Consider the following 46,765-nt stretch of genomic DNA (forward strand, 5'->3'; position numbering starts at 1 on the left):
AAATGAAATGGCTCCTGCAGAATACAGAAGACATTTCATGAGATCTGCTTAGGTATTTTTCTTTTCATGCTTTTTGGGGTTCAGTTCATTTTCCCCGGGCGCAATGCACGACTGGTTTTCACCAGATCGGTGCATTACTGGAAATGGTGTGGGTCGACATCACATAGGTGGACAGATGGGATTTCACCTCTTCCCAACAACCTTAGTGGAGCCCTTGCATTTTTAGAATATAAAAGGATTGAAAAAGAATTAGTGATAAATTACACAAAATAAGTGACAATATTATGACAGCATCATAGTTATGCAACAGTAATGTTGACGTAACCGTATCCGCCCAAAAGCGAAATGAATAGCCCAAAAAGGATTATCATGCTATAATCCTGCTTGTTAGTACGCACAGCGACGGGAAGAAGGCGTTTCCATCTCTCCCCTTTCGAACCTCGTCGTTGTTGTCGGAACCCGTCGTTTGTGCGCATTGTCGTAAAAGAAAACCCGCGGCGTCAATCACTGAGGGTTTTTCTTGTTTAGCAAAAGTCCCGTATGAAATCCGACGGTGTATAGACGGCTATGTATTCCCTGATTTCGTCAGAGTGAAAGTCCTTGTCTCCGGTTATGATGATATCCGCTTTTCCTTTGATCGCTGATGCCAAAATGGGTTTATCGCCTTCGTCTCGGATCGGTGGTATGTAAAAGTCGATTTCACATGGATTGGGTGTATGGATGAGTTCAAAGTGGAGTCGGGACAACAGACCGTCCCACTCCGTCAGCGCTTCCGGTCGTTTCCGCTGTAGCACGCGGGATATCTCATTGATGCTGTATGTGCAGATTAATAATTGATGATCCGCCTGGATCGCGTCCAGCATCACCCGAAACGGGAGCGCGCCCCGGGAAATGACAGCGGAAAACAACACGTTTGTGTCCACGAGTACACGCATTTTATTTGTCTTTCCACTCATCATACATTTCCCTTCTTACTCGTTTCAGCTCCTCGAACATTTCCTCCTCCGTGACGCCCGCCTCCGCCAGCTTGCGCGCTATCTCATTCGCGTAGTCCTTCCAATTCGCTTTGCGCAGGACCAGTTTTCCTTTCTCCTCCTCCCATACAACACTGTCCCCTTCCTTCAAACCGTACTTTTCCCTTAGCCCCTTCGGGATCACAACCTGTCCACGGGAGGAAATACGGGACGTGCGGTCGTCGCTCAGTTTGACCGACATAATCTTACCTCCTTACTATCTTACTGTCTTATCATCTTATCCGTATTATACCCGATTTAGTCGGAAAATATCCATGCCAGGCATTAGTCTGCATTATGTTTATCTTTACAGAAGATGAATTCTGTCAACATTATTTCTTCTAAAGCATTGAGAATACTTTACAGAATACGTTATAATGGATAGGAAAAATACTTTACAGAATACGATTCGATTGAGGTGACCAGAATGAATTACCTCGATAGGTTTGAAAGCTGGCTTAAGGAGGAAGGGAAAAGGACTCTTACTATTGATGAATACCTTCGATCCGTCCGCTTCTTTGAGAAATGGTATACCGAGAGCGTAAGCAATGATTTTGAACCCGCTCAGATCACCGCCCTCGACATTCAAGACTGGAGGCAACACATGCAGATCCATGATAAACTGCAGCCGGCCACCATAAACAAGCGGATCTCTGCACTGAAAGTGTATTGGTCGTTTCTCGTCGATCAGGGCCTTGCCAAAGTAGATGTCGCCCGGAAAGTCAAAGTTAAGCGGGTTTCCAAATTAAACGAGGCTCCCCGTTGGCTGGACCGGAAAGAAGTTGCCAAGGTTCAACATGCCATTGAATCCGAGAACAACGAATGGAAAAGAGCAAGAAATCTCGCCATCTTTATGTTCATGCTGAAGGCTGGTCTCCGAATCAGCGAGGTGCGGGATCTCGATGTGGCTGCTGTAGATGAACGTTACTGGCGAGTTACTATCACCGCCGGAAAGGGCGGTAAGTGGCGTATGGTTCCAATGAACCACGATCTCATCAAATCCTATCAGGAATGGAAGGAGCATCGTGGAGATCTGGAAACAGACCGCTTGTTTGTAAACCGTCACGGTAAGCCTATGAGCCGTCAGGCTATCCATCAGCAGCTTGAAAGATACTTCAAAGTTCTTGACGATAAAGAAGTGTCTGCCCACTGCCTCCGCCATACCTTCTGTAAGAGTCTTATCGACCAGGGAGTAGACATCCAAAATGTTGCCGCGTTGGCTGGTCATGAGTCCATAGAAACCACCCGAAGATACACGACACCATCAGAAAAAGAGCTTCGGAAAGCCGTTGAGCTCATAAGCGAAGAAAGGTGATTTATAGTCAGGTTAAAAGGGGGTATATCATCTGTGGTGTTCGTATCCCCGTAAGTTACAATAGAAAATGATTGGACACCACATTGTGGATTTTGATTGCCCAGCTTTATGCTGGGTTGTTTTCTGTCCACCTGCCGAGATTGCTATATTGCAGTAAGCGATGGATCACTGACACCACTCCGAATACTTGAGGTCGCAATGACAGATCCACACACAAAAAAGGCAACACCCGTAAATCAGTATATTCTAGGAGCCGCCTCCTATTTTCTAAGTCGGATAAATGGCACCGGTATGGAGGCGAATACTATAAGGCAAGCACTCCGACCGGTGCCAATACGTTTAAACGTTTAAAAGAAGTTCCGTTCCATACGCAACCGATACAGTACCTCAGAAGAAAGAATCGGAAATGCCTCCTTGCAGCTTTTCTTCTTAACTTTAATTCGGAGCAAGCAGTCTTTGCCCCTCCCCTTTTTAGGGGAGGGGAGCAATGCTTTATTTCGAACAGATGCACAAGTAACGGTTTACGGAATAAAAAAATTCACCTCTTCTGGATTGTTCCTCGAGATCATCAATCCAATCATTCCATTCGTCTTCCGTGATCAGACTCTTTTGTTTCAACCAATCGCCCATCATTTCGGCAATCTTCTTGGCGTAATGATCCTCCTTGAAAAATTGGTTGGTCAACGTGTATACATCAGTGACCACATCAGAAAATCCCGAACGATGACAAAGCCCTTTCAGATCACGTCCGATCGTTCCATAGGCTCCCGAATCAGAAAATGCGTGAACGATTTTTCGAGTGAGTTGAATCATCTTTCCTGAAAAGATCTGGCTATCGAAGTCGGTATGGATGATTAATGCAATGCCACCCGGTTTCAGAACTCTGAAAATCTCCCGTAGACCTGCCTCCGGAGGCTTGACCCATTCGAGTGTATCTACACATAATACCTTATCAAATGTGTGATCGGAAAAAGGTAGTTGAGTGGCATCCCCTTCAACGAATTGAATTTTCGAGTTCTCGCCCCAACGCTTATTTGCCCGTTCCAAGCGTACAGGTGAATGATCCAATCCGATGATTTGGCGGATTTCAGGGTGAAGAGACGTGATGAACTGATCGGCATCCCCACAATTGCATCCCACATCCAATACTAGATCGTCGGGTTGAAGATGCAAGTGATCGATGTAGTAACGCCATTGTTCTAACACATCGGGCATCACGGGACGTAAAAATGATTCTTGGGCCATCTTGTCACCACCGTGGAAATAATAATATAGTTAAAATATTGTTTTTAGGATACATATTCGAAATTATTTTATCAAGGAAGGAATCTTTGTTTCACCCACTCCCATTTTAGTGTCGCAGGATTACTTTGACGCCACCATTGACTTTTCGTTCATCGCGTAAAAGACCAGGCCATAATTATAGAAACATGAATAGAGGTGATTAAATGAAGCTATTCTACTTCACTGCAAGTAGCAAGGATGCTCAGAAACACCTCCAGGATACAATCCAAAATAAGTTTCGTATCGGTCAGTATCGTTTTTTACTTCCAGAAGATGTGTTTCGTCAATTACAAATAGTTAATGCTCACGAAGAAGTAAACATGTGGGGAGCTCTTCCTGGGCCAGCAAATATAAGGAACTGGAATAAGATTGAAAAAGGGGATAGAGTACTCATCTATAGTCAAGGGAAGTTTGTTTATTACGGGATGGTACTTGCAAAGGTACATAGCCCAGAAATTGCTGAAATTGCTTGGGGAAAAGACATTAAGGGGGAGACTTGGGAATACATATACTTTTTGTACAACCTACAGGAAATTGATATTGATGTTGTTGAGTTTGCACGTTTTTTTGGTTATAGGACCAATTTTATTCCTCAAGGGTTTAGCTTCATAAGAGAAGAAATTGTAACTAAATGTATGAATGAGTTCGGAGGAATCGATCAGGCGATATCATTTTTAACTAACAGCACTCTCAAAGCCACAATGGGCACATTTAATAACATAGTAGAACAACATGGGGAACGAGAATTAGAAAGTAGTATTATGGAAATGGATGATGATCAGTTTGTAAATTATATTAATAGCTTAGACTCTAACGCATCAATTGAGGTCAAAGAAGGTCTTCGAAAGATAAGGAAATATAACAAAAAAATTATTGATGAATTGAAGGAAAGGTATAACCATCGTTGCCAAATATGTGGTAGATCTAGCTTAAATGAATACGGTGTCTCAGTAGTAGAAGGTCACCACATTGAGCCTTTTTCATTAACTCAAAATAATTCTCCAGATAATATAATGATCCTCTGCCCAACACATCATCGATTAATTCATAAAGCAAAAGGAGAATTTGATCGAAAGAAAAAGGAGATACATTATGCAAATGGTTATTCGGAAAAGCTTTTATTAAATGAGCATTTATAATGGATATCCTAATTATCTGATCGTAAATAAGTTAGAGCTCTTGATAGGTTGGAACGATGTTCCTTGCCATAGCTTACTTAATGAGAAATTGGCCCAGCATTTGCTGGGCCTTTTGTGGGACTATATCACACGAGCCATCGCCTCTTAGATATCAAAGTTTTTATATACTCTACGGTAATGACTCGCATGCAATTCCGTCATGATCCCGATCTAATCCATCTACATTGTTTGAAGGGCTTCCTCCATGAGATTCAAAGTAAGATTGTGCTTCAGACTGGATGCTAAAATCACTGCAGTTCTTATCTCCGGTATTCAAAGAGCTAGAATGATGTGAACTTGATCTCTTAGAACTAGATGATCTATTAGATGCGCTTGAAGATTGAGAACTATCTCCTTCTAAACTAGAAGATGTTTTAGGTGCTGGTTTTGAAGCTACTTTAGGCTGGGGTGGATGAAAACCATCGTCATGCACGTAATTCTCAATCGACCAAATCCCCACTTTTCGTTGTTTTGCTTGGTCTTGGATAGCGCGGTATTCATCCAAGTGTTTAACATTGGGAGGAAATACAGCAACTCGTGCCAATCCCCTCATCAGTAGTTGCTCTTGTACGGATTGTCCATTTAGGTAAACATAAGCCAATAGACGACCATATTGGTCACGTTCCTGGACATCCATCTCTAACTCAACGGTTTTATTTAGCAACAATTTCTTGGTGAAATCGCTTGCTTCTTTTCCAAATGGTTGTTTAGGCTTATTCGGGTAAACAGTTTCTGGTGTATCTATTAGAATCATTCGTAGCTTTTCGTTTTTTCCATTTAAGTTAACCACAATTGTATCTCCATCAATAACATCAACTACCTTTACCGAGACACGATTCGTTTTTGACGGTTTTGAAGATGAGGGTTGTTTGACTACCTGTGTTGGCTCTTTGTTTGGCTGCACAGCTTGTTGAACGGGTTTAGTTTTTTGCTTTGATCCTTCATCACTAATTGCTGCATAAAGAGCTTTCCCCGAAGCAAAGGAAATAAGCCCAATAATGAGTAGAACCAAACCTGTTAATCTAATATGAATTGGGAGAGCTGGTTTTTTGGAAGTATGTTCTGCATTATTAGGTCGCTCATCCTTTTCTTGTATTTTTAGTTTCCAGTACACAGCGGGGAACAAAAAGAAAATCAGCCCACCAATGGCAACAATCGCCCCTCCGATCATTAGCAACCAGGAAATGATAAACAAAGCGATCCCGATTAAGACAATTACAACAACAAGCCCTATAAGGGCCTTCAGAAAGTTTTTCATAATTTCCCTCCCTGGTTTTTTCCTCACATTTATCTATTCGTAGGATATATACTTTTTATGTACTAGACATTATGTATGATAGGAAAATAAGTAATTGTAGTAGTATTTTCTTTAGTCGATAATAGCACTTAGCATAAATAAGTAGGAGCTATTCTCAGGAGTTTCTTTAGAGAAAAAAGTCCTTCACGATATTTCGAGAGTTTCGTTATTCACGATTCATTTTGTTTGAATAAAGCGACAAAAAAAATGACAGACTTTCGAATCAATAATATGGAGGGGGATGATTCACCCCTAACGGGGGAGGGATAATACAAAAGGAGGTACATTATGCGTACTACAGCAGTAATAATGACTGTATTTCTGTTCGCGTTAATGGTAGCTCCTGTGGCTTTTGCAGCAGACAAAGATTGTAAGGACTTCAAAACCCAAGAAGAAGCTCAGCAGTACTTCGAGTCACATGGAGGGTCAAAGACAAAAAACGTTGACGGGCTGGATCGGGATCACGACGGTATCGCGTGCGAAAACTTGCCGAAAGGTTCCTCGGGTGTCGGCGATGGTAGCGGTTCCGTCGATAAAAGCCACGGAGATAACAGCACCGACAAACCCGGCAATACCAGCTCTCAAACGCAACAAGGTGGCAAACTCCCGAAAACTGCGTCCCCATTCGCGAACATGATTATCTTCGGGCTTGCGGCAGTCTTCGCGGGAGTCGGACTGTTGTTCTTTAGGAAATTGAGAATGAACTAACGAGATAATCCACCTCCTTCCCGTTGGGGACCATTCTCCTCTCCTCATAAAGACCGGGCAGGAATTATTTCTGTCCGGTTCTCGTACTTAAAGGCTAATCTTGGCTAAGTAGGACATTAAAGAATAAAGCCCTCAAACAGTGAGGACTTCATCCGCGACTTCCTTCGGGACGATGACCAGGGGAACTCACCGGAGCCGATGTTGATCCCAATGAACTGCGTAAGTCTGCGGATTTTATCCGTTCCAACCCCCAAGTGGGCAAAAACATCCTGGAAGGTATTGCCGAAATAAACTAAGGGATTTGCAGCAACCTTCATTTCCTTGACAGCCCGTACACTTCGTCGGCTGTTTCCTGTGTTTATTTCCAATGAAATGGCCGTTTTTGATACAGGACCGATCGATAATCGAGATGCTCCCCGTTCATTAGTTTCCCGATTATCTCCGTCTATCTTTCTGCACATTCTCCCAATCTATGTACAAACCCAGCGGTTTCCGCTGGGTTGTAAGAAAGGGTTAGGTTCGACTTCGGCTGGCTTCGGCTTCTGCTGATCTTCCTGCTGGCCGCCACCTAATGTATAGTATGTAAATGTTTGAAACGGTGATAGGGTTTAGCCTGTTTTCTCCGTGATCTCGCTATCTTTCTCCACTTTCTCCCAAACTATATACAAACCCAGGGCTTTTTCCCCTGGGTTTGTCTCACCCAACATAAGTTGGGCTCATTGTGTGTGAATGCTGTTAAAAGCCACCGCCACCAAATCCAACGCCAGCAAAAACAAAAATTGTTGCAATTACCAACAGGAAAATTAACAAACGATGCAATCCGAAACTAAATCCACCAAATCCACCAAATCCGCTCATAATAAACCTCCCTTTCTATATAGCCAACACCTGTAGACTATTCATTGATCCGTACTGTAGAGACGGCACATGCATAGTTAGTCAAAATTAAACGAACGCCCGCCTTTAGGAAAAATCGTGAACGCAAATTGTTGAGGTAGCTAAAAATATGTTCACTAAATGAGATTAGTGGACATATCCTACCCAAACACTTCGGGATTTCGGATTAACGTTTCTCCGTCCGGTCCGATTCCTACTTTTTAGCCATCGAGCATATACAAGTCGCGCCCAATGATGAACAGCAAAGTGGTAACCTTTCCTTACGTGTAAAATCTACCGTTTCAGATGGGATAAAAAGTAAAACCCTTTTGTATCAAGGGTTTTCAGAACACCTTATATTGGCACTTTCCTCCTCATAAAACAAAGAATATAAACGCGATCACCAGCAGAAACACCAAAATCAACCCGAAACCGATTAATAGGATAAACATCACGAGCCTCCTTTCACCTTGTGATATCCTATGAACCGGAAGGCATATTGAAAGGGATACCTGCCGGGTACTGGGACCAAAGTATCAGCCGTCAGAGTTGGATGATGGAGTACATAATGCAGAGAGCGCTGCATGAGGATATGGCAGTGGTTGCGACATATGCTACTACTGCTGGTCCAAAGGAATTTTGCGGTTTCATCACCAAGGTCAATTCATTTGAAAAATGGTTGGAGATTGTTGACGGGGATGACCGAAAAATTATTCGCTTTAAGGATTTGCTGAGGCTGGAAGAGGCACAGGGCATTAAATGTCCGCTAATATACATTAGCGGACATTACCTACCCGAAAGGGAATCTTGCACTTCAACCCCGAACGGAAGGCTGTTCTCCTTTACTCTCCAGCCACCACGGTCAACATAGAAGACCTTGTCCCTCGAGCGTATTGTTCAGTATGCCCGGGATGCCGCGGGCGGCCGTCTCGGCTGGGTAATTGGGGCCAAATACGATACCAAAAAGCTGTTGACCTTCTTTGTCAACAGCCTCACTGGCCCCATGAGGACGTTTTTTATTTATTCGAGGGAGCCGGGATGAATTTACGAATCGGTTTGATTCTCAATAGCAGCTTCAGGATGAGGAATCCGGCCAGTCCGCCCGCTACAGCCTGACCCTGAAGCCAACCTGCGTTCTGAATCAAAGTGTTCCAAGCTTTCGCCCAGTCTTTCTTAAGATCAAACATTGAAACAACCCATTCCTGGCTCAGATATTCCCCCGTTAGGATCACGAAACTGATTCCAACGGAAAGCGCTAGGATTCGGATCCAGGAATGAGTCTGTTTCCACGCGATCGGCATAACCAATCCGATCATCACGAACATGACAAAGTATTGGTGAGGGATATACATGAAAACTGTGTACGGAAAAAAGATGAAAATTAGAATTTCGATGAGCGGTATCTCACCGATCCGTATCATCCCGTACAACGGAGTATTGAACAGAAAATATTCTAACACAAAAAAATTTGTAATAAAAATAATGTGGTAAATTATAAAAATTCTAGCTGCAAGAACAATTTTCCGATATGGATTTAGGAGGCGACCGATCTTTCGTGAATCGCCAAATTCCTGCATCGCCAGCTGGTTCGCCTCCGCTTCGGACATGCCTTTCTCAACATATTCATTCCGTATACAGAGCAGGTGATCATACAACTCGTCAGCCAGGTCGACTCGTTCCTTTCCTTCCGCATCCGATTCCCTTAGGATTTCCTCTACGTACCATTTGAGCGTGTCGCTCATGTCCACTCCACCTTTCGCACGGACTGGATCAAGGAGCTCAGCCGGTCCCAATCGCTCAGCTTTTCCTTCAGCTTTTCCCGGCCGAGATCCGTAATGGCATAAAACTTTCTTCTTCCCTCTGCCTCCGATTCACCCCAGTATGAACGGATCCACCCCTTGCTCTCCAGCCGCCGGAGCGCCGGATATAGGGTTCCCTGGCTGATCTGGTAGGTATCTTGGCTCCGCTCCTGAAGTTCCTTGGCGATTTCGTATCCGTACGTGTCCCGTCTGGCGATGATCGACAAGAGCAGCAGATCTAGGCTTCCTTTGAGTAGCTCCTTGTCCACTGGGAACACCTCCCTTAATGATATTGTATAACGACATATGTCGTTATGCAAGATTATAACTCAAGGCCCAAAAAAGGGCGAAGTCTCAGAAAAGGGTTGCAGAGTCGTTGGTAATGAAAACAAGCCGGGGAAAAATCCCGGCTTAGTTTGGTTTCACCCCACAAAAAACCGCCAGCTCTATCGTCATCTGTGATTTGAATCTTCGTCTTCGACACTTCCCGGACGGTGGCTTCACACTATTGGATGTCCTGGTGAGTCGATTTTGATGATGATGAATACATTGCTGAGCCGAAGATGGAAGGTTTTCGGCTGATCCTTTCGGCCGTGGACGGCATACGGGCGTACACACGGCATGGAAACGACGTGACGGATCCGTTTCCCCTCACCGATTCATCAGACACGACCTCAAACTTTGTCAGCATTCTCATGTCCGCTAATTATCATTAGCGGACATATACTACCCGAAAAACAGGGGTCTGATGTCCACTAAGGTTTCGGATATCCTTGAAATATCATGTCCGCTAAAGTAACAGGAAAATGAACGGGGGGATTTCGGTGCCTAGGGCAACGGTGGAGATCTTTTTGCCTCCTTTTTATCGGAAGCTTGTCTTTTTGGGGATGGATCGCCAAACGCCCGTAGTTTCAAGCGGCCTTGAGCGGGATCAATGCTGCAGTAGTGGGGATTTTGCTCGCCGCTTTGTATGATCCTGTCTGGACTAAGGCGATTCAGAGCCCGGAGAACTTCAGTTTGACTTTGCTTGCTTCGGTTTGTTGATGATCTGGAAAGTGTTTCCCTGGATGGTCATTCCCCTTTTCCGCAACAGGGGGTGCGGTCCTTTCCATCTTCAAATAAATCTCGGCTGCAACGGATCTCCGTTGCAGCCTTTTTACATATCGAATCATCACAGAGGGAAACTATTCCTTGTAGTCGGGCACCAGAGAGGACGTGAGGGTTTGTGGCAGAGGACTGGCAAGCATTACTTTTCGGAGGAAAAAACCTGCCGTTGTGGGGGTTCGCCGTTCGAGCCACGCTCTTGTATTGGATGATGATCGCCATGATCCGTTGGATGGGGAAACGGCAAATCGGAATCTTAACGGGGCACAATTATCTGGTCGCAGCAGGGATCGTAGCCATTTCCGCATCCCGGATGTCCAACCCCGAACACGGTTTGCTGGAGGCACTCGTGATCCTCTTCATTTATTCGGGACTCAACGTGCTGCAGTCCTATCTTGATTTGAAATGGCCCAATTTGATCGGTCGTAAACCGATTGTCCTTATTGAAAATGGACAAATTCAAAAGAAAAACCTGTTTCGTGGACTGATCACTATCGATGAATTGTTAGGCCAAATGCGACTGCTGGGAGCGTACAAGCTGTCTCAAGTGGCTTATGCGACACTAGAGCCCCACGGTAAAATAAGCGTCACCAAAAAATTTGAGCATCAACCGATTCAGCGAAAGACCTTGAAACTGCCGGATAAAGATAAAAAGGTCTTTCTCCCCTCATTTTCTTATTTATGACGGCGACATTCACCACGAAAATTTGAAAAATCTTGGATTGGATATCCAGTGGTTAAAAAAAGCTTCTCGAGAAAAAGGATTTCCGATCCAAGACGTGTCTTTGTCGCCATGCTGGAAGATGACGGGACCTTATACGTCAGTGAGGGGTAAGTAACATGGAATCGATTTTTGGCTCCGTCGAGAAATTAAGTATAGGAGGGTATGCGGTTCGCACCCTCGTAATCGGGATGGTTGTCTATTTGGCAACGAAATTGTTGCCCCGAAGATCCGGCGGACAGTTTGCCGCCTTTGACTTTACATTCTTCTGGTTGATGGGCGGTTTGATCGTCTCCCCGTTGGCGAGTTCCAAAGTGCGCATTCCCCACATGTTGACGGCGGCCGGAACCGTCTATCTGTGGCATTACATCCACTCTTTCCTCGTGGTCAGTAGCCACCGGATCGCACGGATCCTAGTAGGCCGTCCTGCAATCTTGGTGGAGAACGGGCGCATCCTTCGGGATCAGATGCGTAAGAATTTGTTTAACCTTGAGCTACTGTTGTCCCAACTTCGGTACATGCGTGCGGCCAATCCGAACCAGGTGGCGTATGCCACGTTGGAGACTAATGGACAGTTGAGTGTTCTAAAGAAAAGTTCCGTACAGCCAGTGACTCCCAGCGACCTTCAAATCCCTGTCACCAAAACGTTGATGCCTGTGGTTCTCATCTTGGATGGCAAGGTGATTCACGAAAACCTCCGTGGGATCGGTTGGGATCGTAATAAACTGTGTGAGGAGTTGGGCAAAAAAGGCGTACACCGATTGGAAGACGTCTATTTGGCCCCTCGATGCAGTGGGAAATTTGTATTACTCCATAAAATGACCCCTGAAAGGAATGAGAAATATCATGATGATGAATCCCGTCCTACAACAGGAGATAATCAGCTTGGCATTGAAAACAGCATTGCATAAAGAGAATGCTATTGCTTCGAAATATGCGGAGATTGCGAAATTCACCACCGATCCACCCTTGCAAAAGCAGCTTCAGTCGTTAGAACAAACTGCACGGAACCATCTTCAGCTCCTCAACCAACAGATGAAACAGCAGAACATCACATAATGAAAGGAGAAAAGAGTTTGATGAATCCGCTTCAAAAAATACAAGACGTCTTGAAAGATGAGATTCAAGATCAATGCTTTTATAACGAACAAGCGGTTCACATCATCGATCCTGCTCTCCGACAATTTTTCTTACAAATGCGGGATGACAAGATGAAAAACATCACTTTGCTGCAGTCTGAGATGCAAAAGCTAATGCAACAGACAAAGGGTAGACAAAATATAACCGACGCTATATTTAATTGGCGTCGGTTGTATTTTTATACAGGTAACCTCACGAGACTTGTGTCATCTTGTGGTTCGTCGCAGAATTGCTGGCTCTACCTTTAGATCAGGTATTATTCTTTTGCCACATTTCTCCCTGCATTGCAGGGGTTTGCCGGTTCGGGTATAATTAATAAATTGCAAAGGTATGTCATTTCCACCTGTAGAAAGGTGTTGAATAGAGTATGACCCAAAAAGTGAAGGATTGGGAGCGTTACTTCGTCCCGCCGGATCTGAAGGCGGCGAAGAAACGCGGCAAGCAGGACGTGGAAGTACTTCAGTTTGGTGAGATACCGGAAGATATGCGCCGTATCGGCGAAGGGAAATATTATTTGATCCGCACTTACGGCTGTCAAATGAACGTGCATGACAGCGAAACGATTGCGGGTATCCTGGAAATGATGGGATACCGACCCACGGACTCGGAAGAACAGGCTTCCGTCATTTTGCTCAATACCTGTGCCATCCGTGAAAATGCGGAAGATAAGGTCTTCGGCGAGATCGGCCGGCTGAAACCGCTGAAGATGGAAAATCCCGACCTGGTATTGGGCATGTGTGGATGCATGTCTCAGGAAGAAGGCGTCGTCAACCGCATTTTGCGCCAGCATCCCTATGTGGACCTGATCTTCGGGACACACAATATTCACCGCCTGCCCTTTTTGTTGAAGGAAGCGCTCTTTAGCAAGGAGATGGTGGTGGAAGTTTGGTCCAAAGAAGGGGACATCGTCGAAAACCTGCCCAAGGTGCGCGAAGACGGTCTCAAGGCTTGGGTCAATATCATGTACGGTTGCGACAAGTTCTGTACGTACTGTATCGTACCCTACACGCGCGGAAAGGAACGCAGCCGTCGACCGGAGGACGTATTGGCTGAAATTCGGGAACTGGCTCGGAAAGGGTATCAGGAAGTCACCCTGCTGGGCCAAAATGTCAACGCGTACGGGAAGGATTTCAAAGATCGTCATTACACATTCGCCCACCTGATGGACGACGTGCGCAAGATCGGCATTCCACGCGTTCGTTTCACGACCAGCCATCCGCGTGATTTCGATGATCACTTGATTGAGGTGCTGGCCAAAGGCGGCAACCTGGTGGAGCATATCCATCTGCCGGTGCAGTCGGGAAGCAGTGAGATCCTCAAGATGATGGCACGGAAATACACCCGGGAACAATATTTGGAGTTGGTTCGCAAAATCAAGGCGGCCATTCCGAATGTGTCCTTGACGACCGACATTATCGTCGGTTTCCCTGGTGAGACGGACGAACAGTTTGAAGAAACGCTGTCGCTGGTGCGCGAAGTGGAATTCGATTCGGCGTTTACCTTTATCTACTCTCCCCGGGAAGGAACCCCGGCGGCCAAGATGAAAGACGATGTTCCGATGGAAGTGAAGAGAGAGCGCCTGATGCGGCTCAACCAGTTGCAGGACGAGATCAGCCGCAGGAAAAACGAAGCGCTCCGCGGCCAAGTGGTGGAGGTACTTGTCGAAGGGGAAAGCAAAAAAGATCCCAATGTGCTGTCAGGACGGACACGGTCCAACAAGTTGGTCAACTTCACCGGTCCGAAACACCTGATCGGTCGCTTTACCCATGTTCGGATCGATGAGCCGAAAACGCACACGCTGAAAGGAGTATGGGTGGAAGAAGCCTATTCTCAGGTGGGGATGTGACATGGACCGCATCTTAAACAACGTCCATCCCATTTTGCAAACGGCGGCCGAGCTGGGTCGCCGCTTGCAGCAGACGGAAGAAATCAGCCGGTTTCGACAAGCGGAGAAACAAATCCAGAACAGTGCCCGTGTCAATGGATTAATTGCGGAGATCAAAAGAAAACAAAAAGAGTTGGTCCATGCCAAGCATTATCAAAAAACAGAATATGTCCGCCGTCTTGAGCAAGAACTGAAAGCCTTGCAGGAAGAAATGGAAAACTTACCGATTGTCCGGGAATATCAGCAGAGCCAGGTGGAAGTGAATGACCTCCTGCAAACGATTCAGCAAGTGTTGGCCGATGCGGTCTCCCGCAAAATCGACGTGGAAGTGGGCGGAGATGTTTCACGGAGTGGTTGTGGTAGCGGAGGCCCATGCGGATGCAAAGGCAATTGAATGGCAATTTCCCACGGATTTTTCCGTGGGCTTTTTTTTGCACCCTAGACTTCTGCCCTGCATACACATGGTACTGAACGATTGTTTGGAGGAGGGAGCAACATGGCAAAAACAGATAGAGACGTGCAATATCGCCAAATCATCACCAAAGCGATCTGCGGCAGGGGTCGTAAGTTCTCCCAGGCAACGCACACCATCCACCCGCCGGACAATATCTCCAACATTTTGGGTGCTTGGATTATCAATCATTCATATGAAGCGCACCGTGTGGGTGAGGTTGTCGAGGTCATGGGAAATTACGACATCAACATCTGGTATGCCACCAAAGGCAATACCAAAACGGATGTGGCCAAGGAGACGGTACGGTATGTCGATCAGGTGCCGCTTAGCTTCTACGACCGTAATCTGCGGGAAGATACTATCAGCGTGAACGCGGTTTCCACGCAATCTCCCAACTGCATCGAGGCAACAATCTCTTCCAGCGGCGATTCCGTCTTGGTACGTGTGGAGCGGGAATTTCTCGTAGAAGTGACGGGGGAGACCAAAATTTGCGTCGCCTGCTATCCCCACGATTATGAGGACCTGGACGACAAAGAGTACGATCCATCCTCGCTGGAAGCGGATGTGCAGGACTTTGAAGATTTGGATCCCGATTTGGTGATCGACGATCTCGATTGAACCGATCCGGAGGGGGAAGTCCCCCTCTTAGTTGTTGAGGGGGCATATGCCCCTTTTTTGTTTTTTTTTCACTGACCTGTCACCCAGGTGCTTCATACCATATCAGTGTATGCGAAGTTGGAAAAAGCGAAAGGGGAAAGGCGATGAGTTCCCTCACTCTTCCATGTAAACTATGGGATGATAAACAATGGATTCGGAGTGAAGCGATTTCCGCAGAACGGGTTCTTTCCCCGTCGATTCGATTGGAACATTCGAATGAACTGATTGGGTTTTCCGAATCGATGTTGATACTGAACGACGAGGCCGTAGTGGAACGCATCCGCAAAAGGGAAATCAAAGCAGGGGTTTTGAAGTTGCACGGTATCTCCTTCGCCACTGCCCATATGAGGCTACTCAGGAAATACATTGTGGTTGTCTTCCAAACGGAAACACCGTTGATGTATCGATCCAAAGGCAGCTCGGTTTGGTTGGCGCAGGATAATAAGCCCCAACGTGTGGCATACGAACGCGTGCCCCTGGGAGAAAAAAATCGGGAAGTCAATCGAGTTCAGAAACTGGCCGTGCGTTCGTTGTATGCGCTGGGATTGGATTACGGTATCGTCAAAGTGGGGACACTGCCAGGGAGAAAATTCGTTGTGGTGGACGTGATCCCCAATCCGAGATTAAATACCGAAATGGAGAATGTGTTGATTCACGCGATTTACCAATACACCCAACAATTAGGAGAAACCGCGGTCAAGCCCGAATCCATCACGTTGGGGGCAGACCCCGAGTTTATCATGCAACATGCCAATGGGCAACTGGCGTTGGCGTCTCAATATTTCCCCCGTTTTGGCAGGGTGGGATGCGATGAGATCTGGCACGGGCAGAATCGCGCCAACAAACCGTTGGTGGAGATTCGTCCGCAACCCACACCCGAGCCGCGCAAACTGGTGGTGCGGATTTACCAGGGGTTGATTACAGCCGCCAAAAAAGTGAAAACGGCCAATGTCGTCTGGTTGGCCGGTGGATTGCCGCGTGCCGGTTATCCGTTGGGTGGTCATATCCATTTCAGCGGCATTTTGCTCAATTTCAAATTGCTCAGAGCATTGGACAACTACTTGGCATTGCCGTTGGTGTTGGCGGAGGACCCCAATGGTGCCAAACGACGGCCGAAATATGGTTATCTGGGGGATTTCCGTCATCAGTTCCACGGTGGTTTTGAATACCGGACTTTGCCCAGCTGGCTGATTTCTCCCACCGTGACCAAAGGAGTGATTGCGGCCGCGCAACTGATTGCTTCCCGCTATCCCTATCTGCAGTTGGAACCGCTCAAAAGATTGTCCGTGCAACGTGCGTATTATTACGGTAACAAAACCGACATCCAACCGCTGGTGGAAACATTATGGGAGGATTTACGCGGATTAAGTGAATACGCTGGTTATGCGGAGTTTCTGGATCCATTTTACAAATATCTGTTGTCCGGCAAAACCTGGGATGAACAAAGAGACATTCGCCAGGTGTGGAAAGTCCCTCCCTACCAGCACACCCCGAAGACCTCCAGGTGACGAGGGTGTTTCGGTTATTCGATTGGGTTAATCAACAAACTTTGTTTTCATCAGGTCGTAACAGGCGCGGTTGTTCGGTCCGTTGGTGGAGTGTTACAATAGACCGTACGAAAAATGACTCTTACGGTTCGGAGGGTGTCCTGTTTTGGCCAAATATACGCCGATGATGGAACAGTACTTATCGATTAAGGCAGAGTATCCGGATGCCTTTTTATTTTTCCGTTTGGGCGATTTTTACGAGATGTTTTTTGAGGATGCGAAAAAAGCAGCCGAAGAGCTGGAAATTACGTTGACCTCACGCGACGGCGGGAAAGAACGGGTGCCGATGTGCGGTGTGCCGTATCATTCCGCTGATGCGTATATCGAGCGGTTGATCGAAAAAGGATACAAAGTCGCGATCTGTGAGCAGGTAGAGGACCCAAAATCGGCCAAAGGCGTGGTCAAGCGCGAAGTGGTTCGCGTGATCACGCCGGGCACGGTCATTGAGGAAAAAATGCTGGCAGACAAAGAAAACAACTTTTTGGTGGCGCTCGCTACCGACGGCCGTGCTCATGCGTTGGCGGCCGGGGATCTTTCTACCGGCGAATGGTATGTGACCCAGCTGGAAGGGGAATTGGATCGGCTGATGGACGAAACCAGCGCGTACCGCCCCCGGGAAGTGCTACTCGACTCCGTATTGGCGGGGGACCGTCATTTTCAAAAGCGGCTTAGCATGCGGCTGGGATGTCTGTTCACCCCGATGACCGAGGAGAAACTGGGGACCACTGGTGAACTGGAGGCGGCATTGGCCCAACAGTTTCCTTCGGCAAAAGAGGTGTTCACGACAGCGCTCCTGGTCCGGGCGGGCGGCATGTTGCTTCGCTATCTGCAGGATACGCAGAAACGATCCCTGCGGCATCTCAATCGGGTTCGACGGTATGATGCCCGTCAGTTTATGATTCTGGACGAAGCGGCCCGGCGCAATCTGGAACTAACGGCCACGTTGAAAGATGGTCGGCGTCAAGGATCGTTGCTCTGGTTGTTGGACCAGACGGCTACCGCGATGGGGAGCCGAATGTTGCGCCAATGGCTGGACAAGCCACTGGTGAATAAAGAGGCGATCGAAGAACGGCAGGATGCGGTACAAGCGTTTCTGGACGATCTGCTGTTGTTGGAGGAGGTGAGGGAACGGTTAAAGGAAGTGTATGATCTGGAGCGATTGGCCGCTCGGATCGCGTACGGTTCTGCCAATGCCCGGGATTTACAAGCACTTCGCCGTTCGCTGGAGGCGCTTCCCGCATTGCAGCAAGTGTTGGCAGGGATGGATTGCCCGCCACTTCGGATGATGGGCGAACACATGGATGTGTGCGCCGACGTGGCGGAGCTGATCGCCAAGGCGATTGAGGATGATCCACCAGTTTCGGTCAAAGAGGGTGGTTTGATCCGGGAAGGTTACCATCCCTATTTGGATCGGCTGCGCAGGGCGCAACGGGAAGGGAAAAACTGGATCACTCAGTTGGAGCGTCGCGAGCGGGAAGCGACAGGCATCAAGTCGCTAAAAGTGGGTTACAACAAGGTCTTCGGTTACTATATCGAGGTGACCAAGGCCAATCTCCGCCATTTACCGGAAGGGCGATATGAACGGAAGCAAACTTTGGCCAATGCGGAGCGGTTTATCACGCCGGAGCTGAAGGAAAAGGAACAGTTAATCCTGGAAGCGGAAGAAAAATCGGTCGAACTGGAGTATCAGTTGTTTACCGAGGTCCGCGAACAGGTGGCCCGGCAGATTCCGCGGCTGCAAACGCTCGCTGAACAAGTGGCGCGGTTGGATGCGTTGCAGTCACTTGCCGCCGTGGCTGACCGCTATCGGTATGTCCGTCCGGTCATCCGCACGGACGGCCGCTTGCGGATCGAAGCGGGGCGGCACCCGGTGGTGGAGGCGGCCAACCGGGAGGAGCCGTTCGTGGCTAACGATACGGAGATGGACCCGGAAGACCGGCAGATCTTGCTGATCACCGGTCCCAACATGGCCGGAAAAAGCACTTATATGCGCCAGGTGGCCTTGATCACGGTGATGGCGCAAATCGGCAGCTTCGTTCCCGCGAAGCGGGCGGAAATCCCCATCGTGGACCGGATCTTCACACGCATTGGTGCGGCGGACGATTTGGTCGGGGGCCGAAGCACGTTTATGGTGGAGATGGCGGAGACGTGTCAGGCGCTGACCCAAGCGACGAAACAAAGTTTGATCCTGCTGGATGAAGTGGGGCGCGGTACCTCTACATACGACGGCATGTCCCTCGCACATGCGATCGTGGAATATATTCACGATCATGTGGAGGCAAAAACCCTGTTCTCCACGCACTATCATGAGCTAACCCGGTTGGAGGAAACGCTTCCCCGAGTGGTGAATGTGCACGCCCGATGTGTGGAAAAGGATGGAAAAGTGGTCTTTCTCCACCGGATCGAACCGGGGCGTGCTGACCGCAGTTACGGAATTCAGGTGGCTGAGCTGGCCGGATTGCCGCAGGAAGTGATCCAACGGGCCAAAGTGATCTTGAACGAGCTGGAGGGGCAGGCGGAAACGGCCGCCGCGGTTCAGCAGTTGGAGTTGTTCCCTGCGGTTCCCGAACCGGAGGCGCGAACGGAAACGAACTCCGAACGGGATTTGGGTGAAACGGAGCGGGAAGTGCTGAAGGAGCTTGCTGAGTGGGATCTTATGGGCTCCACTCCCTTGGATGCGATGCAGTTGATTCACCGTCTGCAACAACGGCTGAAATCCAGTCGGGTATAGGGAGGGCCGAAGATGGGGAAGATCCGTATTTTGGACGATCATTTGGCCAACCAGATCGCAGCGGGAGAAGTGGTGGAGCGACCGGCATCCGTGGTGAAAGAGCTAGTGGAAAACGCCATCGATGCGGATGCGGACCGGATTGCGGTTCAGTTGGAGGAAGGCGGAATTCGCTCGATCCGCGTTTCTGACAACGGTTGTGGAATGGACCGGGAGGATGCGCAACTGGCTTTCGCCCGGCATGCCACCAGCAAAATTCGCCGAGAGCGGGATCTGTTCGCCATTCGCACGTTGGGTTTTCGCGGAGAGGCATTGCCCAGTATTGCTTCCGTATCCCGTCTGACACTAACCACCCAGGACGGATCGGACCAACCCGCCATCCGGCTCAAGCTGGAAGGGGGCGAAACGGTATCGATCGAGGAAACGTCCCGTTCCCGGGGAACAGATGTGTGGGTGGAAGACCTGTTTTACAATACCCCTGCTCGTTTGAAATACTTAAAAACCGTCAACACTGAGGTTAGTCACGTGGCTGATGTGATCGGCCGGTTGGCGTTGGCTCACCCCAATCGCGCGTTTTCGCTTCGCCACAACCGACGTGAGTTGTTTCGGACACCAGGGGACGGGAAATTGATTCACGTCATCCATGCCTTGTATGGCAAGCAAGTGGCGTCCCATATGATGCCGGTCGAAGCAGAAGATCCGGATTTCCGCTTGACGGGCTTGGTGGCTCGTCCTGAGGTGACCCGGTCCAACCGCTCGTATTTGTCCATCATTCTTAACGGACGCTATATCCGTAGTGTTCCTTTGGTACAGGCGGTATTGCAGGCGTATGACACTTTGTTGCCGGTGGGGCGTTATCCGATCGGTGTATTGTGTGTCGAGACGGATCCCAAACTGGTGGATGTCAATGTACACCCTGCCAAGCTGGAGGTGCGCATCAGCAAGGAAAAAACGCTGTACGACCTGATCGTGCAGTCCATTCACCAGGCGTTGCACCGTCAAGTACTTGTCCCCAAAGTGGAGAAGAAACCGAATGGGCCGATGGTGAAAAAAACACAAGTAGTACAGGAACGGTTGTCCTTCGACCGGCCAGCAAGACGGCCGGAATCGGATGGGTATCCGTCTTTGGTGCGTCCAGCGAGGGAAGACCGGGTATATGAACCGTCTTCCGGCCGGCAGGAAATGACGGAACCCGTTTTCCGCGCTGATTTGCTCAAGCCAGCGAACGCTCCGGAACAGATGCCGATCCCATCACTGGAAAAACCAGAGGAGTCGTCAACGGTCTCTGTGCAGGAGACGGAGGCGAAATCCCGTTTTCCGATGATGGAACCATTGACGCAAGTGCACGGCACCTACATCGTGGCACAGGCGGAAGACGGTTTCTATCTAATCGATCAACATGCGGCGCATGAACGGATTTACTACGAGCGATTTCTCCGCCGCATAAAAGAGACCGATCCCGAACAACAGCCGCTGTTGGTGCCGATGACGGTGGAATGTTCGCTGTCTGAGGCGGAAACGATCCGAAGCAAGCTGGATGATTTACGCTCGATCGGATTGGAAGTGGAACCCTTTGGGGGAACCACGTTTCTCGTGCGCTCCCATCCACGTTGGTTTCCTGACGGACAGGAGGAGGCGATCATCCGCGAGATCTTGGATTGGATCAAGGAGCACGGTCGGGTGGATACGGTTCGCCTCCGGGACGCCAGTGCCAAGCTGATGGCGTGTAAAGCGGCGATCAAGGCCAACCGATACTTGCGGCGGGAAGAGATGGAACGCTTGCTTGAGGAATTGGGAGCATGTGACAATCCGTTCACCTGTCCGCATGGCCGACCGATTCTCGTGCATTTTTCCACCTATGAAATCGAAAAGATGTTTAAGCGGGTGATGTGAGATGCTGGTGACCACGTCTTTTCATCCGCATGCCGGACAAAGGGAGGAGGCGCGTCACCTGGCCCGTCGGCTGGGTGTGCCCTATGTCGAACGAGAGCGGTTTTCTCTGGAGGAGTTGCTGGAGCGAAATGGCGCTGACTCGGCAGTGGTGGTGACGCGGGAGGGATGGCACTGGGAAGATCGAGAAGGGCGACAGTTCTTTTTTCACCCCAACATGTCTGTCCCGCGGATCAAGCAACTGCGACAGGGAAACCCCGACCCGTTGGTGACTGTCAGTGGGATGCAACCTGGAGACACGGTCTTGGATTGCACCTTGGGGATGGGGGCGGACGCCGTCGTCTCCGCCTTTGTTACCGGGCAAACCGTGACTGGCTTGGAAAGCCAGCCGGTCATTGCCGAACTGGTGGCCCACGGGCTGAAGACATATCCGGCGAAAAACGAGGTATTGAAAAAGGCGATGCGTTCCATTGAAGTGGTTTGTACCGATTATCGGGAGTTTTTGCCGCAATGTGAGGATCGCTCCTACGATATCATTCTGTTTGATCCGATGTTTCGTGAAACGGTACGCGCATCCAGCGGGGTTCAGCCGCTTCGTCTGTTGGCCAATATGGACCCGCTGGACCCGGAGACGGTTCGTCATGCGGTTCGGGTAGCCCGCAAGAGGGTCGTGCTGAAAGAGCGGCCGCAAAGCGGCGAGTTTGAACGATTGGGCTTTGAAATCGTGAAACAATCCGCCCGATTCGCACTGGGCGTGATCCGGGTCGAAGGAGGGAGGGAATGAAAGAGAAAGAGGATCTGCTCGTCATTGTGGGGCCGACGGCGGTGGGCAAAACAGCGCTCAGCCTGCAGCTAGCCGAATCGTTTCGCGGCGAGATTATCTCCGGCGATTCGATGCAGGTGTACCGGTACATGGACATCGGTACCGCCAAGGCGACGCCGGCTGAACGGGCGCGTGTTCCTCATCACATGATCGACATCGTTGATCCGGACTACCCGTTTTCCGTGGATGAATTTCAGCGGATGGTGAAAGAGAAGATCCGTGAGATCCAGTCCCGCGGAAACCTGCCGATGTTGGTCGGGGGGACGGGATTGTATGTACAATCCGTCACCCACGGGTATCAGCTGCCTGGCGTAAAGGAAGACCCGGCCTTTCGGGAGGAGATGCATCGATTGGCGGACGAACAGGGCAACGAAGCCCTGCACCGGCGATTGGCGAAGGTGGATCCGGAAACAGCGAGCCGCCTGCATCCTAATGACAGACGCCGCATCATTCGTGCGTTGGAGGTATTTCATGCCAAAGGGGTTCCTTTTTCCCATTTGCAAAAGCAGGAAGGTTCCCTGTACAATACATTGTGGATTGGCCTGACGATGCCGCGGGAGCAGTTGTATGAGCGCATCAACCGGCGCGTGGATCAGATGATGGCCGACGGATTGGTGGAAGAGGTGAAACGGTTGCGGGCGCTCGGTTACCGGGGCGACCTGACCTCCATGCAAGCGTTGGGATACAAGGAGATTCAGCAGTATCTCGACGGGCGATGGACACTGGAGGAGGCGGTTGAGGCAATTAAGCGAGGGACGCGTAAGTTTGCCAAACGGCAACTCTCCTGGTTCCGGCGTTTGAAGGAAATTCGTTGGTTCGACGTGACCCGCCCGGGTTTCACGGAAGAAATTCATCAGGTTGTAGCAGGAAAGTTCCCTGGTTACAGCGAATAGAGTAAACTAATGCCAAAACGTACATAGGAGGTACGGACTTTGAAACAATCCATCAACATTCAAGATACGTTTCTCAACCAAATCCGCAAAGAAGCGGTCCCTGTTACCATCTATCTCATAAACGGTTTTCAACTTCGCGGAGTCGTACGGGGCTTCGATAATTTCACCATCGTGATTGACAGCGATGGAAAACAACAAATGGTGTATAAACACGCGATTTCCACCTTTACGCCGGCACGTCCGGTCTCCTTGCAACAACAGCAAGCCGAAGAGGCCGGTAAAGAAGCATAATTCCGCCTCCGACCGAAACAACCGAGCGGACATTCCGCTTGGTTGTTTCTTTTTTGTCCTTCACCAAATACTGGGCTCCTGCGTATATATATGGAGCCGAATCGACCATAAGAGGTGACAAACATGAGCAGGAGGGTCATCACAAGAGAAACCAACCGGATTCAGGTGGTACTGGACTATGACTCGGAGCGGAAAGGGTCGTCAGCGGCAACCGTTACCGATGTGATTGCGGATGCGGTCGATCAACCGGAACATCTTCCCCTGCGTCGGTGCCTCGATGATTTGGATCGACTGGTAGGGCTCAAGCGGGTCAAAGCATTCATCCATGAGATCTACGCTTGGCTGGAAGTGGGACGCCGGCGGATGGCGGCGGGATTGTCGGCGGAACAGCAAGTGTTACACATGATCTTCACCGGCAATCCGGGAACCGGAAAGACCACCGTAGCCCGCATCATGAGTCAACTGTTCAAAGAAATGGGTGTATTGTCTAAAGGGCATTTGATTGAAGTGGAACGGGCGGATTTGGTGGGGGAGTATATCGGTCACACGGCACAAAAAACGCGGGAGCACGTCAAACAGGCGCTAGGAGGGATTTTGTTCATCGACGAGGCATATTCCCTGGCGCGCGGCGGGGAAAAAGATTTCGGCAAAGAGGCGATCGATACGTTGGTGAAAGCGATGGAGGATTACAAAAACGAATTTGTTCTCATATTAGCCGGTTATTCGATGGAGATGGACCAATTCCTTCATTCCAATCCCGGATTGCCATCCCGTTTCCCGATTCATCTGGATTTCCCCGATTTCACCATCGATGAGCTGATCGACATCGCGGAACGAATGGTTCAACAGCGACAATACCGGATGTCCAATTCTGCCAAAGAAAAGTTGCGCCGCCATTTGCTTAAGGAGATCAACCGTTCGGCGCACCCGTTCGGTAATGCCCGCTACGTTCGCAATCTGGTGGAACAAGCGGTCCGATTGCAGGCGGTTCGCCTGTTGAACACACGTTATCCCACCCGGGATGATCTGATGTCCATCCGTGCGGAGGATCTCCAGTTTGAGCAAACGTCTTCCCCCGCTATTTCGTGGTATACTTAACATGGTTGCCAAATTGCTGCAAGTTGGAGAGAGGGGATGAACGACGATCGGAACGGTCGTATCCAGGGAAAAAGCTATATTGGTCGGTTGCGGATCCAAACGGGACGAATGGGAGATGCGCTCCTCTCTGGAGGAGTTGTCCCTTTTGGCCGATACGGCCCGTGCCGAGGTAGTGGCCACTTTTGTCCAATTTCGGGACAAGATTGATCCGGCCTGGTTCATCGGACGCGGAAAAGCGGAAGAGATTGCGCGGGAAGCGGACGAGCAAGCGATTGATCTGGTCGTATTTGACCGAGAGTTGACACCGGCACAATTGCACAATCTGGAGCGATTAATCCCCTGCAAGGTGATTGACCGCACCCAGTTGATTCTCGATATATTCGCGATGCGGGCTCAGACGAAAGAAGGGCGTCTGCAGGTGGAACTGGCACAACTGCAATACTTGTTGCCGCGCCTTTCAGGGCGTGGTAAGGAGCTGTCCCGTTTGGGAGGCGGGATCGGCACGCGGGGCCCGGGGGAGACCCAACTGGAAACAGACCGGCGTCACATCCGGCGACGCATCCGGGACATCCGGCGAGAATTGGAACAGGTGAAAAAACACCGGGCGCTGCACCAGACCCGACGCCGAAAAAACGAAATTCTGCAGGTGGCGATTGTCGGGTATACCAATGCAGGAAAATCCACGTTGCTCAACCGACTGACGGATTCAGACGTGTTGGCCGAAGACCGTCTGTTTGCCACGTTGGACCCGACTTCCCGGGTGTTGCCCTTGCCTTCAGGGGAGATGGTGCTGCTGACGGACACAGTCGGTTTTATCCGGCACCTGCCGCACCAATTGGTCGCGGCTTTTCGTTCCACATTGAAGCAGGTGAAGGAGGCAGATTTGCTGTTGCATGTAGTAGATATGAGTCACCCGGAAGCACAGGAACAAATCGGGGTGGTTGAAGCGGTTTTGGAGGAGTTGGGAGCGTCCCACTTACCGGTGTTGCTGGTGTTCAACAAAGCCGACCAGGTGACACAAGTGCCATTGTTGGCACCCGGTCGGGATGCGATCACCATCAGCGCATTTTCCGACAAGGACTTGGAACGCTTGGTGCACGCCATCGATGCAAGGCTGCATGATGCGGCCGTCATCGGGCGGGCGGAAATCCCTGCAGAGAAAGGCGATTGGCTGGCTTTGCTCCACAGACGGGCGCAGGTACAGGAAACGGAAATGGACGGTTCGTGCCTCAAAATTACCTTTCGCATGCCCAAGCGGCGCTTTGATCGTCTTCCCTCTGATTTACGGTCACACATTCAAATTCTGTCAATGTAGAAGTGGTGTGGTAGAGTGGTCAAGTATTTGAAGCATGCAGAGATCATTCAAAACTGGGCGCGTCGCGCAGAGGAGAAAATTGCGCGGCGTCTCTCGGAAATCGATCGCATGGTGGAAGAAAACCAATGGCGCGTATTGAACGCTTTCCGTGAGGAAGGCATCGCCGAACATCATTTGCACGATTCCACCGGATACGGTTACGATGATTTGGGACGTAACGCACTGGAATCGATATTTGCCAACGTGTTTGGGGCGGAGGCGGCACTCGTCCGCCCGCATATCGTTTCGGGCACGCATGCGATTGCCGCATGCTTATTTGGTGTGCTCCGGCCGGGTGACGAATTGTTGTACATCACTGGCGAACCGTACGATACACTGCATCAGGTGATCGGCAAAGAACGGGACGGTTCCGGTTCGTTGGCCGACTACGACATCCGTTACCGCTTTGTACCATTGTTACCGAGCGGCGAAGTGGATACGGAGGGTGTGCGGCGGGCGATTAACGATCAGACACGCATGATCGGTATCCAACGATCTCGCGGATATACGGATCGCCCCTCATTTACAGTGGGGCAAATTGCCGAGATGGTTCAGTTGGTCCGGTCCCTATCACCTGATGCTGTGATTTTTGTGGACAACTGTTACGGCGAGTTTGTGGAAACGATGGAGCCGACGCATGTCGGGGCAGACTTGATCGCCGGATCGCTCATCAAAAACCCGGGTGGCGGTCTGGCCAAATCAGGCGGTTACATTGCCGGGAAAAAAGTGTGGGTGGAACGTGCCGCCGCCCGACTAGTGGCACCGGGTATTCGTGCGGAAGGCGGTGCCACACATGGGTATTTGCGCGATTATTTCCAGGGGTTGTTTTTGGCTCCACATGTGGTGGGTGAAGCATTGAAAGGAGCGGTATTCGCGGCGGCCGTACTGGACGAGGCGGGCTTTTCGACGGACCCCGCATGGGATTCACCGCGGACGGACATCATTCAGCAGATCCGGTTCGGCCATCCAGAGGCGTTAATTGCGTTTTGCCGGGGTATCCAAGCAGCGTCTCCGATTGACGCGCATTTGCGCCCCGAACCGGCACCGATGCCTGGTTACGATGATCCGGTGATTATGGCTTCGGGCACGTTTGTTCAGGGGGCGAGTATCGAGTTGTCCGCCGACGGGCCGCTCCGGCCGCCTTATGTAGGGTTCATGCAGGGTGGCCTGACCTATGCCCATGTAAAAATCGGGATTTTGACGGCGTTGGATCGCATTTTGGATATCAGGAATGGAGGATAACATGGAAACAGTGGGACACGTGTTGGTTTGGGTGTTGATCGTTGCTTGTTTTCTGGTCGGCTTCGTCGGACTGTTCATTTCGGTGTTGCCGGAGACCTTGGCGGTGGTGGCCGGGTTTGTCCTGTATCATTTTCTAATTGATCCCCATGTACTGGGTTGGCCGTTTTGGACTGGTGTCATCGTCCTCACCGCTTTCAGCATGTTGATCGATTATATCGCGGGAGGGATTGCCGCTCGTAAATACGGAGCGTCCAAATGGGCGACCTGGGCGGCAATCATCGGAGCTGTGGTGTTTCCTATTCTGCTCGGGCCACTGGGACTGATCGGGCTGATCATCGGCCCATTTTTGGCGGTGGTGCTGGTCGAACTGCTCCAACGCAAACCGTTTGCCCAAGCGTTGCGTGCCGGATTCGGCACATGGGTGGGGATGATCAGCGGCATCTTCTTTAAAGGTTTGATCATGGTAGCGATGATCGTCTGGTTCCTGATCTTGGTGTTGTGAGGAGGCGAAAGACAGTACTTCCGGGGAGTGTGGAGACATGGCCAACATCAAACAGATCGCTGATATGGCCGGCGTGTCTGTGGCGACGGTATCGCGCGTATTGAACAACCGGCCATATGTGAGTAAGGAAAAGCGAAATGCCGTGATGAAAGCTGTCCGGGAGTTGAACTATAAACAAAACATTCACGCCATCCATCTCAAAACGGGGAAGACTCAAACAGTCGGTGTCATTCTCCCGTTTGTCAACCATCCCTACTTCGGGGCGATTTTGGAAGGGATTGCAAGTGAAGCGTTGAAGGCGAATCACCGCTTGATCGTGTGTCAAACCAACTATGATCCCGATGACGAAATCGGGCTGCTGGAATCGCTCAAAATGAAGCAGATGGACGGTGTCATTATTTGTTCCAAAGCTGCGGATTGGGAGCGCATCGAACCGTACGCGGTTCACGGGCCGATCGTAGCTTGTGAAGATACGGGCGATAGAGCCATCTCATCAGTATACATCGATCATTACGGCGGTTTTATGACGGGAATGCAGTATCTGATCGAGAAAGGGAACCGTCGCATCGGTTATTGTATCGGGCGCGGACATAGCTTCAACAGCCGAAACCGAAAACGGGCCTTTCGCGATGCGTTGGAACAAATTGGGGAGGTTCCCCGCCGGGAGTGGATGTTTGAGCAGTGTTTGACCATCGAAGACGGGGTACGGGTTGTCCATGATTTGTCCGAAATGGAGGAACGCCCTTCGGCATTGTTGGTTTCATGCGATCAGGTGGCCGCGGGGATCATCATGGAGGCCCGCCGTCGGGGATGGAGGATACCGGGAGATTTGGCGGTGATGGGATTTGATAACCATCCGATCGCACAAGTATTGGATTTGACCACGATCGAACACCCCGGACGCCGGATGGGGGAACACGCTTTTCGCCTGTTACTGTCCAGAATCGAGAAAGAACCATCGGAACCCGAGCGCGTCGAACTTCCCTACCGGTTGATCGAGCGAGGAACGGTATGAAGCGCCATCAAAAAAGCCGTTACCGAGTCGGATTACGTCCGGCTGGTAACGGCTTTTTTCTCTGAATGCTCCAATTGGGAAGAACATTGTATAGACAGGCTCAAAGTGAAACGAGATGCTCGTCAATTGAGCTCGCCAGTCGTTCACGCCGCTTGTTTTACTTCCTCCCAATATGCTTCCGCTTGTTTTTCATCGTACTGTTTCTCCCATTTGGACATCACAACGGCCGCCAGGGAATTGCCGCAGACGTTGACTGCCGTCCGGGCCATATCCATCAGTCGGTCGACACCAGCGATGAAGGCCAGCCCTTCTACCGGCAATCCCATCGCACCCAACGTAGCCAAGAGGACGACGAAGGAGACGCCCGGTACGCCTGCGATCCCTTTGGAGGTGACCATCAAGGTTAGGAGCAAGGTGATTTGTTCACTCAACGACAGGTGAATGCCGTACATCTGGGCGATGAAGATGGCGGCAATCGCCTGATACAACGTGGAGCCGTCCAAGTTGAATGAATATCCGGTCGGGATGACGAAGGATGTGATGGCCTTCGGACAACCAAATTTCTCCATTTTCTCCATCAGCTTCGGCAGTACCGTTTCCGAGCTGGCGGTGGAATAGGCCAAGATCAGCTCATCCTTCAGAATGCGGATGATCCGGAAAATGCTTGTGCCGGCGATTTTGGCCGTCACGCCCAGTACGACCAAAACGAAGAAAATCATCGATGCGTATACGAGCAACACCAATTTGCTCAGCGGTACCAACGAATCCACGCCGAATTTGGAAACGGTAACCCCGATCAAGGCAAACACGCCGAACGGAGCAAATTTCATCACCTGATTGGTCACGTAGAACATCGCTTCAGCAGTTCCCTGGAAGAACCTCAATACCGGTTTTCCTTTGTCTCCGATGGCTGCCACACCCAATCCGAACAAAACGGAAAAGAAAATGATGGACAGCATGTGGCCTTCCGCCAGGGAGGTAAACAGGTTTTCCGGCACGATGTTAACGAAGGTATCGACAAACCCGTGATCTTCCACTTCCTTGGTGGTGGTTACATATTTTTGGATGTCTTCCTTATGCAGCGATTTCATATCCACGCCTGCACCGGGTTGGAATACATTTGCAGCAAACAGCCCAATAATCAGCGCGACTGTGGTGATGATTTCGAAATACAAAAGTGTTTTTCCGCCTAATTTTCCTAATTTTTTCATGTCTCCGACACCGGCGACGCCAACGACCAGGCTGGAGATGACGATCGGGATCACGATCATTTTGATCAACCGAATGAAGATGTCACCGATCGGCTTCAGATATTGTTCGACGGCAGGGTTTCCATAAAAAACAGCGCCTACCGTAATACCCAAGATTAATCCGATCAAGATTTGCCACGCGAGCCCCAGTTTCCGTTTTGCCACATTCTCTCCCTCCCGTTTGTCGACATGATCCTCTCTTTTTACCGTGGGCAAAAAAATATTGCACACAATATAACATGTTAAATGAATTTTGGCTTTTGATCAAGCGAGGGGTTCTCCATCCCACTTCCATTCAGGGACCGGCATGTGATAATGTGGGATCACAAGGCAGGAGAACGCTCCGGACAAAAAGGGATCAGTTGATTTTATGTCATTTTTTCTAACACCCATTGACAAACGAAATTGACGCTAATACAATAGCAGTAAAGTCAGGCAAGAGAGGAGGCGCCCACATGCGAGATGAGATCCGTAGGAACATGCCTCTGTTTCCCATGGGCATCGTGACGAAATTGACGGAACTCACTCCGCGGCAGGTGCGCTACTACGAGCAACAAGGTTTGATCCGACCTGCTCGGACAAAAGGAAATCAACGCCTATTTTCCTTCAACGACGTTGATCGCCTGTTGCAGATCAAAAGCTTGATGGAAAAAGGTGTTAACGTGGCCGGCGTCAAGGAGGTATTGTTGAAACAGGAGACGGGATCGACACAGCTGTCCAAAGAGAAACGTCATCACGACATCACCGATGCCGAATTGCGTAAATTGCTGAAACGGCAACTGTCTGAGTTGCGTCCGGGTCAAGCGCATTTGATCCAAGGAGAACTTTCCCGGTTTTTCCACTGATGCGATCGAGCCATTTGGCTTACCATAAATCACAACAGACAAAGGAGCGTTCTCTATGCCTCGATTCACACGTGAAGACATTTTGAAATCTGTTGAAGAGAACAACGTCCAGTACATCCGGCTTCAGTTCACGGATCTGTTGGGCACGATTAAAAACGTGGAAATCCCGCGCAGTCAGCTGGAAAAAGCACTGGACAACAAAATGATGTTTGACGGTTCTTCGATTGAAGGATTTGTGCGGATTGAAGAATCTGACATGTATCTATATCCGGATCTGGACACGTGGGTGATCTATCCGTGGAGCTCGGGGTCTGAAGGGAAAGTAGCCGGACTCATTTGTGATGTTTATCTGCCGGATGGCAATCCGTTCCCGGGAGACCCGCGCGGCATCCTGAAAAAAGTGCTGAAAGAAGCCGAAGAAATGGGCTTCACTTCGTTCAACGTCGGCCCGGAACCGGAGTTCTTCCTCTTCAAAACTAACGAAAAAGGCGAACCGACGATGGACCTGAACGACAACGGCGGCTACTTTGACTTGGCACCCCTGGATCTGGGCGAAAACTGCCGTCGTGACATCGTCGTGACACTGGACAAAATGGGCTTCGAAGTGGAAGCTTCCCACCACGAAGTAGCACCCGGTCAGCATGAGATCGACTTCAAATACGCCAATGCGGTGCGTGCAGCCGACAATATCCAGATCTTCAAGCTGGTGGTGAAAAACATCGCCCGCCGTTACGGTCTGCACGCAACCTTCATGCCGAAACCGCTGTTCGGTGTGAACGGATCCGGAATGCACTGCCACCAATCCCTGTTCCGGGGCAGTGAGAACGCCTTTTACGATGAAAACGATGAGTTGGGTCTGAGCGAAACCGCGCGTCATTTCTTGGCCGGTATTTTGAAGCATGCCCGTGCCTTTGCGGCGATCACCAACCCGTTGGTCAACTCCTACAAACGGTTGGTACCGGGATATGAAGCGCCTTGCTACGTGGCTTGGTCTCCGAAAAACCGCAGTCCGTTGGTGCGCGTACCGGCTTCCCGCGGTCTGAGCACGCGGATCGAAGTGCGTAACCCGGACCCGTCTGCGAACCCGTATCTGGCATTGGCTGTCATGCTCAAAGCAGGTCTGGATGGCATTAAAAACAAACTGCCGCTGCCGCCGCAAACCGACCGCAACATCTACGTCATGGACGAAGAAGAGCGTCGGGATGCAGGTATCGAGTCCTTGCCGGCCACGCTGAAAGAAGCGTTGGAAGAGCTGAAAAAAGACCCGGTTATCTGCGAAGCGCTCGGCGAACATGCGCTGGCTCACTTCATCGAAGCCAAAGAGATCGAATGGGATATGTTCCGCACGCAAGTTCATCCTTGGGAGCGGGAACAATACCTGACCCTGTACTGATCCGACAAAAAAGACACCTCCTGTTTGTCACAGGGGGTGTCTTTTTTGATGAGATTCTCTAGACATCGGGAAGGAGTTCGATTAGGATTAAAAGTGTGACCATTTATTGATAATGATTTTCAAATTCATCATTATGGGTGCGGGGGGTTGACGCGCAATCCGCTGATGGCATTCAGCGTATTGGGCGTTTCCTCCTGGCTCGGATATGAGGATTCCCTGATTGATTGAGGAGGGTGTACACATGAACGAAACGCATTTTTGTGCCCGGGATCTGTCGTTGGCGTACGGAAAAAAGCGGATCATTGAAGCGCTTGACATCGACATCCCCATCGGTCAAATCACGGCGCTGATCGGTCGCAACGGTTCCGGTAAATCAACCCTGCTCAAGTCGATGGCCCGGCTCATCCAACCGCATGGAGGAGCTGTCTATCTCAATGGCAAAGCGATTCATGCGATGCCGACGCGGGAAGTATCCCGCCGCCTTGCCATCTTGCCGCAACATCCCCAATCGCCCGACGGGATGACGGTAGAGGGGCTGGTATGGCACGGACGATTTCCACACCAGTCAGTTTGGGGAGGTAAGCGCAAGGAAGACCGTCAAATCGTCCAATGGGCGATGGAGATGACGGGTGTGTCGGAGTGGGCTGACCGTCCCCTCTCCTCTCTATCCGGCGGTCAGCGGCAACGGGCGTGGATCGCTATGGCACTCGCGCAAAAAACACCACTGTTACTGTTGGACGAACCAACAACGTATCTTGATTTGGCTTATCAGATTGATGTGCTGGATCTACTGAAACGGTTGAATGAAACGGAAGGAATTTCCGTGGTGATGGTTTTACATGATATCAACCAAGCGGCCCGCTATGCGCATCAGCTCATCGCGCTTCGAGACGGTAAGGTGGTCGCACAGGGTACACCGTCATCTGTGATCACTCCGCAAACCCTTGAATCTGTCTTCGGTATTCAGGCCAAAGTGATTACCGACCCCGTAACTGGTCACCCGATGTGTATCCCCCTTTCTTCCGCATCCAAGGAGGTACAACAACCCGTGGCGCTGGGACAATAAAAGGGGGATTGTATGATGAAGCAGGTGGAATACTTTGGGGTGAGGGGGATGACACGTGATGAATGGATTTTCGGTGAGTGCATCGAGAACGGTGAAAACGCTATTGGTGCTGCCCAGTGATACCAATTCCTATGGCACCATTTTCGGGGGACAGGTATTGGCGTTGATCGATGAAGTGGCGGCTATTGCAGCGATGAGACATTGCAAACAACTGGTAGTGACTGCGTCGATCGACTCGGTGGATTTCTTAAGCCCGGCGCGTTTGGGAGACATTTTGACAGTGGAAGCGTTTGTAACCTGGACGGGAAACACTTCGATGGAAGTATATGCGGAAGTCATTTCCGAGAATCGGGCCGGGGAGAAGAATCTAACCACCACTTCTTTCGTCACCATGGTGGCGATCGACAAAGAAGGAAAACCCGTGGCGGTTCCACCCGTCATCCCAGAAACGGACAAGGAAAAGCGTCTTCACCAATCCGCAGTACAACGCAGGCAAGAGCGGGTAGAGCGGAAAAAGAGGCAGGCGGACTGGCGCTAGAGTATGTGTTTTTGCCGTTGCGAATGGTGCGTAGCGGTTTTTTTATAAGTGAAATATCATAAACAAGTTTGCTTCACAAACCGGATTTGCCCCAATCCATGGATGCTAGCCGTCATGACGGCAAGAAAATCGGGAGTTACAGGAAGTTTCCCGCTTCAACCGATCCGTATCCGGTTTCATTGACTGCGCTGATTTGATGGTTGTATAATGTACAAAGTCGATGAAATGATGGAGGTTGGCGAATGGTGTTAACCATGATTCGGGATATCGCCGCCCATGTTGGTAAAGAAGTAAAGTTGGGCGGATGGCTTTATAATAAGCGGTCCAGCGGTAAGATTCAGTTTCTGCAGATTCGTGACGGTTCCGGCTTTATCCAAGGTGTTTTGGTGAAGAGCCAAGTCTCCCCGGAAGTGTGGGAGAAAGCGAACCAATTGACACAGGAGAGTTCCTTGTATGTGCGGGGTACGGTTCGCCAAGACGACCGGGCTCCCAGCGGATACGAGTTGGACGTGACCGACATCGAGATCATCCAAGTGGCGGACGAATATCCGATCGCATTGAAGGAGCACGGAGTCGAATTTTTGATGGACCATCGCCATCTGTGGATTCGTTCTCCGCGACAACAAGCGATTCTGCGGATTCGTGCGGAAATCATCCACGCGATTCAGGACTATCTGAACCACAATGGGTTTACGTTGGTGGACCCGCCGGTCTTGACACCGTCTTCCTGCGAAGGAACGACTACGCTGTTCCATACCAAATATTTCGATGAAGATGCTTATTTGACGCAGAGTGGGCAGTTGTATATGGAAGCGGCCGCGATGGCGCTGGGACGGGTGTATTCATTTGGCCCGACGTTCCGTGCGGAAAAATCCAAAACGCGGCGTCACCTGATCGAGTTTTGGATGATCGAACCGGAAATGGCGTTTGTCGATCACGAAGGGAACATGAAGATCCAGGAGGAACTGGTTTCTCACGTGGTTCAGCACGTGCTGAATCATTGTCGCCGGGAACTGGAAACCATCGGCCGCGATATCGCGCCATTGGAAAAGGTGAAACCACCGTTCCCGAGGATTACTTACGATGAAGCGGTGGAATTATTGAAGAAAGAAGGATTTGAGTTTGAGTGGGGCGAAGATTTCGGAGCACCCCATGAAACCAAAATCGCCGAGAGTTTTGATCGGCCGGTGTTTATCACCCACTATCCCACGGAGATCAAAGCGTTTTACATGAAACCCGATCCCAATCGGCCGGAAGTAGTGCTGGGAGCGGACTTGATCGCACCGGAAGGATACGGGGAAATCATCGGAGGTAGTCAGCGGATCGACGATCCCCAACTGCTGGAACAGCGATTCCAAGAACACAACTTGCCGCGTGAGGCGTACCAATGGTACATGGACCTTCGTAAATATGGTACCGTCCCGCATTCCGGATTCGGTCTGGGATTGGAACGGACGGTAGCCTGGATTTGCGGTTTGGATCATGTTCGTGAAACGATTCCGTTCCCGCGGATGTTGAACCGATTGTACCCGTAATAACGAGAAATGGCGGTCTGTTGGGCCGCCATTTCGTTTCCCCGGCAGTAAGTTTATGAGAGGTGGAAGGAACATGGATCGAAAGCGGACGCCGCACGCCGCGCTCGTCCAAATGTTGCAGGAAGGGTCCATTTCTTTGCCAGTTGTGCTGTTCACCCAGTACAAACGGTTGGGCCTTTCCGAAGGGGAAGTGATGTTGCTCATTCACATCATGTTATATCAGGAAAAGGAAGGAAAGTCCTTCCCGACGGTGAGCGAGTTGGAAGAGCGGATGAGTGTGTCGGCGGACCAAGTCGTTCGGTGGCTCCAATCCCTGGTACGAGGTGGCTTTTTATCCATTGACGAAGAAGTGACGGAGAACGGAATTCGCAGTGAACGGTATTCCACCACGCCATTGTTACAACAATTAGCCGCCGCTTATTTGGAAGGCGAAGTTCCCGATATGACGGAGGAGGGAGAAGAAGACTCTTACGGACGACTGTTTCAAACGTTTGAACAAGAGTTCGGACGTCCTTTATCGCCGATGGAGTGCGAGACATTGTCCCATTGGATTGACCAAGATGGTTATTCCGCCGAGCTGATCTTGGCCGCTTTGCGGGAGGCGGTTTTCAGCAACAAATTGAATTTTCGTTATATTGACCGGATTTTGCTAGAGTGGCAGCGCAACTGTATTCGAACGCCTGAGGAAGCCGTCGAGTATGCCAAGAAGTTTCACCAAAAAGGTGTGCTGTACCAATCAACGCCTCACCAGAAAAAGGATGGGTTTTCGTTTTACAACTGGGTGAATCAGAATTAACCTTTACCTAGACAGGAGTCCTATGGCTTCTGTCTATTTTGTTTTGCATAGACGAGTGTTTACGTTACTTTTGCCCCTTCGGCATACACATATAGGGACAGGAGGGGAGAGGGATGACGCATGACGTAGGTATACTGGTAAGCCGATACATTCTTCGCGATTGCCTCTTGGGTAAGTGCCCTTATGAGTCTTTCGCCCTGTATGACCGGTTTGCCAGGCGCGAAGGGCTTCGGGCCGTATTTTTCTCTTTGGAGGATATTGCATTCGATGACTTGTCGGTGCGCGCCCATATCCGGAAAGGGCCGGGGTGCTATCAGGTTCGTCGAATTCCCCTGCCCACAGTGATCCATAATCGTGTGCGGCCCATTTTACGCGATGCCCAGCGACGTTTTTTTCGCTTGCGTGTTCTGCCTTACACTCAACTTTTCAATGCCAACAACCGGATGGATAAATGGCAAATGTACCGCTGTTTGAAAAACGATCCCGTATTGGTGCCACATTTACCGGAGACGGCATGGCTGTCTACGGAGACCACGATGTCGTTTTTGAAAAAGCACGGTTCCATCTATATCAAACCGACCAACAAAAGTTTGGCGATTGGTTTGTTACGATTGGACCCGCTGAAGCATGAGGAAAAATGGGTGGCGTCCACTCCTCGCCGGGACAGGGAGGTTGTGTATTCGCAACCTGAGCTGAAGGCGTATGTTCGCCGCCTCAGCCGGGAGGGGAAAATCATCGTACAGCAACCGATATTTCTCTCTCGCGTAGATGAGCGACCGGTTGATCTGCGGGTGGCCGTTCAACGTGATCGGCAAGGAAAGTGGCAAGTATCGGGGATCGTTGCACGTGTGGGCCCTTCGAACGGTATCTCAACCAATGTAGCGGTGGGTGGCCGGGCAGTACCGCTTTCGTCGGTTTCTTCTCAGTTCGGCGGGTCAACCGCGCTTCCCGAACTGAAAGAGCAGATTGAAAGGATCGTGTTACGGGCGGCGGAACGATTGTCGGAAAAGATGCCGGGACTAGCGGATCTCGGTTTCGATGTGGGCGTGGATCAAAAAGGTCATCTGTGGATCATCGAGGTGAATGGCCGCGATTTGCGCATCACCTTCCGCCAAGCTAAGGAATGGGAAGATTGGAAAGAAACATTTGCCAAACCTATGGAATACGCCGGCAGGCTGTTACGACAGCAGCCGCACGTACAACCGTCCAAACCGACGGTGGCGTGGTTGACATCCGGCTCCCTCCCAGTGACACCCGATGGAGGCGGGTCGGTGGAAACATGTGTACGCGAAATTTTGCCGCATTTGGCCGAGACGCATCAGGTATACCTGATCGGGAAAAGCGTCCGAACAGAACACGCATTGCATGTGGCTTGCCGTACCGATCAACCGCAACGTTATCTCAAGGAAGCGATCGGTCATCTCAGACGTTTACGACCACAAGTGATTCACATCGATAATCGTCCGGCATTTGTCCGGCAGGTTCGAGTAGCATGTCCACATACCCCGATCACATTGTATCTTCATTCGAAGACGTATGCGAAGCCGCCGATGATGGACAAAGATTCGTTACGGGAGAGTATCCGGTTGTCGGACCGGGTGATGACAAACAGCAATTTCATGGCCCACTGGTTGGACCGGCTATTTCCACGATTGGCAGATAAGGTGACGGTGGTGCCGCTGGGCGTCAATCTTGAGCGATTCCCCCCCATTGGTGACCCTGATGTGCTTCGACAACGCATTGAGCGCCGACAAGACATGGGTTTGGAAAACAAAAAGGTGATTTTATATGTCGGCAGGGTGATCGAACAAAAAGGTCTGGGATATTTGCTCCGCGCCTTACCAACTATTCGACAAAAACACCCGGATACCGCATTAGTGATCGTTGGCAGCAGCCGCTACGGCCGTCATGTGGAAACATCCTATGCAAAAGAAATTCAGAAACAGATCCACTCATTAAAAGAAGGGGTTCATTGGATTTCCCACGTCCCGCATACGGAAGTGCCCCGATATTATCAGATGGCCGATATATTGGTAACCCCGTCTATCGGACATGAAGCGTTTTGTTTGGTCAATGTGGAAGGGATGGCAACCGGTTTGCCTGTTGTGTCGGTGAAAACTGGCGGTATTCCAGAGGTAGTGGAAAACGGAGTATCCGGTGTTCTCGTCACCAAAGATTATCTGGCCAAACGTTTGGCCCGGGCTTGCATCGATTTGTTTGATCATCCGCAAAAGATGAAGGAATTGAGTCTGGCCGCCCGAAAGCGTGTAGAGACCCACTACCGATGGGAATTGGTGGCCGAGCGGTTCCGCGACGTTTACCAACAACTGATGCAAACGACCGTCAATGCAACCGGATGAGAGGGAAAACGGTTCGCCTAAAATCGCGATGGTAGACCATTTTGTCAGCAAGCCCAATTTACCCAAAATCCCCTTCAAGATGCGAAGGGGATTTTTTCGGCCGTCATTATGTCAGGAAAATTAACATTAATGTATTGATATCTGCCTCCATTCGTGATAATATACATAATCAAAGAAAAGATATGTAAGGAAAACTTACACAAGAGGTGGGGCGAACATGTCGGTGCCTTTGTTGTTGGATACAGTATGGGTGTTGTTGGCTGCTCTCTTGGTTATTTTCATGCAAGTCGGTTTTGCGCTGTTGGAGGCAGGTTCCGCTCATTTGAAACATGCGGGGCATATCGCCAGCAAACAGTTGATCAGCTTCGCCACGGCTTCATTGTTCTTCTGGGCTTTCGGCTATGCAGTGACATTCGGAGCTGGCAATGAGTGGTTTGGTACAAACGGTTGGTTTCTGGCACTGCCTGTTGAAAAAGGAAAGATCCCCGTGGAGGTTCTTTACCTGTTCCAGCTTTCTTTCGCTGCAGTGTCTCTCGCCATCGCATGGGGAGGATTTGCCGAGCGTGCCAAATTGATCGTGTATCTCTTGTTCGGCGCGCTTTATACCTCCATTATTTACCCGGTGGTTGGTCACTGGATATGGGGCGGCGGTTGGTTGAGTGCGCTCGGAGCACAAGATTTTGCGGGCTCGACAGTAGTGCACCTGCAAGGCGGGATAGCTGCACTGATCGCCACGCTGTTGCTCAAGCCGCGGATCGGCAAATACGGGCCGGACGGCAAACCCAAAACGATGCAGGGAAACAATCCCGTTTTGATCACAGCGGGTACCATGATCATCTGGCTGGGTTGGTTCGGTTTCAACGCGGGGAGTACGTTGGGGACGAAAGACGGATTTTTCGGATATGTGGCTCTGACGACCAATTTGGCGGCGGCTGCGGGGGTTTTGAGCGCTTGGCTCGCTGTCTACGCGATGACCAAAAAAGCCGATATTCCGTCTATCGCCAACGGTGCATTGGCGGCACTGGTGGCTATCACGGCGGCATGTGCGTTTGTTGAGCCATGGGCGGCCGTGGTGATTGGGGCCGTTGCGGGTGCGATGAGTGTCTGGACGGCGACTGTGATTGAGCGGATGGGAGTTGACGATCCGATCGGAGCATTTTCCGTGCACGGTTTGGCTGGAATCTGGGGTACGCTCTCCACCGGCTTCTTCGCATCACCGCATCTGGTGGAGTACATCGGTATTGGTCGACCGGGACTGTTTTACGGCGGTGGATGGACACAATTGGGTGTTCAAGCACTCAGTGTATTAGTGGCGGCGGCGTACGTGGCTGTGGTTTCCTGGGCGATTCTGTGGGTCGTGGATAAACTGTTCGGTCTGCGCATCAGCCAGGAGGAGGAAATCAAAGGTTTGGACTGGAGCGAGCACGGCATTGAGCCTGAAGCCGTTACGAAAGATGCACCTGCTGCAACCAAACCTGCGGCAGCGCTCCGGGCTTCTGCAACCGGGGAGGCGATTTGATCACTAGAGAGTGTCTGGTAAATCCGTGAGGGAGAAAATGCTTTCCCGGCCGAGCGAATACCCGGAAAGCGCAGGAATGAAATCTCGGGCAACTTCCTCTAAGCAAAGCGTATTTTACCCGCGTCCTGTGCTCTGTGTCGGAGCGGCCATGACCTGTATCCTTGCAGTGCGCAGGTGGAGCGCACCCGCTAAGCAACTAGACAGTATTCACCAGACACGCTCTCATAAAGAAAATTCAGAGGTCACCACATCGCAGACACAAATAACCGGCACCCTGTACGCTCACAGGTGCCGGTTTTCCTTCACTTATATTTTCGTTAGTGATTTCGCCTCTTTTGTTACGTTAATCACTTTTTCCAAGGTACTACCACATCCAGATTCCACGACAGCCGTATATGCCCCTTCCACCAATGGAGCGTCTGCAATATGAACCTTCGTGATGTTATCTTCCGCTAACCGCTCTATCGCTAATTCGGTATTGATTAAAGCGCTGCCAAGGTCAAAAAAGACAACAACACCTTTATCTGAATAAACTGATTTTATAGCGTCTTGGATCTTATCTGCGCTTGTACCGATTTCCTCCTCATCCGTTCCCCCTGCCAAGGCAATCGGAACATGAGGATTCAGTTGGGAAAGCAGTTGTTTTAATCCCTTGACTAATTCATGGCTGTGTGAAACAAGGACAATCCCCACATATCCCATATTGAAATCTCCCTTTTTATTTCTTGATAAGGTTTTCTTCAAGCAGGATTGAGCATAGGGTTTCGAACAATATGAAAGATGAAACGGCACCAGGATCTAAATGTCCGATTGATCTTTTCCCTAAAAAGGAAGCACGCCCCTTCTTGGCTTCCAATTCTTTTGTATTTTCCATTTGTTCTCTCGCGTAGGAAACCAGCTCCCGAATATTTAGCGTGTTTTCGTTTTGTTGAATATACATTGTGACTGGCTCCCAAACATCCAGCATCGTTTTGTCACCAATCTGCGATTTCCCCCTGAGTTTGATACCGTTGACGGATTCTTGGAAGGCTTGACCCAATTCATTGATGGTGATTTCCTGTTTTCCTTTCAAAACCTGTCCCGCTTTGATGAAAGCAGTCCCGTATAACGGACCGGAAGCGCCCCCCACCTTTGAAAGAAGCACCATTCCGATATCTTGAAGCAATTTCCCGATATCGTCATAGGTGGTCTGATGTATTTTATGGATAACTTCTTTAAAACCCCTGTTCATGTTGATTCCGTGATCCCCATCGCCGATCGCTTGATCAAGCTGTGTAAGATAATCTTTCTGCCTATCTATTTGGTCATTCACTAATTCCATCCATTTGATGATATGGTCAGATTGAATCAACATGTGAAACCTCCTCGTTATTTCTTCCAAGCAATCGTATCAGCAGGTGCTTCAAGCAGCTCGATCAGCTGATCATCCAGTTTTAAGAGTGTGATAGAGCATCCAGCCATTTCAATTGCTGTCATATATTCACCTACATAAGTATCATAAACGGAAATATCCCTGTTTTTTAAGATTTGAGAAACTTTTTTATTCAAAATGTATAGTTCCATCAACGGGGTTCCTCCAAGACCGTTGATCATGACCGCTACTTGATCCCCGGGGATTAATTTCATATCGTCCATTATTCGGGATAAGAGGATATCTGCGATCTCGTCGGCTGAAGCCATGGCGGTTCGGTGTGTACCAGGCTCCCCATGGATTCCGATTCCAATTTCCATTTCCGTTTCTCCAATTTCAAAACTAGGTTTTCCAGCGGCGGGAACGGTACAAGGAGTGAATGCGACTCCCATGCTTCGAACATGTTGAATCACCTTATTCGCCACCTGTTCCACTTCTTCTAAAGAAGCACCTTTTTCGGCAAGGGCTGCGGCTATCTTGTGAACAAAAACCGTTCCTGCTATTCCCCTCCGTCCAGTTGTATATGTACTGTTCTCAACAGCAACATCATCATTGACAACGACTTTAGCAACTTGAATTCCTTCGGCTTCTGCCAACTCAGCAGCCATCTCAAAATTCATCAAATCCCCTGAGTAGTTTTTAATGATTAATAGCACACCTTTTCCAGTATCAACGGCTTTGATCGCTTCAAGAATCTGATCTGGTGTTGGGGAAGTAAAGACTTCTCCAGCTACGGCTGCATCGAGCATTCCTACTCCAACATATCCAGCATGAGAAGGCTCATGTCCGCTCCCGCCTCCACTGACTAAAGCGACCTTGCCTTGCGCCGGAGCATGAGCACGAATCAGGACATTTGTTCCTGGCAGGTTTTTTAGTTTGTCGGGATGAGCTAAAACCATGCCATCAATCATGTCCCGCACCACTTGTTCGGGGTTGTTAATCAATTTCTTCAAGAAAATCATTCCTTTCTCCTAAATTTATTTACACAACATTTTCATCAATGGGTCCCCGGTCCTTCCGGTACATGAACTTCTCAGGCTGGATGTTCTATCGAAAAATGCAGCTTCTAAGGTAGATTCTAGTATTAAGTGCCAAATATCCTCTTCCATTGTTTTTCTGGATACTATATTGGTAAAATAATCATTTTTCAATAAATTATTATATCATATTATATTTTATGGTCAACTATTCCTGAGACAGGCTTTATAACTGATCAACCTATTTTCGATGGTTAAACGAAAGGAGTTAGCTCAAAATGACAGTGTAGCAGAAACTACTAATAGAGGAAGTTATGCACCTTGCCATAATCTATTTTTAAAATATTGTTATTATTATTGCTTTTCTAATTGGTAAAAAGTATAATTTATAGGTGAAAGAGGGGGTGGGGTGACGATTACATATGGAAAGTACGAAGCTCGCCGCTGTCCAAGTTTGTCCTCACCAGTAGATAAGATTGACGGTTGCGAGATTGATCTTAATTGATCATGACATTGAAACATCGTATAAGGGGGAGAAAACATGGCAGTGCCGTTGGAAAAACTGAAGTGGATTTATGAGATAATGGTGAAAATTCGTTATTATGAAGAAACCATGGTGCAGGTGTACGCAGAAGGAAAGCAACCTGTTTTTAATATCGGAGCCGGAACGGTGCCGGGAGAAATGCACCTAGCCGCTGGGCAGGAACCTGCTGCGGTGGGCATCTGCGCTCACTTGCGCCGGGAAGATACGGTGACGGCGCCGCACCGCCCGCACCATCACGCGATTGCGAAGGGAGTCGACCTAAACCGGATGACGGCGGAAATATTCGGAAAAGAAACTGGTCTTGGGAAGGGCAAGGGCGGACATATGCACCTGTTTGATCCCAATGTGAAATTTTCCTGCGGTGGCATTATTGCAGCTGGTATGCCGCATGCGGCTGGCGCTGCTTTGGCGGCGAAGATGAAAGGAAAAGATTGGGTGGCTGTGGCGTTCATCGGGGAAGGAGCGGCGAATGCAGGCGCTTTTCACGAAACGCTGAATCTGGCAGCACTATGGAAACTACCCCTGATCGTGGTGATCGAGGACAACTCATATGGCATTTCTGTCCCCAAATCAGCGTCAACGGCCGTCGAAACCAACGACAAACGGGGATCTGCTTATGGAATTCCGGGCTACTACGTAAAAGACAATGACCCGATTGAAATGTATCGCGTATCTGGCGAAGCAGTTGAGCGTGCCCGTAGGGGGGAAGGTCCGACCATCATCGAGATTGAAACGTATCGCTACCTGGGACATTTTCAGGGGGATCCGGAAGTCTATCGCGACCAGAACGAAGTACCCAACCTGAAGGAAAAAGATCCAATTGTGCGACTGAAGACCCATCTGCTACGGGAAAACGCGGCAACGGAGAAGGAAATTGAGGAAATGGAAGCCCGCGCAAGGATGGAAGTCGATCGGGCGTATGAGTTCGCGCGGAAAAGTGCGTATCCGAAACCGGAGGCAGCTTTGGAAGACCTGTTTGCGACGAGTGGCATCGACGGTTAAAACATTTGATCTGGAAAGGGGAATCGGCATATGGAAACAATGACGAGACGGATGTTGACGGGAAACAAGGCGTTGGCGGAAGCGATCGCGCAGGAGATGGAGCGGGATCCGAACGTTTTCGTGATGGGTGAGGATGTTGGAAAATACGGCGGTATTTTTGGGGCGACTGAAGGACTGTACAAAAAATTTGGTCCGCAACGGGTGCTCGACACACCGATTTCTGAAACCGCATTCATCGGTGCAGCAATTGGAGCGGCTGCGGAAGGCATTCGACCGATCGTGGAACTCATGTTCGTCGACTTCTTTGGTGTTTGCATGGACCAAATTTACAATCATATGGCGAAAATCCACTATATGTCGGGTGGCCATGTGAAACTGCCGATAGTGCTGATGACCGCTGTTGGTGGTGGCTATTGCGATGCAGCGCAACACTCACAAACCCTGTACGCAACATTCGCCCATCTGCCGGGTATGAAAGTGGTGGCGCCGTCCACTCCTTACGATCTTAAAGGCATGATGATTTCCGCCATTCGTGACGACAACCCGGTTGTGTTTATGTTTCACAAGTCGTTGCAAGGATTGGGGTGGATGGATCAGATCGACGCTTCTATCGGCAACGTGCCGGAAGAATCCTACACCGTTCCGCTTGGTAAGGCGAAGGTGGTACGCGAGGGATCAGACGTAACGATTGTCGGCATCCAAATGATGACTCACCATGCGCTTGCGGCGGCGGAAAAATTGGCGGAACAGGGAATCCAGGCGGAAGTGATCGATTTGCGCTCGCTCGTACCGCTGGACAAGGAAACGATTCTACAGTCTGTCAAGAAGACGAACCGACTGGTTGTGGTCGATGAAGATTATTTGTCTTACGGAATGACCGCCGAAGTGGCGGCCGTTGTGGCGGAACAAGCGCTGTATGATTTGGAGGCACCGATCCGCCGACTGGCGGTCCCCGATGTTCCCATTCCTTACAGCCGCCCGCTTGAACAGTTCGTGATTCCAGGACCGCAGGCGATTTACGATGCAGTTGTCGATTTGCTTAACCAATAAACTGGTGCGGGGATCGGTTGCAGGATGCAGTGAGGAAGTAATCAACTAGCGTAAAGTAGAGTACCACTTCCTGGATCAACAGAAAGCGGTTGGGAGGAAGTAGAAATGGCTGAAACAATCGAAGTCAGATTGCCGGAAACAACACCGGATGTTACGGAAAGCCTGGTGGTGTTTTGGCACCGGATGGAAGGCGACTGGGTGGAAAAAGGAGAAGTGTTGTTAGAAATACAGACAGAAAAGGCGGTTTTCGAAGTTGAGGCGCCGGCCGACGGACGGCTTACCAAAATTTTGGTAAAACGTGGCGAAGTGGCCGCCGTCGGAGACGTGTTGGCGATTATTGAGCCGGTGAGTGGCGCACTGTCAGCACAACAAGTGGATGACGGGGAAACCGCAGAACAAGCAGCTGAACAGGTTGCCGCCACCGTTACCACTCAAAAGGCTGACCCGGTGTCTCCGCTGTCGGTGAAGGCGTCTCCACGCATTCGACAAATGGCCAAAGAGATGGGGGTGGATCTGGCGACCGTTGTTGGAACGGGTCCCGGCGGCCGCATCACGGAGGACGACGTTCGAAATGCCGCAAACAGGGTTAATGTGGCTGCACCAGGCGACGAATCAACCAGCGGGTCGTCATCTGACGGGGATATCGCAGAGTTGACGGCTGTCCGCCGTACGATTGCCAAACGGATGGTGCAAAGCTTGCAGCAGTCCGCCCAGTTGACGATCACTGCCTGGGCGGATGTGACAGAGTTAGCAGAACAGAGAAAACAACTGGAGAGTCCGGTGAGTTGGACCACTTTGATCTTGCGGGCGGTCGTTCTCGCCTTGAGGGAACACCCTTACATGAACGCGACATGGGGAGAACAGGGAATTCTGCAATTCCGGCATGTGCATTTGGGTGTTGCGGTCGATACGGAGCATGGACTGCTGGTTCCGGTGATACGAAATGCCGAACAGTTTTCACTGTCCGATCTCCAGGAAATTGTCAACCAGGCGATTAAAAAGGCAAAGGAAGGAAAACTATCGGCCGAGGAGCTATCGGGAAGCACCTTTACTGTCAGCAATTTGGGAGCGTACGGGATTCAGTTTTTCACTCCGATTCTAAATCCTCCAGAAGCTGCCATCCTTGGGGTAGGGCAAATCGAACCACGAACAGTACTGGAAGAGGAGCGTCTTACGTTACGTGAACGTCTGCCTCTTAGTTTGACGTTTGATCATCGTGTGACCGACGGGGCGCCGGCTGCCAGATTCCTGCAATCGGTGGTGCAGTTTTTGAGAAATCCGGACACGCTTTTCTAATCCGACGAACTAATTGATATGGCCACAATGAGTATGCTCAAATGCTGGAAACTTGTGCCTGGGATGAGAGTAAACCCAGTGTTTGCTGGATTCGTATCATTCATTGGAATGTACCTCTTTGTTATGATGAGTGTTAAAGAACACTCATATGTTAGCAGGAGGTACTTTCTTTTTTCTCATATAGGATACAGAAACTTAGCGTACTACAGGGAGGGTCGGTTGTATGAAAATCAATGAAGACTGGAAGATTCAATGGTTTGAACCGGGACAGGCTAATGAGCTTGAGGTCGCGGATCCCGATTACATCGACCACTTCTGGATTTCCACCAAGGTCCCCGGAGATGTACGTTCGACGCTTATCGAGAAAAA

General features: G+C 50.0%; 43 protein-coding genes. 32 read left to right on the top strand and 11 right to left on the bottom strand.

The genetic code is table 11. The annotated features are described in order from the left end of the window. Positions 1–524 precede the first annotated feature (524 nt). Together NWF35_RS07915 and NWF35_RS07920 are read right to left on the bottom strand one after the other, a co-directional pair. Positions 525–956, bottom strand: a complete 432-nt coding sequence (locus NWF35_RS07915; protein WP_301238516.1) for a putative toxin-antitoxin system toxin component, PIN family — start codon at positions 954–956, stop codon at positions 525–527. Next, on the bottom strand, positions 937–1,215 hold the full coding sequence (locus tag NWF35_RS07920; RefSeq protein ID WP_301238513.1) for an AbrB/MazE/SpoVT family DNA-binding domain-containing protein: 279 nt from the start codon (positions 1,213–1,215) through the stop codon (positions 937–939). Before NWF35_RS07920 ends, NWF35_RS07915 begins: the two co-directional genes overlap by 20 nt. Before the next feature lie 225 nt (positions 1,216–1,440). On the opposite strand from NWF35_RS07920, the gene NWF35_RS07925 reads away from it, so the two are divergent. Beyond that, positions 1,441–2,328 (top strand): tyrosine-type recombinase/integrase, encoded by an 888-nt coding sequence (locus NWF35_RS07925; RefSeq protein WP_301238517.1) that lies wholly within the window; start codon positions 1,441–1,443, stop codon positions 2,326–2,328. Positions 2,329–2,820: 492 nt separating this feature from the next. On the opposite strand, the gene NWF35_RS07930 is transcribed toward NWF35_RS07925, so the two are convergent. Continuing rightward, on the bottom strand, positions 2,821–3,573 hold the full coding sequence (locus tag NWF35_RS07930) for a methyltransferase domain-containing protein (protein WP_301238518.1): 753 nt from the start codon (positions 3,571–3,573) through the stop codon (positions 2,821–2,823). Positions 3,574–3,776: 203 nt separating this feature from the next. Here NWF35_RS07930 and NWF35_RS07935 point away from each other — a divergent pair, with 203 nt between their 5' ends. Beyond that, positions 3,777–4,751 (top strand): HNH endonuclease, encoded by a 975-nt coding sequence (locus tag NWF35_RS07935; protein ID WP_301238519.1) that lies wholly within the window; start codon positions 3,777–3,779, stop codon positions 4,749–4,751. Between the two features lie 169 nt (positions 4,752–4,920). Here NWF35_RS07935 and NWF35_RS07940 read toward each other — a convergent pair whose 3' ends face one another. Then, on the bottom strand, positions 4,921–6,048 hold the full coding sequence (locus NWF35_RS07940; RefSeq protein WP_301238520.1) for a thermonuclease family protein: 1,128 nt from the start codon (positions 6,046–6,048) through the stop codon (positions 4,921–4,923). Between the two features lie 327 nt (positions 6,049–6,375). Between NWF35_RS07940 and NWF35_RS07945 the strand changes: the two genes are divergently transcribed. After that, entirely contained in the window at positions 6,376–6,795 is a 420-nt protein-coding gene (locus tag NWF35_RS07945) for an excalibur calcium-binding domain-containing protein (protein WP_301238521.1), read from the top strand. Between the two features lie 735 nt (positions 6,796–7,530). Here the strand turns inward: NWF35_RS07945 and NWF35_RS07950 are convergent. The 3 genes from NWF35_RS07950 to NWF35_RS07960 form a co-directional block, all read right to left on the bottom strand. After that, positions 7,531–7,653 (bottom strand): hypothetical protein, encoded by a 123-nt coding sequence (locus NWF35_RS07950; protein ID WP_301238522.1) that lies wholly within the window; start codon positions 7,651–7,653, stop codon positions 7,531–7,533. Between the two features lie 1,034 nt (positions 7,654–8,687). Then, the gene (locus NWF35_RS07955) at positions 8,688–9,413 is read right to left on the bottom strand and encodes a permease prefix domain 1-containing protein (RefSeq protein WP_301238523.1); all 726 of its coding nucleotides are present in this window, start codon (positions 9,411–9,413) and stop codon (positions 8,688–8,690) included. After that, positions 9,410–9,739: a PadR family transcriptional regulator gene (locus tag NWF35_RS07960; RefSeq protein ID WP_301238524.1), complete on the bottom strand. Its 330-nt coding sequence runs from the start codon at positions 9,737–9,739 to the stop codon at positions 9,410–9,412. Before NWF35_RS07960 ends, NWF35_RS07955 begins: the two co-directional genes overlap by 4 nt. 956 nt (positions 9,740–10,695) lie before the next feature. On the opposite strand from NWF35_RS07960, the gene NWF35_RS07965 reads away from it, so the two are divergent. The 18 genes from NWF35_RS07965 to NWF35_RS08045 all read left to right on the top strand — a co-directional run bounded on the left by NWF35_RS07965 (position 10,696) and on the right by NWF35_RS08045 (position 28,814). Next, the gene (locus NWF35_RS07965) at positions 10,696–11,259 is read left to right on the top strand and encodes a DUF421 domain-containing protein (RefSeq protein ID WP_301238525.1); all 564 of its coding nucleotides are present in this window, start codon (positions 10,696–10,698) and stop codon (positions 11,257–11,259) included. A gap of 37 nt (positions 11,260–11,296) precedes the next feature. Then, a complete protein-coding gene (locus NWF35_RS16850; protein ID WP_435873859.1) occupies positions 11,297–11,413 on the top strand; it encodes a hypothetical protein in 117 nt (38 codons plus the stop codon). Position 11,414: 1 nt separating this feature from the next. Further along, positions 11,415–12,206 carry a DUF421 domain-containing protein gene (locus NWF35_RS07970; protein ID WP_301238526.1) on the top strand — a complete coding sequence of 264 codons (792 nt, stop codon included), beginning with the start codon at positions 11,415–11,417 and terminating at the stop codon, positions 12,204–12,206. Further along, a complete protein-coding gene (locus tag NWF35_RS07975; RefSeq protein WP_301238527.1) occupies positions 12,181–12,354 on the top strand; it encodes a hypothetical protein in 174 nt (57 codons plus the stop codon). Before NWF35_RS07970 ends, NWF35_RS07975 begins: the two co-directional genes overlap by 26 nt. A gap of 448 nt (positions 12,355–12,802) precedes the next feature. Beyond that, positions 12,803–14,281 (top strand): tRNA (N6-isopentenyl adenosine(37)-C2)-methylthiotransferase MiaB, encoded by a 1,479-nt coding sequence (gene miaB / locus NWF35_RS07980; RefSeq protein ID WP_301238528.1) that lies wholly within the window; start codon positions 12,803–12,805, stop codon positions 14,279–14,281. A 1-nt stretch (position 14,282) separates the two neighbouring features. After that, complete coding sequence (locus tag NWF35_RS07985; protein WP_301238529.1) at positions 14,283–14,714, top strand: YlbF/YmcA family competence regulator; 432 nt, start codon at positions 14,283–14,285, stop codon at positions 14,712–14,714. A 102-nt stretch (positions 14,715–14,816) separates the two neighbouring features. Continuing rightward, on the top strand, positions 14,817–15,392 hold the full coding sequence (gene cotE, locus NWF35_RS07990) for an outer spore coat protein CotE (RefSeq protein ID WP_301238530.1): 576 nt from the start codon (positions 14,817–14,819) through the stop codon (positions 15,390–15,392). Positions 15,393–15,535: 143 nt separating this feature from the next. Further along, entirely contained in the window at positions 15,536–16,939 is a 1,404-nt protein-coding gene (locus NWF35_RS07995; RefSeq protein ID WP_301238531.1) for a putative amidoligase domain-containing protein, read from the top strand. A gap of 145 nt (positions 16,940–17,084) precedes the next feature. Beyond that, positions 17,085–19,709: a DNA mismatch repair protein MutS gene (mutS, locus tag NWF35_RS08000; protein ID WP_301238532.1), complete on the top strand. Its 2,625-nt coding sequence runs from the start codon at positions 17,085–17,087 to the stop codon at positions 19,707–19,709. 12 nt (positions 19,710–19,721) lie between these two features. Continuing rightward, entirely contained in the window at positions 19,722–21,599 is a 1,878-nt protein-coding gene (gene mutL, locus NWF35_RS08005; protein WP_301238533.1) for a DNA mismatch repair endonuclease MutL, read from the top strand. A 1-nt stretch (position 21,600) separates the two neighbouring features. Next, entirely contained in the window at positions 21,601–22,380 is a 780-nt protein-coding gene (locus tag NWF35_RS08010; RefSeq protein WP_301238534.1) for a class I SAM-dependent methyltransferase, read from the top strand. Further along, positions 22,377–23,312, top strand: a complete 936-nt coding sequence (miaA, locus tag NWF35_RS08015; protein WP_301238535.1) for a tRNA (adenosine(37)-N6)-dimethylallyltransferase MiaA — start codon at positions 22,377–22,379, stop codon at positions 23,310–23,312. Before NWF35_RS08010 ends, miaA begins: the two co-directional genes overlap by 4 nt. A gap of 39 nt (positions 23,313–23,351) precedes the next feature. Continuing rightward, positions 23,352–23,603 (top strand): RNA chaperone Hfq, encoded by a 252-nt coding sequence (gene hfq / locus NWF35_RS08020; protein WP_212772381.1) that lies wholly within the window; start codon positions 23,352–23,354, stop codon positions 23,601–23,603. 123 nt (positions 23,604–23,726) lie between these two features. Further along, the gene (spoVK, locus tag NWF35_RS08025; RefSeq protein WP_301238536.1) at positions 23,727–24,701 is read left to right on the top strand and encodes a stage V sporulation protein K; all 975 of its coding nucleotides are present in this window, start codon (positions 23,727–23,729) and stop codon (positions 24,699–24,701) included. Positions 24,702–24,780: 79 nt separating this feature from the next. Further along, on the top strand, positions 24,781–26,016 hold the full coding sequence (gene hflX, locus NWF35_RS08030) for a GTPase HflX (RefSeq protein ID WP_301238537.1): 1,236 nt from the start codon (positions 24,781–24,783) through the stop codon (positions 26,014–26,016). A 15-nt stretch (positions 26,017–26,031) separates the two neighbouring features. After that, the gene (locus NWF35_RS08035; RefSeq protein WP_435873861.1) at positions 26,032–27,297 is read left to right on the top strand and encodes a methionine gamma-lyase family protein; all 1,266 of its coding nucleotides are present in this window, start codon (positions 26,032–26,034) and stop codon (positions 27,295–27,297) included. A 1-nt stretch (position 27,298) separates the two neighbouring features. Beyond that, positions 27,299–27,799, top strand: coding sequence for a DUF456 domain-containing protein (locus NWF35_RS08040; RefSeq protein WP_301238538.1), 501 nt, complete (start codon positions 27,299–27,301; stop codon positions 27,797–27,799). Between the two features lie 37 nt (positions 27,800–27,836). Beyond that, positions 27,837–28,814 (top strand): LacI family DNA-binding transcriptional regulator, encoded by a 978-nt coding sequence (locus NWF35_RS08045; protein ID WP_301238539.1) that lies wholly within the window; start codon positions 27,837–27,839, stop codon positions 28,812–28,814. 143 nt (positions 28,815–28,957) lie between these two features. On the opposite strand, the gene gltP is transcribed toward NWF35_RS08045, so the two are convergent. Further along, entirely contained in the window at positions 28,958–30,229 is a 1,272-nt protein-coding gene (gene gltP / locus NWF35_RS08050) for a glutamate/aspartate:proton symporter GltP (protein WP_301238540.1), read from the bottom strand. A 290-nt stretch (positions 30,230–30,519) separates the two neighbouring features. On the opposite strand from gltP, the gene NWF35_RS08055 reads away from it, so the two are divergent. The 8 genes from NWF35_RS08055 to NWF35_RS08090 all read left to right on the top strand — a co-directional run bounded on the left by NWF35_RS08055 (position 30,520) and on the right by NWF35_RS08090 (position 40,116). Further along, positions 30,520–30,909 (top strand): MerR family transcriptional regulator, encoded by a 390-nt coding sequence (locus tag NWF35_RS08055; protein ID WP_301238541.1) that lies wholly within the window; start codon positions 30,520–30,522, stop codon positions 30,907–30,909. 55 nt (positions 30,910–30,964) lie between these two features. Further along, positions 30,965–32,302 carry a type I glutamate--ammonia ligase gene (glnA, locus tag NWF35_RS08060; RefSeq protein ID WP_301238542.1) on the top strand — a complete coding sequence of 446 codons (1,338 nt, stop codon included), beginning with the start codon at positions 30,965–30,967 and terminating at the stop codon, positions 32,300–32,302. Between the two features lie 241 nt (positions 32,303–32,543). Further along, positions 32,544–33,368, top strand: coding sequence for an ABC transporter ATP-binding protein (locus NWF35_RS08065; RefSeq protein WP_301238543.1), 825 nt, complete (start codon positions 32,544–32,546; stop codon positions 33,366–33,368). Positions 33,369–33,426: 58 nt separating this feature from the next. Continuing rightward, positions 33,427–33,906 (top strand): acyl-CoA thioesterase, encoded by a 480-nt coding sequence (locus NWF35_RS08070; RefSeq protein WP_301238554.1) that lies wholly within the window; start codon positions 33,427–33,429, stop codon positions 33,904–33,906. A 242-nt stretch (positions 33,907–34,148) separates the two neighbouring features. Continuing rightward, a complete protein-coding gene (gene asnS / locus NWF35_RS08075; protein ID WP_435873862.1) occupies positions 34,149–35,441 on the top strand; it encodes an asparagine--tRNA ligase in 1,293 nt (430 codons plus the stop codon). Positions 35,442–35,514: 73 nt separating this feature from the next. Then, positions 35,515–36,237, top strand: a complete 723-nt coding sequence (locus NWF35_RS08080) for a DnaD domain-containing protein (protein WP_301238544.1) — start codon at positions 35,515–35,517, stop codon at positions 36,235–36,237. Positions 36,238–36,350: 113 nt separating this feature from the next. Beyond that, positions 36,351–38,597, top strand: a complete 2,247-nt coding sequence (locus NWF35_RS08085; RefSeq protein WP_301238545.1) for a YheC/YheD family protein — start codon at positions 36,351–36,353, stop codon at positions 38,595–38,597. A gap of 217 nt (positions 38,598–38,814) precedes the next feature. Beyond that, positions 38,815–40,116, top strand: a complete 1,302-nt coding sequence (locus NWF35_RS08090) for an ammonium transporter (protein ID WP_301238546.1) — start codon at positions 38,815–38,817, stop codon at positions 40,114–40,116. Positions 40,117–40,422: 306 nt separating this feature from the next. Here the strand turns inward: NWF35_RS08090 and dhaM are convergent, their stop codons facing one another. The 3 genes from dhaM to dhaK are packed head-to-tail and all read right to left on the bottom strand — an operon-like array spanning position 40,423 to position 42,480. Continuing rightward, the gene (dhaM, locus tag NWF35_RS08095) at positions 40,423–40,818 is read right to left on the bottom strand and encodes a dihydroxyacetone kinase phosphoryl donor subunit DhaM (RefSeq protein WP_301238547.1); all 396 of its coding nucleotides are present in this window, start codon (positions 40,816–40,818) and stop codon (positions 40,423–40,425) included. 16 nt (positions 40,819–40,834) lie between these two features. Further along, positions 40,835–41,470: a dihydroxyacetone kinase subunit DhaL gene (gene dhaL / locus NWF35_RS08100; RefSeq protein ID WP_301238548.1), complete on the bottom strand. Its 636-nt coding sequence runs from the start codon at positions 41,468–41,470 to the stop codon at positions 40,835–40,837. A gap of 14 nt (positions 41,471–41,484) precedes the next feature. After that, positions 41,485–42,480 (bottom strand): dihydroxyacetone kinase subunit DhaK, encoded by a 996-nt coding sequence (gene dhaK, locus NWF35_RS08105; RefSeq protein ID WP_301238549.1) that lies wholly within the window; start codon positions 42,478–42,480, stop codon positions 41,485–41,487. Positions 42,481–43,045: 565 nt separating this feature from the next. Here dhaK and NWF35_RS08110 point away from each other — a divergent pair. From NWF35_RS08110 to NWF35_RS08120, 3 genes are all read left to right on the top strand, one after another. Continuing rightward, positions 43,046–44,050: a thiamine pyrophosphate-dependent dehydrogenase E1 component subunit alpha gene (locus NWF35_RS08110; RefSeq protein ID WP_301238550.1), complete on the top strand. Its 1,005-nt coding sequence runs from the start codon at positions 43,046–43,048 to the stop codon at positions 44,048–44,050. 30 nt (positions 44,051–44,080) lie between these two features. Further along, a complete protein-coding gene (locus NWF35_RS08115; protein ID WP_301238551.1) occupies positions 44,081–45,100 on the top strand; it encodes an alpha-ketoacid dehydrogenase subunit beta in 1,020 nt (339 codons plus the stop codon). Positions 45,101–45,205: 105 nt separating this feature from the next. Continuing rightward, positions 45,206–46,396 (top strand): dihydrolipoamide acetyltransferase family protein, encoded by a 1,191-nt coding sequence (locus NWF35_RS08120; RefSeq protein WP_301238552.1) that lies wholly within the window; start codon positions 45,206–45,208, stop codon positions 46,394–46,396. Positions 46,397–46,765: the final 369 nt, after the last annotated feature.

Source organism: Polycladomyces subterraneus, from assembly GCF_030433435.1.
GTDB lineage: Bacteria > Bacillota > Bacilli > Thermoactinomycetales > JIR-001 > Polycladomyces > Polycladomyces subterraneus.

Excerpts from the sequence above, each read along its gene's own strand:
- NWF35_RS08065 (WP_301238543.1), top strand. The coding sequence starts at position 32,544 with ATGAACGAAACGCATTTTTGTGCCCGGGATCTGTCGTTGGCGTACGGA.
- NWF35_RS08110 (WP_301238550.1), top strand. The coding sequence starts at position 43,046 with ATGGCAGTGCCGTTGGAAAAACTGAAGTGGATTTATGAGATAATGGTG.
- NWF35_RS07940 (WP_301238520.1), bottom strand. The coding sequence starts at position 6,048 with ATGAAAAACTTTCTGAAGGCCCTTATAGGGCTTGTTGTTGTAATTGTC.
- NWF35_RS08040 (WP_301238538.1), top strand. The coding sequence starts at position 27,299 with ATGGAAACAGTGGGACACGTGTTGGTTTGGGTGTTGATCGTTGCTTGT.
- NWF35_RS07935 (WP_301238519.1), top strand. The coding sequence starts at position 3,777 with ATGAAGCTATTCTACTTCACTGCAAGTAGCAAGGATGCTCAGAAACAC.
- NWF35_RS07955 (WP_301238523.1), bottom strand. The coding sequence starts at position 9,413 with ATGAGCGACACGCTCAAATGGTACGTAGAGGAAATCCTAAGGGAATCG.
- NWF35_RS07970 (WP_301238526.1), top strand. The coding sequence starts at position 11,415 with ATGGAATCGATTTTTGGCTCCGTCGAGAAATTAAGTATAGGAGGGTAT.
- NWF35_RS08085 (WP_301238545.1), top strand. The coding sequence starts at position 36,351 with ATGACGCATGACGTAGGTATACTGGTAAGCCGATACATTCTTCGCGAT.
- NWF35_RS07925 (WP_301238517.1), top strand. The coding sequence starts at position 1,441 with ATGAATTACCTCGATAGGTTTGAAAGCTGGCTTAAGGAGGAAGGGAAA.
- NWF35_RS08120 (WP_301238552.1), top strand. The coding sequence starts at position 45,206 with ATGGCTGAAACAATCGAAGTCAGATTGCCGGAAACAACACCGGATGTT.
- miaA (WP_301238535.1), top strand. The coding sequence starts at position 22,377 with ATGAAAGAGAAAGAGGATCTGCTCGTCATTGTGGGGCCGACGGCGGTG.
- NWF35_RS08080 (WP_301238544.1), top strand. The coding sequence starts at position 35,515 with ATGGATCGAAAGCGGACGCCGCACGCCGCGCTCGTCCAAATGTTGCAG.
- spoVK (WP_301238536.1), top strand. The coding sequence starts at position 23,727 with ATGAGCAGGAGGGTCATCACAAGAGAAACCAACCGGATTCAGGTGGTA.
- dhaL (WP_301238548.1), bottom strand. The coding sequence starts at position 41,470 with ATGTTGATTCAATCTGACCATATCATCAAATGGATGGAATTAGTGAAT.
- NWF35_RS07985 (WP_301238529.1), top strand. The coding sequence starts at position 14,283 with ATGGACCGCATCTTAAACAACGTCCATCCCATTTTGCAAACGGCGGCC.
- NWF35_RS08055 (WP_301238541.1), top strand. The coding sequence starts at position 30,520 with ATGCGAGATGAGATCCGTAGGAACATGCCTCTGTTTCCCATGGGCATC.
- NWF35_RS07920 (WP_301238513.1), bottom strand. The coding sequence starts at position 1,215 with ATGTCGGTCAAACTGAGCGACGACCGCACGTCCCGTATTTCCTCCCGT.
- NWF35_RS08010 (WP_301238534.1), top strand. The coding sequence starts at position 21,601 with ATGCTGGTGACCACGTCTTTTCATCCGCATGCCGGACAAAGGGAGGAG.
- NWF35_RS07915 (WP_301238516.1), bottom strand. The coding sequence starts at position 956 with ATGAGTGGAAAGACAAATAAAATGCGTGTACTCGTGGACACAAACGTG.
- cotE (WP_301238530.1), top strand. The coding sequence starts at position 14,817 with ATGGCAAAAACAGATAGAGACGTGCAATATCGCCAAATCATCACCAAA.
- mutL (WP_301238533.1), top strand. The coding sequence starts at position 19,722 with ATGGGGAAGATCCGTATTTTGGACGATCATTTGGCCAACCAGATCGCA.
- NWF35_RS07950 (WP_301238522.1), bottom strand. The coding sequence starts at position 7,653 with ATGAGCGGATTTGGTGGATTTGGTGGATTTAGTTTCGGATTGCATCGT.
- NWF35_RS07945 (WP_301238521.1), top strand. The coding sequence starts at position 6,376 with ATGCGTACTACAGCAGTAATAATGACTGTATTTCTGTTCGCGTTAATG.
- dhaM (WP_301238547.1), bottom strand. The coding sequence starts at position 40,818 with ATGGGATATGTGGGGATTGTCCTTGTTTCACACAGCCATGAATTAGTC.
- glnA (WP_301238542.1), top strand. The coding sequence starts at position 30,965 with ATGCCTCGATTCACACGTGAAGACATTTTGAAATCTGTTGAAGAGAAC.
- NWF35_RS08070 (WP_301238554.1), top strand. The coding sequence starts at position 33,427 with ATGAATGGATTTTCGGTGAGTGCATCGAGAACGGTGAAAACGCTATTG.
- miaB (WP_301238528.1), top strand. The coding sequence starts at position 12,803 with ATGACCCAAAAAGTGAAGGATTGGGAGCGTTACTTCGTCCCGCCGGAT.
- NWF35_RS07930 (WP_301238518.1), bottom strand. The coding sequence starts at position 3,573 with ATGGCCCAAGAATCATTTTTACGTCCCGTGATGCCCGATGTGTTAGAA.
- NWF35_RS08045 (WP_301238539.1), top strand. The coding sequence starts at position 27,837 with ATGGCCAACATCAAACAGATCGCTGATATGGCCGGCGTGTCTGTGGCG.
- NWF35_RS08115 (WP_301238551.1), top strand. The coding sequence starts at position 44,081 with ATGGAAACAATGACGAGACGGATGTTGACGGGAAACAAGGCGTTGGCG.
- asnS (WP_435873862.1), top strand. The coding sequence starts at position 34,149 with ATGGTGTTAACCATGATTCGGGATATCGCCGCCCATGTTGGTAAAGAA.
- NWF35_RS08090 (WP_301238546.1), top strand. The coding sequence starts at position 38,815 with ATGTCGGTGCCTTTGTTGTTGGATACAGTATGGGTGTTGTTGGCTGCT.
- NWF35_RS07995 (WP_301238531.1), top strand. The coding sequence starts at position 15,536 with ATGAGTTCCCTCACTCTTCCATGTAAACTATGGGATGATAAACAATGG.